Origin of the sequence: Alkalidesulfovibrio alkalitolerans DSM 16529, from assembly GCF_000422245.1 — a bacterium.
GTDB classification, from domain to species: domain Bacteria; phylum Desulfobacterota; class Desulfovibrionia; order Desulfovibrionales; family Desulfovibrionaceae; genus Alkalidesulfovibrio; species Alkalidesulfovibrio alkalitolerans.
Genome location: NZ_ATHI01000011.1, coordinates 57,447 through 115,117, shown reverse-complemented (window position 1 = coordinate 115,117; position 57,671 = coordinate 57,447). Strand labels below are relative to the sequence as shown.

Genomic DNA, 57,671 nt, shown 5'->3' with positions numbered 1-57,671 from the left:
GAGAGCGTGAACGGCCCAAGGTCGAGCGAAGCGCCGGGCGCCGCCTCGTGAAAAACAAGGGGAAAGGCGAGGCGGGGGAGAATGCCGTAGGCCATGGGCACGAGCGTCTCCACCCGTTCGCGCACGCCCGGCTGGCCGATCAGGTGCAGCGGGGCCGTGCGGCCGTCCACGTGCAGGCGCACGAGCAAGGCGGGCAGGCCGAACCAGTGGTCGCCGTGAAAATGGGAAATCCAGACCCCGATGAGCGTGTCCGCGGCCTCGGGCACGGCCGCGAACAGGGCGTGCGCGCCTGTGAAGCCGCAGTCCAAGAGCAGCCCCGGCGTCCCAGGGCCCGCGTCGCAGTAGAGGGAAGTGTTGGGCAGGCGCTCGTCCACGGCCTCGCCCACGCCGCAAAAACAGATGCGCATCGTCGTCATCCCGCAAATCGTCGATCGGCTTGGTCGTTTTCCGACCATGCGCGGCGGCGCGGCCAGGGCTTCGCCGTCGCAAGCCTATGAATCTAGCCGGGCGCGGCCCCGTTGTCCACGGCCGCCACGCCCCCGGATTCACGCGGCACGTAAAGAGAAAAGGCCCCAGGACGGGGCCTATAAAGAGAGGTAAAGGCGGGGTCTGTGTGAATGGAGGCGTATGGTCTGCCGGACCTGACCTAGGGTTTAGCAGGGAGCGTGCCAGGACTGATAGGCCGCTCAACTTTTTGAACAACATCTGCAATATCAAAATGTTAACACTTAAATTCGGGCACAAGGGACACCCAGTGCCCCACAGGGAGTGGGATTTTTTCGACAAAATCGTCGACAAAGCGCCTTCCTGTAGCAGCCACGCAACGGGTCGAGGCTGCCGATACCTTGGCGAAGCCTTGATTCTCCATGCGTCAGCACAGGCGAGAAGACATGCACAAAAATGCAAACTGGAAGGTTACGAATGACGCATTTGCCAAATCCCAGGCCCCGGCGAAGGCCTGTTCGCATGATGCCAAGCGGCTGCGAAACATTTGCCGCGCTGGCCAGGATCGGGCGGGAATGCGAAAAGCCGCGCGCCCAGACGCGAAACGTCCGTGACGCGGCGCGCAGGCACACCGCATCACGGACGTTCAGGGCCCGAAAACGGGCCGACAGCCCCTCTCCCGCCGCGCAGAAAAAGTTCACACCCTCCGTGCGCGCAGTATGCCGGAGGATTTGATCTTTTTGCGTCAGCGCGGCAGACGGCGCTTTTAGGACAGACTGCTAGTCCTGGAAAGTGGTGGAGATGATGCGAAGCGTGATGATCACGCTGGCCAGACCCAGAAGGAACCAGAAAAAGTCCATGTCCGCCTCCATGGCTTGTGCGATTCGTAACGAACGTCTTCGCCTATAGCCCGTCTCCGGACGCATGGCAAGCCGCCATGGGGTCGTTGAAAACACCGCTTTGCAGACTGTTCAAAAGGCACCAGATGCAAGGCGCACGAAAAGTTCAAGGCCGACGCGTCGTACAGCTACGCGAGGGTTTGAACTTTTCGCGGCAACGCGGCAGATGGTGTTTTTGGGGCAGTCTGCCAAGTTTCAGGGCCGTTCAAGGCGCACGTTGGCCAATGCCCAGGACTCGACCCGGCGCGCCGTGGGCTTGCCCCAGAAAACCAGCTTCAGCGTCTCGCCGGTAAAGGAATCGCTCTCCACCGCGATGCGCACCGGCACCACCCAGTAGCCCAGTTCACGTTCCGAAAGCTGCGTGCGCACGAGCCCCTTGTGGCCCACGGGCCTGCTCTCGTCGTTGTTCTCGATGGCGCAGGGGAACTCGGTCATGTGTAGAAGTATCCCGTTGTTGCCGTCGTAGAGGGTGAAGGTGTCGGCCAGCTTGTCGCCCTCGCTGTCCCAGCTTCCGATCAGGTACAGATCGAAGGAGAGCACGTAGTCCCTCTTGGGCAGGCCGCGCAGCGTAAGCTCGGCCTTGCCGGGCACGGCGGAATTTTTTTCGTTGAAAGGGCCGAGCGCGGTCAGACCGTCGATGGAAAGCGTTTGGCGCGTGGACCACTGCGCGGGAACGCCCTTGGAGAAATCGTGCTCGACCACGGCCGTGGCGTCCGCAAAGGCGGACACGGCCAGGGCGAGAAGGCACAAGGCCAGGAATAAGACGCGTGAATGCCGCATGCGACCCTCCTTGCGCAGGCCGAAGGGGTTTCGATCCATGGTGGCGCATCCTAGGAAAGGAAACAGCACGGCGTCAAGACAAAGCCTCGCAGTACAAAAGCGTGCCGCCCGCGCACCCGGACCACGCAAGGCATCTGGCGCATCGCAGCGCTTTAGGCTATGGTGCGCGCCGTGAACGCCCTGAACATCTGCCGACTGATTGGACGTGCCGTCCTCAAATATTGTCCGCTGACCCCATCCCCCATCGTCGCCGAGGATGAAATCAGGCCCCGTTTCGTGGCCACGGACGCCGCGCTGGAAAAGGCCTGCGCCCATTTCCGCCGCGCCGGGGCCATCGGCGTGGACACCGAGTTCGTGCGCGTTCGCACCTATTTCCCCATGCTCGGCCTGATCCAGGTGGCGGACAAGCGCAACACCTGGCTCATAGATCCCCTGGCCGTGAGCGACATGACGCCCTTCGCCAGGGTGCTCAGCGATCGCGCCGTGCTCAAGGTCATGCACTCGTGCTCCGAGGATCTGGAAGTGCTCTCCTACCTCACGGGCGAGCCGCTCGGACCGGTCTTCGACACCCAGATCGCGGCGGCCTTTCTCGGCTTCGGCTTCCAGGCCGGATACCAGCAGTTGTCCAAGACCCTCTTCGGCACGCAGATGTGCAAATCCGAGACGCGCTCGGACTGGCTGGCCCGGCCGCTCTCCGAGAACCAGATCCGTTACGCGGCCATGGACGTGGTCTGCCTTTTGCCCATGCACCGGGCCCTGACCCGCGAATTGCGCAAACTCGGCCGCCTGGAATGGGCCCTTGAAGAGATCGAGCGCATGAACCGCGAGGTCACCCGAGACGTGGAGCCCGAGGACTACTACCTGCGCTTCGGTGGTCTGTGGCAGTGCGACCGCCGCGAGTTGGGCGCGCTGCGCGACCTCTTCGCCTGGCGCGAGCGCCAGGCCATGCGCCGCGACCTGCCGCGCACCTTCATCATGCAGGACAAGACCCTGCGCGCAATCGCCAAAGCCATGCCCATGACCATGCGCGACATCTCCAAGATGGAGGAGGTCAAGCCGTCCTTCGCCAGACGCTACGGCCGCACCCTGACCCGCATTGTGCGCGAGATCATGAAGACGCCCGAAGAGAGCCTGCCCGTGCGCCCAGTGCGGCCGCCCAACCCGCGCAAGGTCGGCCGCCTAGTGGAAAAGCTCAGGCCCGTGGTGGCCGAGACGGCCGAGGCGCTCAAGCTCCCGCCCGAGCTTTTGGCCCGCAAGAAGTCCGTCACCGAACTGGCGGAGAACGTGATCATGAACCTGACCAACCCCCTGCCCGACGAACTGCGCGGCTGGCGCAAGGCCGTGATCGGCGACAAACTCCTGGCGGCCCTGGAAAAATAATCCGGTTTCCCGAGCCTTGCCTGCCCTCCGTTTTCGCGGACTGTAGCCGCTTTCCCCTCCCTTTGCTCCAACTCGTATCAAGGAGCGTGATACGTTTGCCCGTTTGAATCGGGACAAACGATTTGACGCATCCGCCCTTTCCCGTGGACTACTTTCGTACCTTTTCCCGGAGGAAGCATGCGTCACGGAGCACCCGCCGAAGCCGCGGCCACTGGCGGCCTGCGGCCAAATACATTCTCCCGAGGCCGGGCGGCATGATCGTCGCGGGCGTGGATGTGGGATCCACCGGGGCCAAGGCCGTGGTCCTCGACGCCGCCACGGGCGGGATTCTCGGCCTGGCCGAGGCCCCCACCGGCTTTTCCCCGCCCAAGGCGGGCGAGGAGGTGCTCGAAGCGGCGCTGGCAAAAGCCGGTTTCGCGCGCGGCGACGTGGCCTCGGTGGTAGGCACGGGCTACGGCCGCGTCAGCCTGCCCTTCGCGGCCAGGCGGGTCACGGAGATCACCTGCCATGCGCGTGGCGCGCGCCACCTGACGCCCGAGGCGCGTTGCGTGCTCGACATCGGCGGCCAGGACTCCAAGCTCATCGCCCTGCACGCCGACGGCTCGGTCAAGGATTTCGTGATGAACGACAAGTGCGCCGCGGGCACGGGCCGCTTCATCCAGAACATGGCCGCCGTGCTCGGCCTGGACCTGGACGAGTTCGGGGCGGCCGCCGCGCGCGGCCAGCCCGTGAGCCTGTCGAGCATGTGCGCGGTTTTCGCCGAGACCGAAATCATCGGCCTCACGGCCCAGGGAGCGCGCGTGGATGACCTCGCGGCGGGCATCCTGGCCTCGGTGGCCAGGCGGCTTAAGACCCTCACCGGCCGCGTGCCGCTCGTGCCCGTCCTGGTCTTCACCGGCGGCCTGGCCCGCAACCCGGACATGACCGCGCTCATCGCGCAAGGCCTGGGTGTCGAACTGCACGCGCCGCCCGAAGCCCCTTTCGCCGGAGCCCTCGGCGCGGCCCTGATCGCCGCCGAGACCGCAACCTGACCCCAAGGACACCAAAACCACCGGAGGAATCCATGGCCTTTGCATCCGTCGAGCGCCTGAAGACCGCAGCCGAGAAAAACCCGCTTGTCGTCAAGGAAGCCAAGGAGAAGGGCAAGAAGATCGTCGGACTCTACTGTCTCTACTCCCCGGCGGAGATCGCCCTGGCCGCCGGGGCCGCGCCCATGGTGCTGTGCGGCACGCGCAACGATTCCATCGCCACGGCCGAGGAGACCCTGCCCCGCAACCTCTGCCCGCTCATCAAAAGCAGCTACGGCTTCGCCGTGCAGGGCACCTGCCCCTATTTCAGCGCCTCGGACATCATCGTGGCCGACACCACCTGCGACGGCAAGAAGAAGATGTTCGAGTACATGTCCGAGATCAAGCCGCTGCACCTGCTCTATCTGCCGCACGGCCCACACCTGCCAGAGGCCCGCGTTTTCTGGGCGGCGGAGATGCGGCGGCTGGTCGAACGCCTGGAAAAGGAGTTCGGCGTCTCCATCGGCGAGGACGACCTGGCCAAGGCCATCGCCCTGGCCAACCGCGAACGCGCCGCGCTCAAGGGGCTGATGGATCTCTCACGCCAAAAGCCCGCGCCGCTGAGCGGCATGACCATGCTCGAACTGCTCTTCAAGAGCGGCTTCTTCGCGGACAAGGAAGAGATCATCGACATGCTCGAAGAGATCGTGGCCGAGGTCTCGGCCGCGCCGCAAAACGGCGCGAGCGAAGGGCCGCGCGTGCTGCTCACGGGTGTGCCCGTGGGCATGGGCTCGCACAAGGTGGTCAAGCTCATCGAGGACGCCGGGGCGCGCGTGGTGGCCTTCGAGAACTGCACCGGCTACAAGAAGACCCTGCCCGTGGCCACGGACAAGCCGCCCCTGGAGGCCCTGGCCGAGCGCTACCTGGCCACGCCCTGCTCCATCATGTCGCCCAACACGGCCCGCTTCGACCTGCTCGACGAGATGATCCGCGACTTCTCCGCCGACGCCGTGGTGGACCTGACCTGGCAGGCCTGCCACACCTACAACGTGGAGGCGGGCAAGGTGCGCCGCTTCGTGCAGGACAAGGGCCTGCCCTATCTGCAGATCGAGACCGACTACTCCGAGGCGGACACCGAGCAGCTCAAGGTGCGCATTGAGGCCTTCCTTGAAATGATGCATTAGCAGACCGCCCCAAAGGCACCGTCTGCCGCGTTACCGCGAAAGCGCCGATCCCTCGCGTATTACGAGCGCAAAGCAGAGACTTTGCGCTCCCGCGGCTTCGCCGCTCATGCCCGCCTTCGGCGGGCCGTACTTATAACCCGGAGCACGAAAATATTGCATATTTTCTGCTCCGGGTAATATGTCTTTATACGCGTCGGGCCCGGCGCTTTCTTGCGCCTTGCATCCGGCACCTTTGGAACGGCCTGCCTATCGATTTCTTGAACAGGGGCCAATGCCCCCTGGACCCCGCGATTCGCTTCGAGGCCATCGTTGGCAAAGCCCGCTTGGGTGCGGCGACGATGCGCTCCTGGCCTTGGCTTTTCCGGAACCGTCGCAGGCTGTTTCGGGAATCGCAGGGGGTCCGGGGGAGATCATCTCCCCCGGGAACGCTTCCCTCTGGGGATGCCCGTGGAGCAGGGAAGACCGGCCTGGCACAGGCCGCAGGACGAGACCTCGATGCCCAGTTGGCGGTCGCGCACGTGGGCCTGGGTCGTGCCCCGGATGTAGTCGAAGCACTTCTGCTTGTCGCGGCGGCCTTGTGCGCTGGGCCGAACCGACCCGGCCGGGCAGCGCCTGGCGCAGACGCCGCATTTGCCTGTCGCGTGGTGCAGGCACCAGTCGTAGGGGCCTTCGTAGGCGCGCGGCGTCGCCTGAAGCGAAAGTTCGGCCACCACCGAGCCCACGCGGTGCGCCTTGCCCGCGCGGGTGATGAGCCCGTCGGACAGGCCGAAGGTGCCGTGCCCGGCCGCATAGGCCGCGTGGCGCTCGGACCAGGGCGAGGCGAAGTGGTATTTTGCGGATATCGTGCGCTCGAAGCCGGGCAGAAGCGCGGGCGCGCAGGCCCGCACTCCGCGCTTGCAAAGCCAGGCCGTCACGTGGCGGCGCAGATTTTCGTTGATCGTCTCGCCGAAGTGGCGCACCCGGCTCCAGGGCAGGCTCGGAAAGCGGGTCTCGCGCGCGTGCGCGGCCAGAGTCTGGGGGGTTTGGGGCAGCACCCAGGAGATCACGCACAGATCCGGGGCGCTGGCCGGGGCGTCGGGAAAGGCGAGGGCGAAGGCCTCCTCGGGCGTCCAGACGAAATCGCCGATGTCGCGCTTGAAAAAGGCCCACAGCGGATCGTCGCCCGCGGCCACGGCCACGAGCGGTTCGCGAAAGCACGGCTCGTCGCAGTCCGGCCCCTGCCGGTTCACGGCCGGGTCCGCGACGAAGGCGCGGATCGTTTCCGCGATGGATGCAAAATCAGGCCGCATGTCCGCTCCCTGGCGCGACCGGTCTTGCGGCTGGGCGCAAATCCGGCTAGGCTCGCGCAATTGGCATCTCCCTAGCACCACGGACGGGCATGGACAAGTTCCGCATCCTCTTGCTGCATCCCGACGCACAGGTCCGCACCGAGCTGCGCCAAGCGCTCGACCGGACGGATTTCGCGCGCGTGGTGGGCGAGGCCGTGACCGCGTTCGAGGCCATGGAGTTGATCGAGGCCATCCCCTACGGCGCGATCTTCCTGGGCTTCGAGTTGCCGGGCGGGGTCTCGGGCGTGGAGTTCGCCCAGATGCTCATCAGCCGCAAGCACCGCCCGGCCCTGGTCTTCGTGGCCCAGGACGAATCCCTGGCCTACAAGGCCTTCGAACTGGAGGCCCTGGACTACCTGCGCTGGCCGGGCGAGACCTCGCGCTTCGAGAAGACCATGCAGCGGCTGCGCGCCTTCCGCTCCACCTTCAAGGAAGCGCCGATGCCCGAGCCGCGCGCCTGGGCCGCGGACGACGAGGACGACGAGGACGAGGGCGGGCTGGTCAAGGTGCCCATGGCCGAGGACGAGGAGGACCGCTTCCTCTCGGCCCTGCGCCAGGCCTGGGACTTCAAGGGCCGCTCCCCGGAGATCGAGAAGCTGCCCATCACCCTGGACGGCAAGCTCCTGCTCGTGCCCTACGACGAGATCATCTTCGTCGAGGCCTACGAGGACTACTCCTACGTCCACACCTCGCAGAACAAATTCCTGACCTCGCACCGGCTGAAGGACCTGGAGGCGCGGCTGCGCTCGCACCGCTTCTTCCGCGTGCACCGCAAATACCTCGTCAACCTGGACATGGTCACGGAGATCGCCTCGCTGCCGGGCTCCAACTTCATGCTGCGCACCACGGTCAAGGGCAAGACGCGCATCGAACTGCCCGTGAGCCGCAGGCGCATAGCCGAACTCAAACAGATATTGGGGCTGTAGCCGTGCAGACGTTCCCCATAACCCGGCCCGCCGCCGCTTGCCCGATCCTTTCGACCACCGGCCGAATCGTTCGCCCGCGCCGCCCCGGCTTCGCGTATGAGGATGCCTGGGGCTTCGCAGATCAAGGAGTCGCATCATGGATCAGCTAGGCGCCTTGGAAACGCTCCTCCAGGAGGATCGCGTCTTCCGCCCGCTCCCCGGCCTCGTCATGGAGGCCAACATCAATCCGCAGGAACTGGCCTCGGCCTACCAGCTCGCGGCCCACGATCCGCTCGCCTTCTGGGAGAACGCCGCCCTGGAGCTGCAATGGTTCCGGCGCTGGGACAAGGTGCTCGACGACTCCAAGGCCCCGTTCTACAAATGGTTCACCAACGCGCGCTGCAACATCGTGCACAACGCGCTCGACCGCCACATCAAGACCGCCAACAAGCACCGCCTGGCCCTGATCTGGGAAGGCGAGCCCGGCGACACGCGCAAGCTGACCTATTTCGAACTCTACCGGGCCGTGAACAAGATGGCCGGGGCGCTCAAGAACCTGGGCGTGGTCAAGGGCGACCGCGTGGTGCTCTACATGCCGCCGCTGCCCGAGACGATCATCGCCATGCTGGCCTGCGCCAAGATCGGCGCGGTGCACTGCATGGTCTTCGCCGGGTTCTCCGGCAAGGCGCTGAAGGACCGGCTGCGCGACGCCGGGGCCAGGTGCCTGATCACCGCCGACGGCTTCTACCGCAACGGCCGCGTGGTGCCGCTCAAGCCCGCCGTGGACGAGATCCTGGAAGAGCAGGACGCCGTGGACATCTGCGTGGTGGTGCGGCGCGCGGGCATCGAGGTGGAGATGCACCCCGCGCGCGACGTCTGGTACGAGGACATCGTGCGCCACGAGAAGCCCGAGGCCATGACCGAGGTCATGGAGAGCGACGACCCGCTGTTCCTGCTCTACACCTCGGGCACCACGGGCAGCCCGCGCGGCATCGTGCACTCCCACGGCGGCTACATGGTGGGCATCCACCACACCCTCAACTGGGTCTTCGACATCAAGCCCACGGACATCTTCTGGTGCACGGCCGATCCCGGCTGGATCACCGGCCATTCCTACGTGGTCTACGCGCCGCTGCTGGCGGGCACCACCACGCTGCTCTACGAGGGCCACCCGCTCTACCCGCAGGCCGACCGCATGTGGCACATCACGGCCAAGCACGGGGTCTCCATCCTCTACACCACGCCCACGACCATCCGCATGCTCATGCGCTACGGCAACCTGTTCCCCAGGCAGCACGACCTCACCTCGCTGCGCATGCTGGGCAGCGTGGGCGAGCCCATCAACCCCGAGGCCTGGGTGTGGTTTTACCAGACCATCGGCCGGGGCGAATGCCCGGTCATGGACACCTGGTGGCAGACCGAATCGGGCCAGATCATGATCTCGCCCATGCCCGTGGGGCTGCTCAAGCCCGGCAGCGTGAGCAAGCCGCTGCCCGGCGTCGAGGCCGACATCGTGGACCGCACGGGCGCTCCGGTGCCGCGCGACAAGGGCGGGCTTTTGGTCATCAAGAAGCCCTGGCCGGGCATGATGCAAAACGTCTGGAACGACCCGGACGCCTACCGCGCCTACTTCGAGAAGATTCCCGGCTGCTACGTGGCGGGCGACGTGGCCCGGCGCGACGAGGACGGCTATTTCTGGATGCAGGGCCGCGCGGACGAGGTCATCAACGTGGCTGGCCACAGGCTGGGCACGGCGGAGCTGGAGAGCGCGCTGGTGGCGCACCGGGCCGTGGCCGAGGCGGCGGTGATCGGCATTCCGGACAAGATCAAGGGCGAGGTGGCCAAGGCGTTCGTGACGCTGCGCGAGGGCGTGGAGGAGAGCGACGAGCTGGCCAAGGAGCTGAAGGAGCACATGAAGCGGGAGCTTGGGCCGGTGGCGGAGCTGAAGTCGGTCAAGTTCCGCAAGGACCTGCCCAAGACCAAGTCGGGCAAGATCCTGCGCCGCCTGCTCAAGGCCGAGGAACTGGGCACCGAACCCGGCGACATCTCGATGCTGGAAGAGGAGTAGGGGAGGGGAGCGAAAACCCTCTCTCCACGACTCGTCAGAAAGTCTTTCTGTTTGATCGGCTTCGGCGGCCTTCGTCGTCATAGCCTGCCGTTGACTTCCACCCCAGGTCCGATAGAAGGGCCGTGCGGTCGCCGGGTTGCGGCGGCCTCCCCGCGAAGCGGAACCCGAAGTTTTCGGGGAAGGGAGAGGGGGCGCGGGGGAGAGGGAAGGACCGCTTGCAAAAGTCCTTCCCTCTCCCCCGCTTCCTGCCTTCCTTCCCCCACTTTCACACGGAGCACCCCAATGAGCCAGGAACCGAACAAGATCATCTATTCCATGTCGCGCGTCTCCAAGTATTACGAGAAGCGCCCCATCCTGAAGGATATCTCCCTCTCCTACTTCTACGGCGCCAAGATCGGCGTGCTGGGCCTGAACGGCTCGGGCAAGAGCTCGCTCTTGCGCATCCTCGCGGGCGTGGACACCGACTTCGAGGGCCGCACCGACTGCGCGCCGGGCTACACCATCGGCTACCTCGAACAGGAGCCGCTCGCGGGCGAGACCCGCACCGTGCTCGAAGTGGTGCAGGAGGGCGCGCAGGAGACCGTCAATCTCCTCAAGGAATTCGAGGAGATCAACGCCCGCTTCGCCGAGCCCATGGACGACGACGCCATGACCAAGCTCATCGACCGCCAGGCCGCCGTGCAGGAAAAACTGGACGCCGCCAACGCCTGGGATCTGGAGTCGCGCCTGGAGCAGGCCATGGACGCGCTGCGCTGCCCGCCGCCGGACATGACCCTGGACAAGGTCTCGGGCGGCGAGCGCCGCCGCGTGGCCCTGTGCCGCCTGCTGCTCAAGCAGCCCGACATCCTGCTGCTCGACGAGCCCACCAACCACCTCGACGCCGAGACCGTGAACTGGCTCGAACACCACCTGGCCCAGTACCCCGGCACGATCATCGCCGTGACCCACGACCGCTACTTCCTGGACAACGTGGCGGGCTGGATTCTGGAGCTCGACCGCGGCCGGGGCATCCCCTGGAAGGGCAACTACTCCTCCTGGCTCGACCAGAAGCAGGAGCGGCTGAAGATCGAGGAGAAGGGCGAGGCCAAGCGCCAAAAGACCCTGGCCCGAGAACTGGAATGGGCGCGCCAGGCCCCCAAGGGCCGCCACGCCAAGAGCAAGGCCCGCCTGGCCCGCTACGAGCAGCTTCTGAACGAGGACGTGCAAACGCTCGACCGCGAGCTCGAACTCTTCATCCCGGCCGGACCAAAGCTCGGCAAGAAGGTCATCGAGGTCGAGAACCTGTGCAAGGGTTACGGCGACCGCCTGCTCTTCGAGAACCTGAGCTTCACCGTGCCGCCGGCCGCCGTGGTCGGCATCATCGGCCCCAACGGCGCGGGCAAGACCACGCTGTTCCGCATCATCATCGGCCAAGAGCAGCCCGATTGCGGCGCGGTCAGCCTGGGCGAGTCCGTGAAGCTCGGCTACGTGGACCAAAGCCGCGATTCGCTGGGCATGGACAAGACCGTCTGGGAGATCGTGAGCGACGGCCTGGACGTGATCAACCTCGGCGGCCGCGAGGTCAATTCGCGCGCCTACCTGGGCAAGTTCAACATCACCGGCTCGGACCAGCAGAAGAAGGTCGGCGTGCTCTCCGGCGGCGAACGCAACCGCGTGCATCTGGCGCGGATGCTCAAGTCCGGAGCCAACGTGCTGCTGCTCGACGAACCCACCAACGACCTGGACGTGAACACCATCCGGGCGCTGGAAGAGGCGATCCTGAATTTCGCGGGCTGCACCATGGTCATCAGCCACGACCGCTGGTTCCTGGACCGCGTCTGCACGCACATCCTGGACTTCCAGGGCGACTCCACCGTGACCTTCTTCGAAGGCAACTTCATGGAGTACGAGGAAGACAAGAAAGCCCGCCTGGGCGAGGACGCGCTCGTTCCCAAGCGCATCAAGTACCGCAAATTCTCTCGTTGACAGGCTGCATAGGCGTTTCTGGCGGGGAGGGAGGGCAGGAAACTTTTGCAAAAGTTTCCTGCCCTCCCTCCCCGCACCCCTCCCTCCCATCCTTCAAAAACTTCTGGTTCCGCTTCGCGGGGGCTTGCCGACAACGCCCGGCGTAGCGCCTCGTCTTTTGGCGGATAGCTCAAAAGCCGCGAGCACAAGGCGCTTTTGGAACGGCCTGCGAAACTGTTCTTTCGAACGCAGGCCGACCGGATTGAACCAGGAGGAGGCGCTGCCTCCTCCTGACCTCCTCCGCCAGGGAACGTAGCTCCCTGGACCCTGGATTCGCTTCGAAGCCACCGCTGGCAAAGCCGACTCGGTGCGGCGATGGTCCGCCCCAGAACCCTGCCTTCCCGAAGCCGTCGCAGACGGTTTCGGGAACCGCAGGGGGTCCGGGGGAGATCATCTCCCCCGGCGGGGTGCGGGGCAGAGCCCCGCGAATGTAAGGATTTCAGGCCGGGCCTTTGCCAGGAATCCGACGACGAACATGCTCACCAAGCCTTCGACCAGCATGAGCGGCGCGTGCGCCGCGACCACCACCCAGGCCGCCGCAAGGAATCCCTCGCCGGAGAGCGCCAGGGCCAGGGCCGCGAGCAGCGCTGTCAGGAGCACGGACAGGGAGCCGGCCGCGAAACCGGCCAGGGCCGTGGCCCGTTTGCTCCGGCCGGGCAGGCCGCGCAGGGCGAGATGGCAGAGCACGGCCGGAACCGCCACGAGCGCGGTGTTGACCCCGAGGGTAGTCAGGCCGCCGAACTGAAAGAGCACGGCTTGCAGCAAAAGGGCCGTGAGCAGGGCCGGAAAGGCCGCCCATCCGAGCACGAGCCCGGCCACGCCGTGCAGCAGGAGGTGCGCGCTGCTCGGGCCCACGGGCACATGCACGAGCGAGGCCATGAAGAAGACGGCCGCGAAGACCGCCGTGGTCATGATCCGCTCGCCATGCAGATTCCGTATGCCATGCCAGGTTCCGGCCGCGCTGATGACAAAGCCCGCGAGCAGCACCGGGACCGAGAGCACGCCTTCAGTGATGTGCATGGGCGGCCTCGCCGTCGTCGTGCGCGTGGGTCAGGCCGGGTAGCGCGGCCATGGCCGTTTCCAGATGGTCGAGCCAGCGCGCCTGGAAACAGGGGTGCTCGATGGTGCCGCTCAGCCGCGTGAGCACGGTGAGCCCTGCGCTTTGCATGCGGCTCTTCCAGGAACGCGGGCCGTCGCCGCAGATGTCCACGCGCACGTGGTGGCCGGGCACGCTCATGAAGGGCACGAGCCAGACGCGCTTCGCGCCCGTGGCGGCCAGCCGCTGCAAAATGGCGTCGCAGCCGGGCTGGCCCATGAGCGTTCCCAGGTGCAGGTTCTCGTCGCGCCGTCTGGCCACGGCCTCGAAGGCGGCATAGCGCTCGTGGCCCGCGTGGTAGGTGCCGTGCCCCACCAGGACCACGGCTTCGCTTGGCGCGCGCTCGGCCGGAATGTAGCCCGCAAGGCATTCGGCCGCGAGCGCGAGGTCGTCGTCCGAATCGAGCAGCGGCCTACCCAGGGAGACTTCGAGGAATCCCTTGCGCGGGTGGCGAAAGGCCATGGCCTGGTCGCGGGTCCAGTGGAATTCCACGCCCGGGACGGTGTGCAGCGACTGCACGGCCAGGTGCGTCACGCCCTCGTCGTGCAGGCGGCTTAAGGCCACGGCCACGGAGTCGTGCTCATAGCCGCGCGCGGCCAGTTTTCGCCGCACCTTGTTGGCGGTGTAGGCCCAGCGCACGGGCAGACCGGGAAAGCGGGCGCGCACCAGGGCCTCGAAGGCGTCGTAGCCGCCGCGCGCCTCGGCGATGGCCGCGCCGAAAGCCGCGAGCAGGATGCCCGGCCGTGCGGCCTTGGGCTGTCCACAGTGGCCGTGGCCGTGCCCATGGTCATGGTCGTGATGGTGGTCGTGATCGTGCCCATGGGCATGATCGTGGTGGTGGCCGCAGCCGCAGCCGTGATGCTCGTGGCCGTGATGATGATCGTGATGATGGCCGCACGCGTGCTCGTGGCCGCGCGGATGGTGCGATGACATGGCTTCTCCTGCCGGAACAAGGCTTGCGCGCCTGCCGGGAGGAGAAACGGAGGGCTTTGGGAGAGAGGGACGAGGAGCGCCGACCGCCTTTCCCCGTGGCGGCAAATACCCGTTGCCTGGGGTCTTCGGCTGGCAGGTCTTCTGGCTCCCCCGTTACTCGCCCCGCCTTCCCGTCCCTGTTGGACAGTGGCGCGTGGGGCGGCTTACGTCTGGCGCAAGCCGGGGTTACAGCGGCGGGTCCGCTCCGGTTTCGCACCGGATTCCCTGTTCGTCTCCACATGGAGAACCAGCCGGATCAGTCGTAATAACTACAACCGGCCTGTGCAGGTGTCAACGAAGCCCGCGCCGTGCTTTGTCCCGCGTTTCGCGATTGCGTGCGAAAAGGAAGGTGTGTTGACTTATTGTTGACATGTTCCCGCCAGGGGAGCATGTCGGGAATAACCACGGGAGGCCGCATGCCAGCCCTGATCCGCCTGCACCACGACCTGGCCGCGCTGCTCAGGCGGCCGCACGAGCACGGGAGCGTGGTCTATCCGGTCGATCGCGAGGCGTCGCTGAAGGACGCGGTTGAGGCGCTGGGCGTTCCGCACACCGAGGTGGACAAGCTGCTCGTGAACGGCCGCGAGGCGGACTTCGCGACGCGGCTGGCCGAAGGCCAGACTATCGACGTGCATCCGCCTTCCCCGCCCCTGGATCCCACGCAACCTCATCCGCTGCGGCCGCCGCTCATGCGGCTGGCCTTTCTGGCCGACGCCAACGTGGGCAAGCTGGCCTCGCTGCTCAGGCTGCTCGGGCTGAACACGGCCTACGCCGGAGAGGCGGCCGACCGCGAGGTGGCCGCCCGGGCAGCGCGCGAGGGCCGGGTGCTCCTGACCCGCGACAGGCGGCTGCTCAGGCGTTCAGCCGTGCTGCACGGCCGTCTCCTGCGCGCCAACGAGCCGCGTGCGCAGCTTGCCGAAATCCTGACGCTGTATGGCCTTTCTGGCCCCTTCAGAACCTTCAGCCGCTGCCTGCGCTGCAACGCGCCCCTGGTGCCCGTGGCCAAGGACGAGATACTACCGCGCCTTCTGCCCAAGACCAGACGCTATTTTGATACCTTCCACCGCTGCCCGTCCTGCGACAGGGTTTACTGGCCCGGTTCGCACCACGACGGTATGCTGCGTATGCTCGCGGACATGGGCTTGGGCGGGGCATGAAAAACTCGCGATGGCGGCGTTGCTTCAAGCCGGTCAAACCCTCGCGTATTCTTTGATACGCGTCGGTCTTGACCGGCTCTCGCGCCTTGCCCTCGCGGTTTTTGACGCCCCGCCCGAGAGGCAGCACCTGCAGCGAAGTAAGCGAGCAATCCTTGACGGATACCCATCATCGCCGCACCGAGTCGGCTGTGCCAACGATGGTTTCGAAGCGAATCCAGGGTCCAGGGAACTTAGTTCCCTGGCGGGGGAGGTCAGGAGGAGGCAGCGCCTCCTCCTGGCGCCACGGCAAAGGCTCAGGCGACTTGCCGCCTGCCGGGCTGTTTCACGCGATCGAGATAGGTGGCGCAGACCACGCGCAGGAGCGAGGCGAAGTTACCCACCTCGCCATGCAGGGCCGAGGCCTCGTCGTGCAGGGTTTCGAGGAATTTGGGCAGCCCGGTCCCCTCGCTTTCGGCGAGTTCCTCCAGAACGGCCCAGAAGCGGCGCTCCAGGCGGACGCTCGTGACCGCGCCGTGCAGACGCACCGAGCGCGTGATCTGTTCGTATTCGGCCGGATCGGTGGATGCATAGATGTGACACATGACATGCCTCCGTTGTGCCGACCCGGCCGCCAGCGCCGGGCGCTATCCGAGCAGGTCGGCGATCTTGCGCAGCCACTGGGGATGCGCGGGCCACGCGGGCGCGGTGACCACGTTGGCGTCGGCCAGGGCCGCGTCCATGGCCAGATCCACGTATTCGGCTCCGGCCAGACGCACCTCGGGCGCGCAGGCAGGATAGGCGGAGATGCGGCGTCCGTCCAGGCGGACAGCGGCCGCCAGCAATTGCGCGCCGTGGCAGACCGCGCCGATGACCTTCTTGGCGTCGTAGAAATGGCGGACCATGGCCAGCACCTTGTCGTTCAGGCGCAGGTATTCGGGCGCGCGGCCGCCGGGGATGATCAGCCCGGCGTAGTCCTCGGGCTTTACCTCGTCGAAGGCGGCGTTGAGGGTGAAGTTGTGGCCGGGCTTCTCCGAGTAGGTCTGATGCCCCTCGAAATCATGGATGGCCGTGGCCACTTGCTCCCCGGCCTTCTTGCCGGGGCACACGGCGTCCACGTGGTAGCCCATGGCCATCAGGGCCTGGAAGGGCACCATGATCTCGTAATCCTCCACGAAATCGCCGCATATGAGCAGAAGTTTCTTTGCCATGTCGTTCCTCCAAATGGTTTTGGGGTCTGCATACACCATAATCCCGCTTGGGGGTAATACCCCGCTACTACCAGCAGGGGGGCGGGTCGCTGAGAATCCCGCGATCACTGCGTTGCCGCAAAAGCGCCGATCCCTCGGGTGCTCCTGGATGGCGGCCGGCCGGTTTTCGTGCCGTCGCCGCCTCCCCAAAAAAAGCGGTTCTACAGTCCAGACGATAGAACAGCGGTAAAAGCGCGCCTATCGTCTTATCTATTTTAGCGTTGTTTCATGAACGCACCGGAGGATCCCGTGAGGCTTCAAAGAACCAAATGGCTATTCATCGGCGTGCAGGGCACGGTCCTGTGCATTCTGGCCACGCTCGCGGCCTATCATTTCCTTCCCTGGGCGTTTCCCTTTGCGCTCGGCGCGGCAGGCGTCCTCGCGGTCGCCTCGTGCATCGAGGCCGCCCGTTGCCGCCGGGTTTACGAGGTTATGCTCGACGCCCTTGCGCGCCGCGACTGGGAAGCGGCAAAGCGGGCCGCGCCGGAAAACGGGCCCTGGGCCGAGGAAGTGCGGAGACTCGAGGAGCAGGCCGCGCGCGAAGCGCTTTTCGGCGCCAGCTTCGCGGTGGCGGGCATCCCTTGCTGCGTGTGCGACGACAAAGGCGTGATCCTGCTGGCAAGCGAGAATTTCGCCGACTACACCGGCCACGGCAACGCTGTGGGGTCGGATTTCCGAGTTCTTCTGGGGAGCGCGCTGGCCGACGGCCTTGACGACGCGCGCTATCCCGAGGGACACGTCACGACGCTTGAGAAGGCAGACGGAACGCAGATCCGCACGCGCTGCATCGCGAGCGCGCCGTTCGAGACGCCGATGGGCCGGGTGCGCGCCGTGCAGTTCGTGCCCCTGGCGGCCAAGCGACAGGCCTTGGAGGACGCCGAGAAACAACGCCGCCTGATAGTGGACACGGCGCGCATCGCCTCGGATCTGGCCGAACGTCTGGCCCAGGCAACGGAGGACATCTCAAGCGCCTCGAAGACCATGTCGCAGGGCGCGGCGCGGCAACAACAGGAGACATCCTCGCTGGCCGTGGCCATGGACCAGATGAACGCGACGGTGCTGGAAGTGGCGGGCAACGCCACGGCCAACTCCAAGGCGGGCGAGGAGGCCCTGGCCGTGGCCATGGAGGGCAAGGCCCTGGTGGAGCGCTCCATGCGCGCCATCGACGCGGTCTCAGCCTCCACGAACGAGCTGTCACAGGAACTCCGCACGCTCATTTCGCGCTCAAAGGACATCGGTTCGATCCTGCGCGTGATCAACGACATTGCCGACCAGACCAACCTTCTGGCGCTGAACGCCGCCATCGAGGCGGCCCGCGCGGGCGATGCCGGACGCGGCTTCGCCGTGGTGGCCGACGAGGTGCGCAAGCTGGCCGAGAAGACGCTGCACGCGACCAAGGACGTGGAGAATCTGGTCAGCGGCATCCAGCAATCCGTGGGCACGGCGCAGGGTTCCATGGAAAAGACCACGCAACAGGTGGCCGAGACGACCGACCTTTCCAATCGCACGGGTGATGCGCTGGAGCGCATCCTGACAAGCGTGGGCGCGGTGGTCACGCAGACGACGCAGATCGCGACAGCCGCCGAAGAGCAGTCCTCGGCCGTGGAGGAGATTTCGCAGCGTACGCAGACCGTGGCCGAAGTGGCGGAGGAAGTGGAGGGGAGCACGCGGGTGCAGGGTGAATCCATCGCCAAACTTTCGGCCCTGGGCGAGGAATTGCGCGAGGTGGTGCGTAGCCTGCACTAGCACCCTTGGGCGAGGCGTGAAAATCTCGCGATGGTGGCGCTTTCGCCGCAACGCCGCAGACGGCGCTATTGAGGGGGCCTGCCATGGACAACCCTCCCTGGATGCCTTACAAGAACTGGCTTTTCAGGGAGTCAAAAAGCGGGTAGAGCGAGTGCGAACCGTTTGCCCACCAAAACCCGCGGCGCTATGGAAAATATTCGTAATTTCAGCATTATCGCGCACATCGACCACGGCAAGTCCACGCTCGCCGACCGCATCCTGGAGATCACCGGGCTTGTGGGCGAGCGCGACAAGCGCGAACAGTATCTGGACCGCATGGAGCTGGAGCAGGAGCGCGGCATCACCATCAAGGCCCAGACCGTGCGCATTCCGTATCGCGCCAAGAATGGCCGCGACTACATTCTGAACCTCATCGACACGCCCGGCCACGTGGATTTCTCGTACGAGGTCTCGCGCTCCCTGGCCGCCTGCGAGGGCGCGCTGCTGGTGGTGGACGCCACCCAGGGCGTGGAGGCCCAGACCCTGGCCAACGTCTATCTGGCCCTGGACCACGACCTCGAAGTCATCCCGGTCCTGAACAAGATCGACCTGCCCTCGGCCGAGGTCGAGCGGGTGCGCCAGGAGATCGAAGAGGGCATCGGCCTGGACTGCGCGGGCGCGGTCATGGTCTCGGCCAAGACCGGCCTGAACGTGGACCAGGTGCTCGAAGCCATCGTGGAGCGCCTGCCGCCGCCCAGGGGCAGCGCCGAGAAGCCGCTCAAGGCCCTCATTTTCGACTCCTGGTACGACTCGTACCAGGGCGTGGTGGTTCTGTTCCGCATCATCGACGGCTCCATCAAGCGCGGCCAGAAGATCATGATGAACTCGACCAAGGCCGAGTTCGAGGTCGGCTCGCTGGGCGTGTTCTCGCCCGACGCGCTGGCCGTGGACAAGCTCGGCCCCGGCGAGGTGGGCTTCCTCACGGCGAGCATCAAGGATCTCTCCGAGGCGCGCGTGGGCGACACCATCACCGAGCCCAAGCGGCCCACGACCGAGCCCTTCCCCGGCTTCAAGAAGATAAAGCCCATGGTCTTCTGCGGCCTGTATCCGGTCGAACCGGCCGAATACGAGCCGCTCAAGGCGGCGCTGGAGAAGCTGCAACTCAACGACGCGGCCTTCTCCTTCGAGCCCGAGACCTCGCAGGCCCTGGGCTTTGGCTTCCGCTGCGGGTTTTTGGGCCTGTTGCATATGGAGATCATCCAGGAGCGGCTGGAGCGCGAGTTCCAGGCCAAGCTCATCGCCACCGCGCCCTCGGTCATATATAAGGTCACCACGGTCAAGGGCGACGTCTTCGAGATCGACAACCCGTCGAAGATGCCCGACGTGACCAAAATCGCGGAACTGGCCGAGCCCTGGGTCAAGATGGAGATCCACGTTCCGGGCGACTACGTGGGCGCGGTGCTCAAATTGTGCGAGGAGAAGCGCGGCATCCAGAAGGACATGCGCTACCTGACCTCCACGCGCGTCATCATCACCTACGAGCTTCCCTTCGCCGAGATCGTCTTCGACTTCTTCGACAAGCTCAAATCCGTGACCCGGGGCTACGCCTCCATGGACTACGAGGTCCGCGAGTTCAGGGGCTCGGACCTGGTCAAGCTGGACATCCTGATCAACGGCACGCCCGTGGACGCCATGTCCACCATCGTGCACCGCTCCAGCGCGGAGCGCATGGGCCGAAAGCTCGCCCTGCGCCTCAAGCGCACCATCCCCCGACAACTCTTCGAGGTCGTCATCCAGGCGGCCATCGGCAACCGCATCATCGCCCGCGAACGCAACCCGCCCATGCGCAAGGACGTGACCGCCAAATGCTACGGCGGCGACATTACGCGCAAGCGCAAGCTTCTGGAAAAGCAAAAGGAAGGCAAGCGCCGCATGAAGCGCATGGGCAACGTCGAGGTGCCGCAGGAGGCCTTCCTCGCGGCGCTCAAGGCCGGCGACGACGACTGAACAAGGAACATTCATGAATCCCCGCACGCTCAAAACGATCAAGGACTACGCCGAGGCGCTGTTCATCGCCCTCTTGCTGGCGCTGTTCATCCGCACCTTCGTGGTCCAGGCCTTCAAGATACCATCGGGCTCCATGCTCCAGACGCTGCAGATCGGCGACCACCTGCTGGTCAACAAGTTCGCCTACGGCGTGCGCCTGCCCTTCGTGAACACCCAGATCATCCCCGTGGGCGAGCCTGAATTCCAGGACATCGTGGTCTTCAAGTTCCCCGGCGAGCGGGACATCTCGCCCGACATCGAATTCAGGGGCTTCGGCCGCCAGATGTCCTTCGGCGAGAGCGGCAAGGACTTCATCAAGCGCGTCATCGGACTGCCCGGCGACGTCATCGAGATCCGCGAGAAGCAGGTCTACCGCAACGGCGAGGCCCTGCAGGAGTCCTACGTGCAGCACGTGGACCCGCGCTTCGCGCCGGGCCGCGACGAGATGCCCGCCTTCACCGTGCCCGAGGACCACTACTTCGTCATGGGCGACAACCGCGACGAATCCTACGATTCGCGCTTCTGGGGGCTCGTGCCGCGCGAGTTGATCCTGGGCGAGGCCATGATCCTCTACTGGTCCTGGGGACCGCGCGGCATCACCGACGTGCGCTGGGATCGCATAGGCTCCCTCGTCCGCTAGCCGCCAACACGTTGAAATAATGGCATCCTCTGCGATGCCGCGAAAAGTTCGAGGCCGACGCGTAGTTCTCCTGCGCGTCGGCCTTGTCTCTTTTGCGCGCCATGCGCCCGGCGCTGCTTGAAGAGACGACGAAACGTCGTTCTTCAAAATCCTGCGGTTCGAGCTTGGAAAAACCCTCGCCACGCCGCCAGAAGGCAGCCTGGCCGCCATCAAAACGCAACCTTGTCCGGCCACTTTGACCAGATGCACCTGTGCACGATGATCTACGCCTGCGGCTGCCGAGTGACTGGCCGCACACCGCCTTCCGCCTGCCCGCTGCACGGCGCGCCCCTTTCGCGCGCCCTCTGCCCCCTGCCAGACGCCGAGCTATGCACCCGCTCCGAAGGTCCGTGCGCGCCCCTGCCCGTCCCGCTCCACGACGGGCTCGACCATCTGGGGCATCCGCGTCACCTTGCCGCTGGACCGGCCTCCGACCGAAGCTCCTGCTGAACGCGAGCCTCCCCCTGGCATTCCAGGCGTTTTGCGGCTAGACTCGGCCACGGCGCGCGGTCCGAAGAAACGGCCGTCGCCGCACACCAGCACCCGGAGCGACGCCGTGAAGCACACCATCTCCGCCCTGGCCTCCAACCGGCCGGGCGTCCTGGCCGACATGGCCCTCATGTTCAAGCGCCACAACCTGAACATCCGCAGCCTGGCCGCGGGCGAAACCGAGAATCCCGACATCTCGCGCATCGTCATCAGCCTCGACGGCGACAGCGAGGAGATGGAGCGCCTGACCCGCGAACTGGCGGCCATGGACGTGGTCATCCAGGTGGACGACTTGGCCCGGCGCGAGTTCGTGGACCGCGAGTTGCTGATGGTCAAGGTGCGCATGGACCGCGAATCCCTCTCCCAACTCATGCAGATATTCGAGGTCTTCCGCGCCTCGGTGGTGGGCATGGGCCAGGAGAGCATCACCGTGGAGATGGCGGGCGACCAGGAGCGCGTGGAGGGACTCATCAAGCTGCTCAAGCCCTTCGGCATCAAGAGCCTGTGCCGAAGCGGCATGATCGCGCTCAAGCGCGGGGACGACTAGACCGTGCGCATCCGCCGCCTGCGCGATCTCGTGACCGCCTGCGCGCGGCGCTCAAGCCCGCCTCGCGTGGCCGTGGTGCGCTGCGCCGAGGGCTACGTGCTCAAGGCGGCCGTGGCCGCCCACGCAAAGGGCGTGGCCGAGCCCATCCTCATCGGCGACATGGCCAAGGCCCGCGAGACGGCCGCGCGACTGGGGCTCTCCCTCGCGCGGTTTCGGGCCGTGGAGGCCAGTGACGACGACACGGCCCTGGCCGCCGCGCTCGCACTCTTCAAGGCGGGCGAGGCGCAGCTCATCATGAAGGGGCTGATCAGCACCGCGCGGCTTTTGCGTGCCGTGCTCGACAAGGAGACCGGCATCCCGGCCAGGGGCGCGCTCTCGCATGTGGCCGTGTTCGAGCGGCCAGGAACCCGCGGCGGCGGACGGCTGATGTGCCTCACCGACCCCGGCGTGAACATCAGGCCCAACTTGCAACGCAAGGCCGACATCGTGCGAAACTCCCTTTCGGTCATGCGCGCCTTGGGCGTGACGCGGCCGCGCGTGGCCATGCTCGCGGCCACGGAAAAAGTCAACTTCCCGGCCATGCCCGCCACGCTCGACGCCGACCTGATCTCCACCATGGCCAGACAGGGCGAATTCGGCGACGCGCTGGTGGCCGGGCCCATGGCCCTGGACATCGCGGTCTCGGCGCGCGCGGCCAGGGTCAAGGGCTACGAGCACCCCGTGGCGGGCCGCGCGGACATCCTCTGCGTGCCCGACATCGAGAGCGGCAACGTGCTCTACAAGTCACTGAGCACCTTCATGCAGGCCGACATGGCCGGAGTAGTCATGGGCAGCCAGGCGCCCATCGTGGTGCCCTCGCGCGGCGACTCGGACCGCACCAAGCTCTACTCCATCGCCCTTGGTGCGTATCTGGCCGGTCAGACCGAGGACGCGGCCAAGACCCAGGGCGCATAAGGGATGCCGAACATGCTGATCCTGGCGCTCAACCCCGGCTCCACCTCCACGCGCGTGGCGCTGTTCGCCTGCCGCGCCGCGGAAGAGGCCGCGCCAGGCGCGGCAGCCGCCTGCGAACCGGTGCTTTCCGAGGAAATCCAGCATCCCAAGGCCGATCTGGCGCGCTTTGCCACCATCGCGGAGCAAAAAGACTTCCGCCTCGCGGCCATCCGCGCGGCCCTGGCCGCCTGTCCGGATGCGCAGGGCGGGCTTGCCGCCGTGGTCGGCCGGGGCGGGCTCTTGCGCCCCATCCCCGGCGGCGTCTACACCATCAACCAAACCATGCTCGACGACCTTTCGGCCGAGCGCTACGGCGCGCATCCCTGCAACCTCGGAGCGCCGCTGGCCCTGGAGCTTTCGGCCGAACACGGCTGCCCGGCCTTCATCGTGGACCCGCCCGTGACCGACGAACTGGACGAGGCCGCGCGGCTGACCGGCCTGCCGGAGATTCGGCGGCGCAGCGTATTCCACGCCCTGTCGCAGCGCGGCGCGGCGCGCGCGGCCGCGCGCTCCCTGGGCCTTGGCTACGAGCGCGCCGGGTTCATTGTGGCCCACCTGGGCGGCGGCATCAGCATCGGCGCGCACCTGCGCGGCCGCGTTGTCGAGGTCTTGAACGCCCTGGACGGCGAGGGGCCGTTCAGCCCGGAGCGTTCGGGCCGTCTGCCCGTGCTGCCGGTGTTGAAGATGCTCGAATGCGGCGAGACGGACGTAGCGGCGCTCACGCGGCGCATCCTGACCCAGGGCGGGTTCTTCGCGCACCTGGGCAGCAACGACCTGCGCGAGATCGAGGCGCGCATCGACGCGGGCGAGGAGAGGGCCGCGCTGGTGTACGAGGCCTTCGTGCGCGCCGTGGCGCGCGACGTCGCCTCGCTCGCGCCCCTGTTCGCGGCCCAGATCGCGCCCCAGGCCGCACGGCCTTCCGGCGGCGAGGCGGCCCGACGCGGCCTGGACCTTAACGCCATCGTGGTCACGGGCGGCATGGCCCGAAGCGCGCGCCTCGTGGCCGACCTCTCGGCCCGGCTCGCCTTCCTGGCCCCGCTGATCCCGGTCACTGGCCTGGAGGAGATGCACGCCCTGGCCGACGGCGCGCGCCTGGCGCTGACCGGGCTAATCCCCACCCTCAATTATTAACCCAAAGCGATAGATAGATTATGCAGGAAAAGCCACCAAGTTCTCCACCAGAGTTTGATGCAGAGGATCTGCATTATTTCTTTTTTCCTTTTAAAAATTCGGCATCATATATTCAGATGATCGTTCTCGACAATTGTTTGGAGTATTTCGAAGAATATGAGAGGCTCTGTGAACGAGGAGGAAGCACACAAAATTTGGGCCGAAGACTTCTCAGAAAACTCTTCAATGCTGTTGAATCACTTAACAACATACCAGATTACATGTTATTCGACAAAAATATACCTGAACATAAAATGTGTGAAATCAAAAAGAAAATAATAAGTGAATGTCCAGAAATGAATATTATTTTTGATCTTGCGAATGCCTATAAGCACTGTGTGCGTGGAAAGAAAAAAGGTGGTCAATTAGTGATAGATAAAAACAAAAAAAGCATACGCGAAATGTTTCCAAAAAATGAATCATCAGAAGAAATTTATTCTTTTGACGCCACAGAGTATCACAATGCTCTCAAATCGTGCTGGAGTTTTTGGATAAAGAACACTCAAGATGGAAAGCATCTCCTCTTTAAAGAGGGAGAACATCCATCTTTTTAAACGTCTATTACGGAAACCAAAAGCGCACTATTGGAAAACATTTCTTCCTTTGTTTATACAGAGTGTACAGAGATAGCATTCACCTAAAACCGCTCTCTCTCGCTGCCCGTATTGCCTCGCGGTCCTGCTTCATATAGATTTCCCGGCAAGAATCGGAAACCGAAGGGCCGCGCGCGGACTCCCGGACGGACGGGCGCGCCTGGGCTCGTTCACCTTGGAGGACACGTGGCCAAGTACTACATGCCCGCACCGACGGACGGACTCGTGAAAAAGCTCTGGACCTGGGCACGCACGGGCCGCCGCTTCCGGCCGCCCTTTCCTCGCACCGTCCAGTTCCAGACGCTCTCCACCTGCAACGCGCGCTGCATCTTCTGCCCGCACGGGCAAACGCCCAAGGAAGTGCCGCACGGCCGCATGGACGACGCGCTGATCGCCAAGATCGTAGACGAATGCTCCAGACACTTCATGAGCCGCATCAGCCCCTATCTGACCAACGAGCCGCTCTTGGACGAGCGCATGCCGCGCATCCTGGCCGACATCACTAAAAGGAAGCGGCCGGGCACCAAGACCAAGATCAACTCCAACGGCAGCCTGCTGACCAAGGAAATGAGCAAGGAGATCATCGCCTCGGGCCTGAACAATCTGTGGATCAGCGTGAACGGCTATTCGCCCGAAACCTACCGGGCGAGCATGGGTCTGGACCTGAACAAGACCCTGGCCAACATCGACAACTTCCTCGACATCCGCGACCGCATGGGCAAGAAACGGCCCAAAATCGTCATCACCACGCTGCGCACCAAGCTCGTGGAGAACGAGTTGGACTACGCCCGCAAGCACTGGGAGCAGCGCGACGTGGTCTTCAAGATCCACCACATGGACAACCGCGCGGGCGAGGTCGTCGCGGACCACAGGCCGAAGGACGAGCCGCTGAAGCTCAAGCGGCACTGCGACCTGTTCCTGAAGCAGGCCTACATCGTGGAGAACGGCGACCTGATCATCTGCTGCCACGACTGGCGGCAGTCCGTGGTGGTGGGCAACATCCGGGAGAAATCCATCGCCGAGGTCTGGAACTCGAAGCATTTCGTCTCCCTCATCCACCAGTACTTCGCGGGCGACTTCAGCAACCTGGAAATCTGCCGCACCTGCCGCTGAGCCGAGGATCCATCCGCGTGAACGAGGACCAGAAGAAGGCGCTCGCCAGGTCGCTGACCGCCGGGCCCATGGAGCTTCTGCCGTTTCTTCCCTATCTGCTCCAGGATCTGTGGGAGCTTGGCAGCGAGCCCGACGACATCGTCGGGCTCGTGCGGCGGCACGTGGCCGGACCGGGGCCTCTTCGCGGGCTACATCCAAAGCCAGCTCGACGAATGCAACGACCTGGAAGAAACGATCATCGCCGTGACTTGGCTCTTGCGCACGCCTGACTGATTCCCTTTCCGCGCTCCCGCTTCCCGACCGGCCCTGGTCTTTTGCCGTAGCCTGGCCTATACCAATCGGGCGACAGGTTTTCGCTTCCCGTCCAGCCCGAACCATAAGTTTTTGGAGGAGGGGGTAGGGGCCTCAGGCTGCTGAAAAAAGCCCATCTGCTGCGTTGCCGCGAAAAGTTCAAACCCTCGCGTATTCTTTGATACGCGTCGGCCTTGAACTTTTCTTGCACCTTGCATCTGGACCTTTTTGAGCAGCCTGAAAGAAAGGGGTTGTCACCAAACTCTCCTTCTTGCCCGGCTTCCCGTCACCCTGTTCCCAAAGGAGCCGCGCCGAGAATGCTTTGCACCGTCCGCACCGCAGCCCTTCTGGGCATCGAGGCGCTCACCGTGCGCCTGGAGGTCGATCTGGCCAGGCAGGGCATGCCCGCCTTCACCCTCGTGGGGCTTCCCGACGGCGCGGTGCGCGAGGCCAAGGAGCGCGTCTTCTCGGCCCTGAAGAACTGCGGCTACCGGCTGCCGCCCGCGCGCATCACGGTGAACCTCGCGCCCGCGGACGTGCGCAAGGAGGGCAGCGGCTACGACCTGCCGTTGGCGCTCGGGCTGCTGGGCGGGGCCGAGGTCATCCCGGCCCAGGCCGTGGCCGGGTATTTCCTCGCGGGCGAATTGTCGCTCACGGGCGAGCTTCGGCCGGTGCCAGGCGTTTTGCCGCTGGCCGTGCGGGCGCGGGCCGAGGGCGCGGCCGGGCTCATCGTGCCCGCGCACAACGCGGCCGAGGCGGCCGTGGTGGATGGCCTGCCGGTCTACGGCGCGGCCACCCTGGCCGACGTGGTGCGCCACGTGACGGGCGAGCAGGCGCTTTCGCCGGTCATGGCCGACGTGGCCGGGCTGTGGGCCCGGCGCGAGACGCACGACCTGGATTTCGCCGAGGTCAAGGGCCAGGAGCACGCCAAGCGGGCCATCGAGATCGCGGCCGCGGGGAATCACAACATCCTGCTCTCAGGCCCGCCGGGCAGCGGCAAGACCATGCTCGCGGCGCGCGTGCCCACGGTGCTGCCGCCCCTGTCCTTCGACGAGGCCCTGGAGGTGACGACGATCTATTCCGTGGCGGGTATGCTCGCGCCGGAAGCGGCCTTGATCGTGACCAGGCCGTTTCGCGCGCCGCACCACACCATCTCGGACGCGGGGCTGATCGGCGGCGGGGCCTATCCCAGGCCGGGCGAGGTCTCGCTGGCGCACCGGGGCGTGCTCTTTCTGGACGAACTGCCCGAGTTCAAGAAGCCGGTGCTGGAGGTCCTGCGCCAGCCCCTGGAGCAGGGCGCGGTGACCATCTCGCGCGCGGCCGTGGCCCTGTCGTATCCGGCCGACTTCATGCTCGTGGCGGCGCAAAACCCCTGCCCCTGCGGCTACCTGACCGACGACCGCCACCCCTGCACCTGCACACCGCCCCAGGTGCAGCGCTACCGCTCGCGCCTTTCCGGGCCGCTTCTGGACCGCATCGACCTACACGTGGAGGTGCCTGCCGTGCCTTACGAGGATCTGCGCGGGCTCACGCCGGGCACGGATTCGGCCGCCATGCGCGGCCGGGTGCTGGCGGCGCGCGAAGTGCAGGCCGAGCGCTATCGGGGCACGGCCGTACGGCTGAACGCCGAGCTTTCGGGCGGGCTGTTGGAGGCGCACTGCCGCCTGGGCAGCGGTGAGCACGCCTTTCTCGAACGCGCGGTGCGCACGCTCGGGCTCTCGGCCAGGGCCTACGTGCGTATCCTGCGCCTGGCGCGCACCATCGCGGACCTCGCGGGCGAGGGGGACATCGCCGCCCGGCACCTGGCCGAGGCCATCAGCTACCGCAGCCTGGACAGGGGCGGCGGCGAGACCGCCTGAGGCATTTTCTGCCGGAAACCTTTTCCTCGCCCGCTTTTCAGGGCTTCGCGAATGTGCGACAAGCAGGATGACGCGGGGGGAAAGCTCCTGGCGGGTCCGGCTTGCCTTGGCCGGTCGCGCCGGGACTGTCGGACCAGGTGAAGATGAGCCAGGAGCGCAGTCGGCACGAGAGCGCGGCGGCGGCAATCCGCGCCTATGTGCATACCCCGCCCCCGAAACGGTTGTGGTCCGAAGTGGCCCGGCTGGCCGAGGGGTTTGCGGAGGGTCCCAAGGAAGGCGAGGACGCCAGGGAGTTCGCGCGGTCCACGACCGAGGCGGCCGTGGCGGTATTCGGACTCGGAAGCCGGGCCGACGACCCCGCCCTGATCGACATCTGCCTGCGCAGCCTGGTGCGTATGGGCGTGATGGGCCGTATTCTGGCCATCGACCTGATCGAGCAGGAAAAACTCCCCTTCGACGACGTGGCCGCCATCCTGGCGGACATGCCCGACAGTGAGCGCTGGCTGCTCTTCAACCGTATTCTTCTCTCGCCCTGGCGCACCAGCCGCGAGCTGCGCGAGTTCGCGCTCGAGTCCCTGACCTTGCTGCGCGACAGCTTGGCCGTGGACGCGGCGCGGCTGCTCAGAGCGCTCGCCACGGCCCGTCCGCGCGCAGCCTATGCCGTGCGGCGCGCTCTGCTCGACGGAACGCTCGGTCCGCAACTGACCCGCATGGCCGAGGCGGACACGGCCCCGCTCGAATTGCTCGACATGTGCCAACACCTAGCCGCGCTCTCGCACCAGGGCCTGGCCGAGAAGCTGGCCGCGCTGGCCGCGCGCACGGCCAATCCGGACCATGCGCACACGTTGCTTCGAGCCGTGGCCGACCTGGGGCCAAGGCCGAGCCTGGACATCACGCGGCCCGTGGCCCGCCTGCTCGGCCATGAGAACCGAGACCTCGCCCTCACGGCGCTCGAAACCCTTGCGCGCTGTGCCATGCCGCGCCTTGGCAAGGTCACGGCCTCGCTCTACGCGAAGCGGCCGTCCTTGAAAAAAGGGATCATCGCACGGCTGCCGCTCATGCCTGCGGCCGAGCGCCGCGCCTTCATGGACTGCGTGCCCGCCCGCGAACTGCCCGCCGTGCAGGTGCTATGCTTCCTGCTGCTGGGCGCGATCGATCCGGTAAACATGGAGCGCTGCCTGTCCATCGCGGCGCACGGCGATGCCCCGGACACGGCGGATGAGGATGGGCGAGACATGGCCGTCGGCGGCGTCCTGGACGAACTGCTCGTGCTCATCGCACGCGTGCCGCATGCCGAGCCCGCGGAGCCCCAGAACCACGCATCGCCGCCCGAGCCTGCCCATCCACGGGACGGGACCGGCAGGGGACGCAATGCCCCGACGACGACCGCGAACGGGCCGCTGCATCTGGACATGAAGGGCGAGTCGCCAAAGCGCTTCACGGCCACGGGCCGTCATCTACCTGAACCGGTCGCGAGCGCGACCACCTTCCACCTGGCCGACTTCAGCCGGGCCACGCTCGAGCGCGGCCGCTTCGAGGCCTGCGTCTTCGACTCCTGCTCCTTCGACCATGCCACGCTGAAGGATATGAGCTTCATTGACTGCAGTTTCGTGAACTGCGCGTTGCGCGACGCGGCCCTGTTCCGCTGCGACCTCACAAACTGCGTCTTCTCGCTGTGCGCGCTTACGGGCACGGCTTTTTCCGGCGGCACGATGACCGTCGTGAAGATCGAATGCGGCTCCATGACCGACGCCTTGTTCACGGGCATGACCCTTCGCACATGCAGCCTGCGCGCCCTGGACCTGAGCGGAGCGGAGATGAACCGGCTCAAAGCCCGGGGTCTGGAACTGAGCGACTGCCACGCCGAGAGCGCGCGCCTTTCGGCCCTGACGCTGCGCACTGTGGACATCACGGCCTGTACTTTCGTCGATTGCGCGGTCGATGGGCTGGACAGCGACGACCCCGTCTTCGGGGAACTCGCCGACCAGACCCTGCTTACGCGCCTTCGCCGTTCGGCGAAGGCTTTCGAGACGGGCAGGCTGCCCGCAAGCCCCGGCCGAGCGGCAATGGCCGTCGCGTTCAGGGCGGTGGACGAATGGTTCAAGATCGCCGAGCGCAAGGGGCTGTGCCGCCCCTTCTTGGCCCACAACGAACGCCGGATATCCTGGGCCAAGCAGAAGCTCGGCGCAAAGGCTTCGGAATTTTTCGACATCCTCCCCCTGCTGCTGCATTCGGAATTTTTCGACCACGCCATCGGACTTTATCCCACCTCGCCCCCGTGCCGTGTGACGGCGTACCAGCCGGGCCATTCAGCCCTGGACCTGGCGCGGCGGTACTTTCCAACGGCCGCGCTGCCCGACGACAGAACCGACGCCGTGCCCATCGAGGCCATCTACACCATCGGGAGCCTCGGCACAGTGGCCCAATCCGAGGATTCCGACATCGATTACTGGCTGTGCTGCGCCCTGGACCAACTCGCCGAGCAGGACGTGGAGGGGTTGCATCAAAAATGCGAGGCAATCCAGGACTGGGCCGCGCAGGAGTTCGGCCTGGAGGTCCACTTCTTCCTCATGGATTCCAAGAGGGTCCGGGAGAACAATTTCGGGGCCTCGGACAGCGAATCCTCAGGCACGGCGCAGGCGGCCATGCTCAAGGAGGAGTTTTACCGCACGGCCGTGCACGTGGCGGGCAAAAAACCCGTGTGGTGGCTCGCACCGCCCGGCGCGGACCAGGCGGGCTACGACGAGGCCATGCACCGCCTGGCCTCTGGAGAAGCGGGCGGACGCTTCCTCGATCTGGGCCACGTGCCGGAGATCCCGGTCGGTGAGTTCTTTGGCGCGTCCTTGTGGCAGATCGCCAAGGCCATCAAGAGCCCATTCAAGTCGATCATGAAGTTTGGCCTGCTGGAAAAGTACGTTTCCCGGCAGGGCAAGACGGAGCTTCTGCTTTGCGATCGGCTGAAGGCCAATCTGCTCGGCGGGCACGACGAACTGTGGCGCATCGACCCCTACGTGATGCTCTTCCTGGAGGTGGCTGAGTACTACGCGGATCGGGGCGAAGCCCAGACCGTGGAGCTCATCAAGATGAGTTTCCTCCTGAAATCGCACATCGCGGGCGAGGCGTTCGCGCCGACCATCCCGAGCCGGGCCGAGGAAAAGTCCATGCGCCGCTTCTTTACCCGGGGCATCGGCGCGAGGAAGCTCGCCTTCACGGATCTGGGCATCGCTAAAGACTGGTCCCTGGCGCGGATGCTGGAGGTGGGCGAGCGTGTCAACGCCTTCATCCTGAACACCTACCTGCGCGTGCGCGAGATGCAGAATAAGCAGCCCCAGAGCGCACAGGCGAACATCGACCCCCACGACCTGACCAAGCTCGGCCGCAAGATCTTCGCGGTCTTCGCGCCGCGAAAGCACAAGATAGACCGTCTGGGCTTCGTGAAGACGGATGCGGCCATGGTCGGGCTGCTCACTTTCGCCGCCGAAACGCGCCGTGGCGGGGGGCAGGCGTTCGTGGCCCAGGGCGGGCAAATGGACCCCCGCACACGGCGCGTGGAGACCGTGGAAATCAAGCGTGCCAAAGACCTGTGCTGGCTCGTGGCCTTCATCGAGGCCAACGGCCTCTTCGCTCCGGGATTGACCGTCAAAACCGATTTCACGCTCTCCCCGGTTATCGCCAGGGACGTGGAGGAACTGCTCCAGGCGCTGGCGGCGTTCTTTCCGCACGCCGAGACCTTCGAGACGAACATCGAGGAAGGGCTTTCGCCCGAACGGGTGACGCGGGCCCTGTTCGTGCTCAACCTGACCCTGCCGCGCGAAACGCCCCGCATCCGTCAGGTCTCGCTTGTCTATTCCACGAACTGGGGCGAGATGTTCTGCCAGACCGTGGACGTTTCGGACGACGCGATCATCACCGACCCGCACGCATTTTTGGCCGCGCACGTGGAACAGGACTGCGTAGAGCCGCCGCTCATGAGTTCCTTCGTGCCCGACCGCGCGGCCTGCCCGGGCATCCGCTTCGCGCGACGGCCAATCGTCCCGCCAGCCTCCGGTTCCGGCTATAGTTCCCGCAAAACGTAATCCCGCGATCCCGCGCCATGGGTCTCGGCATGGGCCAAGCCAAAACCGGCAGGCATCTTAGGATTGAGGGCCAGGAATTTGTCATCGCCAGGGGCAAGGTTTTTGGGCAGCTTGCTCGGGTAGAGCGGTACGGCCGCGTTGACCAGATCGAGGCTAGCCTGATCCACGGCCACCGGGTCCGTGGAGGCGAGCACGCCGATGTCCGGGCAGATGGGTGCGTCGGAAAAGCCCATGCAGTCGCACTCCGGAGTCACGGCGTGGATGAAGTTGACGTACATGGCCGCACGACCCCTGGCCGCGACCACGGCCGAGGCGTATTCCATCATCCGGGCGATGAAACGACCGTGCTCAAGGCTCCAGTCCACCTCCAGGGCACCTTTGGCGCAGGCGTGAAAACACGCGCCGCAGCCCACGCACCGCTCGACGTTCAAGGTGATGCGCCTGTCGGCGTCCAGGGAGAGCGCGCCCGGCGCGCAGATGGCCACGCACTGCTCGCAACCCACGCACTTCTCCGCCGCGAGCTTGGGGCCCATGACGCAATGCTGGTGCATCTTGCCGCGCCGCGTGGCGCACCCCATGGCCAGATTCTTGAGCGCGCCGCCAAACCCGGCCGCCACGTGGCCCTTGACGTGCGAGAGCACCACCATGGCGTCCGCCTCCAGGATGTCGGCGGCCAGATGAGCCTGGTCGATGTGCTCGCCCGCGAAGGGCACGGTGCGCTCGTGGGTGCTTTTCAGCCCGTCGGCCATGATCACGGGCGCGCCGAGCACGGCCGGGTCGAAACCGTGCTCTCGGGCAAGCAGGTTATGGGCCACGGCATCGCCCCGCTGGCCCACATAGAGCGTTGCCGTGTCCGTGAGGAACGGCCTGCCCCCGATTTTTCGCACGGCCTCTATCACGGGCCGCACGTGCAGCGGCTGTAAGTGGCCTGTGACGCCCGCCTCCCCGAAATGCATCTTCACAGCCGTGATGTCCCCGGGCGAGACGACCTCGGCCAGCCCGGCGCGCGAAAGCAATCTGGAAAGCCTCGTGCGCGTGGGGGATTTCAGGGTCGAACGAAGATTCCAAAACCAGACGGAAGCGGCCATGCGCTCCTCCGTGGATGCGGCCAAGAGGCCGGTTCAGGTACGCGGGGCGTCGAAATATCCGCTCACGGACTCGGTATACAGGATTCGCGGCACGACGTCGAAATGACTGCGCACGATCGACTCCATCTCGCGCTCGTGACTGCGGGCGTGAACGCGCTCGTGTGCGGCGATCTGGATCACCATCCCTTTGTCCGGATGGGCCCTGAGCCTGAAGTCACGCAGCCCCAGATCCTCCAGGGCCGCCTCGGCCTGGCCGATGCGCGACAAAAGCCGCCGGGTAGGGGTCATGCCGTAGTCGAGCCGGGTGAAGACGCAGGGGCGGCTTGGCTGCTCCGGATCGTGAAGGCACAGTTCGCGGGCGATGATTCTGAGTTCCGGCTTGGTCAGGTTGGCCAGGGCCCAGGGACTGATTACGCCCAGTTCGGACAAGGCCTTGAGTCCTGGCCGATACATGGTCAGATCCGTGGCGTGGGAGCCCTCGACCACGAGCGAAAATCCTTTTTCCCTGGCCAGGGCCTTGATGCGCCGGAACATGAGCGATTTGCAGGCGTAGCACCGGGCGCGGTCGTTGACTTTGATCTCGGGCAGCCCCAAAGGATCGACTTCCAAGATATCGAAAGGCCTGCCCTGAGCCGCAAGCCAGACAGCCGCAGCCGCGGACTCGCGCATGGGCACGTGCGGTCCGGTGATATGCACCGCCGTGAAGGGCAGATCCAGGCTCCACAAGACGTGGGCCAAAAGGCGCGAATCGAGGCCGCCGGAGACGGCCACAATCCCGCCGTAGCCCCCCTGGGAGCGGGCCAACCGCCGGACGGCCTCAAGCTTTCTGGCGACGCGACGGTCCATGCTCACACCGAGGCGATGCGCTCCTGGGGTTCGGTGAGCAGGAAGGCGCCGCTTTGGATGCGCTCCTTGAGCGCGTCCGCGATCTCCAGGGACATGACCCGGCTGGTGAGCGGCGTGGTGGCCACGGACTCGCCGTTGACCCTGATCTCGCCGGACATGAGTTCCGCGTAGCTCGGCTGGGCCAGCACCCGTTTCACGCCGTTGGGGTAATCGTGGCCGTAATCGACCACGGGCATGGTGATGTCGGCATCGCAAACACCCGTGAAGAAGGCCATGTCCTCGTCCAGGACGGGAATGGGGATACCCACCCCCACGGCCAGCGAGCTGCCGTAGCCAAGGAAGCTCACGCCGCGCAGCCAGCGCGCCTGCATCTGCTTCAGGTCGCCGCGCACCATGAGGGTCCCGGCCGGGTGCAGGGGTAGACCGCGCTCGCTGCGTTTGGGACGCGGGTTGTGCTGCGTGCCCGAGCCCAGCACGTAACCCTCGCCGCCGCCCAGGAATATCTTGGTGCCAAGCCCTATTGTGCGGAAGAAAGGATCATTGAAGAGCGGCGAGAGTTCGCCTGCTGTAGCGAAGTTGGCGTTTTTCAGGTTGGGTTTGAGCGGCCCCATGTAGGTGTAGATGGTCCGAGAGGTCATGTTCACGGCCACGTTGTAGCTCTGGTAGCAGTTGCGCGGGTTGAAAAGCTGCGCATAGGGGAGATCCGCCAGGGTTATCTCCTTCTCCAGCTTGAGCTTGGGGTAGCAGTCCGTGCCGTAGGATTCGCACCACAGCGAAACCGCGCGGCCACGCACCAGATCCTCTATGACGTGACCGCCGCCGTACTTGAAGCGGCCGGGGTGAATCTTGTTCAGAGGATCGTCCTTCCTGAGCTCGGTCACGCCCAGATAGGCGTCCACGGCGGCCAGGCCCGCGTGGCACGGCACGTTGTTCAGCCGCATCTTCTGGACCTTGATGAGAGGCGGCTCCTGTCCGATGTTGAAAAGCATGCCCGACGAGCACATGGGCGAGAACGTGCCTGTGGTCACCACATCCACTTCACGAGCGGCCTTGGCCTTACCCATGCTCTTGACCGCCTCGACCATCTCCGAGGCGTTGAGAACGACCGCCTTGCCCTTGCGGATGCGCTCGTTGATCTGAGAAATAGTCTTGGAGGCCTTTGCGGCTCCACCCATGGCTTCATCTCCCTCGAGGTCCCTAGGCTCTCGCAATGGTCCGGGACGCTTTGCATTTCGGCAATAGTGGCGCAAAGCGCGGCGCTTGGCAACTCGCCAGTGGCGCGGCGAGCGCAGGATATCCGCTCGCGGCGGCCTTTCCCGCCCCTGTTCAACAAATTACCCCAACATGGTTTTCCACTGTCTGGAACAGTGGGTGAGACAATCTTCACAAAGGGGCTTTTTTTACCCCTCAACACTTGGCTTAATCCTTGATTTACGCTATATAACGGCTTGTGTTGAGGCGGTCGCGGAGAGGTCCTGCGACCCTGTCCGGAGAACACGACACCACGGCTTTTCCCCAATGAACCACAACACACCCCTCAAGCCTTGAAAAACGCCCTCAGAGCCCATTTGGAGCGGACTTTTTCCGACCTGGAGCTCAAGCGCTGGTTCGATCCGCTTGGCCTAGATTTCGCCAAGGAGGATAAACGGCTGCTGGTGGTCTTTCCCCACGCCTTCTTCTCCACCTGGTTCGCCCAGAACATTCAGGGCCGCTTCGAGGAGCAACTCGGCGCATATCTCGGCCCCGGCTACGTCATTTCCTACGCCACGGGCAACAACAGCACCCACCAGGGCCGCGCCCTTCCTCTCCTTGATAACACATCAAAATCAATAGATTTTCCTTTCGGAAGCCAGTTCACTTTCGAATCCTTCCTGGTCAACCAGAAGAATTATTTCCCCCTGGCCTCGGCCAAGGAAGTGGCCAAACAGCAGTCGATAATCTTCAACCCCTTCATCATCTGCGGCGAGAACGGCTCAGGAAAGACCCACCTCCTACGGGGCATCGCCAACGAGATCAGCAAGAATCTCGACGCGAACCGCATCTATCTCGGGACTATAGAAGACGTGAACAACGTCTATCAGGTCCGTCACGCGGGCGATGTCTTCAAGGCCCGCGAGCACTTCACCTCCTTCGACGTGCTGTGCATCGACGACTTCCAGCAAATCCAAAAAAATCCCTCGCTGCAGCAGGAACTCGTCCTGCTCTTCAATTCCTTCTACGACAACCGCAAACAGATGGTTTTCGCCTGCTCGGACAAGCTGACGTCCTACGATTTCCTGCATCCGACGCTGAAATCCCGACTCGAATGGGGGCTCATCGTCAACCTCAAGTCGCCGGATCTCGACATCCGCGTGCAATACATCCGCAACCAATGCCGCCAGAAGAAGATCAGCTTGGACAAGGAACAGATCCTCACCCTTGGCCAAAGGTTTCACGACTTCCGCTATCTACAGGGAATCCTCCTCAAGATCTTCGCTTTCAAGGAACTGGTCAATAAGGACATCGGGCAGAAAGACTTCGAACTCATTCTCTCCCACACCGAGGACGCGCCGCGCCCGGCCCTGACCGCTGACATGGTCATCGAGACCGTGGCCGACCACTTCAACATCGACCCCAAGGAAATCAAGGGCTCCAAGCGCCACCACGAAATAGTCAGGGCGCGGCAGATGGCCATGTTCCTGTGCCGGGAGATGCTCGGCTCGTCCTTCCCGGCCCTGGGCCGCATCTTCGGCGGCAAAGACCACTCAACAGCCTTGTATGCCGTCAATAAAATCAAAAAAATGCAAAAGGTTAGCAAAGATATGAAACAACTGTTGATAACTTTGAAACAAAAGTGCCTAACCAAGGACCGGACATGACCACCTCCATGCGGGCTGTTCCTTCCGTTCCCGGCGGATTCCTTTTTCAGAATCTAACTTTTTTATTCATTTCAAACTGATGACTGAAATACGAACAACACGTCGCTGCCTACTCCAACAACAAGGAGATTTTATATGTATGTAAAAGTCTTCCGCGACGACATCATCGAAGGCCTGCAGAAGTCGTCGAACATCATTCCGGCCAAGACGGGCGCCGCCTTTTTGCGCACCATCTGGCTCAAGGCCGAGGGCGAAACCCTGTCCATCATGTCCACGGATTCGAACCTCGAATTCAGCGGTGCCTACCCCGCCCGCGTGCAGACCCAAGGACTGGTCGGCGTACAGGGTCGTTCCTTCTACGATCTTGTGCGCAAGCTGCCTCCGGGCGAGATCGCCATCAAGACGGACGAGGCGGGCACGCACCTGCTCATCGAGCAGGGCAAGCGCAAATACAAGCTGCCCACCAACGACCCGAGCTGGTTTCAGAAATTTTCCGAGTTCCCTTCCGGCGAAACAGTGGTCTGGTCGGGCGATTTCCTCTCCGAACTCATCGACAAGACCGCCTTTTGCATCTCCGACGAGGACACCATGGAGGCCATCGCCTGCCTGAACGTGGTTCCCGGCACGGACAAAGCGGGCGAGCGGATCATCCGCGCCCAGGGGTTGAACGGACACCAGTTCGCCATGCTCGGTTTCCGCAACGAGGATCTGCACGCCATGCTCCCGCACGGCGGCATTCTGATCCAGAAAAAGTATCTGCTCGAACTCAAGAAATGGCTGCCGGCGGGCGAGATCGAACTGGCCATCGGCGACAAGCGGTTGTTCTTCCGCACCGGCGACAAGGTGGAATCCTTCAGCCTGCCGCTTTCTTACTACCAATATCCGGACGTCGGCGGGTTTCTCTCCAAGATCCAGTCCGGCGGCGCGGCCACGCTCAAGGTCGATCGCCAGGAATTCATGGACGCCCTGGACCGCATCATGATTTTCAACTCCGAGAACAACCGCTGCACCAACCTCTCCTTCACCTCGGCCGAGATGGCCCTTTTCTCCCAGGGGCAGGACGTGGGCACAGCCAACGAGTCGCTGAGCGTGGAATTCACCGGAGATATCCAGAAGATCGCCTTCCCGACCAGAAACCTCATCGAGATCATGAGCCACTTCGCTTCCAAGCAGCTCGTCTACACCCTCTCCGGAACCGAAGGCCCTTGCGGCGTGACCGGCTCCGACGACCCCGACTACCTGGTCATCATCATGCCCATGAAGGTCGCCGAGGAAACCTACTACACCGAGGAAGAAGTCTAAGCGATGCTTCCCGAGAAAAACATCTCCTCCTACACGGCCGACAGCATCCAGGTGCTCGAAGGCCTGGCCGCGGTGCGCAAGCGCCCGGCCATGTACATCGGCTCCACGGACGTGCGAGGCCTGCACCATCTCGTTTACGAGGTTGTGGACAACTCCATCGACGAGGCCATGGCCGGGCACTGCGATCGCATCAAGGTCGTGTTGCACCTGGACAACTCCGTGACAGTCTCGGATAACGGACGCGGCATCCCTGTGGACATGCACCCCAAGCTCGGCCGTCCCGCAGTCGAGGTCGTCATGACCAAGCTGCACGCGGGCGGCAAGTTCGGGGACGGCGCTTACAAGGTCTCGGGCGGTCTGCACGGCGTTGGCGTGTCCTGCGTCAACGCCCTCTCCGAATACCTCGAAGTGACCATCAAGCGCGACGGCAAGCGCTATTTCCAGCGCTACGAGCGCGGCGCGCCCGTGACCGACGTGACGCCCCAGGGCGATGCCGAGGGGCACGGCACCACGGTCCGCTTTAGGCCCGACGAGGAGATTTTCGAGACCAACCAGTTCATTCACGAGACGCTGCAAAAGCGTTTCCGCGAACTGGCCTACCTGAACTCCGGCCTGACCATCGAATTCACCGACGAGCGCTCCGGCCAGAACGATTCCTTCCGCTACGACGGCGGGCTCATGGAATTCGTGAAGGACATGAACGAGGGCGAGACGGCCATCCACCACATGCTCTACGGCAAGGGCGAGCAGGACGGCGTCATCGTGGAGTTCGCGCTGCAATACAACGCGGGCTACAAGGAAAACGTCCTGACCTTCGCCAATAACATCCGCACCAAGGAAGGCGGCACCCACTTGGTGGGCTTCAAGACCGCCTTCACCAGGGCCATCAACAGCTACATCAAGACCGCGGACCTGCCCAAGAAACTCAAGGAGACCGTCACCGGCGAGGACGTGCGCGAGGGCCAGGCGGCCATCATCTCGGTCAAGCTGCCCCAGCCGCAGTTCGAAGGCCAGACCAAGACCAAGCTCGGCAACTCCGAGGTCGTGGGCATCGTTTCTTCCTTGGTCTATGAGAAGATGACCACTTTCTTCGAGGAGAATCCCGGCGACGCCAAGGCCATCGTCGAGAAGATAGTGGACGCGGCCCGGGCCCGCGAGGCCGCGCGCAAGGCGCGCGACCTGGTGCGGCGCAAGGGAGCGCTTTCGGACCACTCGTTGCCGGGCAAGCTGGCCGACTGCCAGTCCAAGAAACCCGAGGAGTCCGAGCTGTTTATCGTCGAGGGCGATTCGGCGGGCGGTTCGGCCAAGCAAGGGCGAGATCCCAAGTTCCAGGCCATCCTGCCCCTGCGCGGCAAGATATTGAACGTGGAGAAGACGCGCTTCGACAAGATGCTCGGCAACAAGGAGATCAGGGCCTTGATCACGGCCATGGGCGCGGGCATAGGCGAGGACGACCTCGACCTCGACAAGCTACGCTACCACAAAATCGTGATCATGACAGACGCCGACGTGGACGGCGCGCACATCCGTACGCTGCTCCTGACCTTCTTCTTCCGCCAGTACGAAGAGATGATCACCCGGGGCAAACTCTTCATCGCCCAGCCGCCGCTGTTCCGTGTGGCCAAGGGCAAGACCGAGCGCTACATCACGAGCGAATCGGAACTGCACGCCTACCTGCTCTCGCGCATGGCCTCGGAAATCACCGTGACCGCCCCCTCGGGCGCCACGCTCAGCGGCCGCGAACTCACGGCCTTCTTAGACAGTGTCTCCTTTCTTCGCGCCAAGACCGACGAGGCCGGCAGTTACGGCATTTCCGAGAGTCTCATGCTCGGGCTGCTCGATTTCGAGCCCAAGCTCTCGCCCGACTATTTCGAGGAAACGGTCTCGGACGAGCAGCTCGGCCCCCTCTTCGACCACATGGCCAAGCGCGGTTTCACTTGCCGCACCGAGCGCCAGGAGGACGAGATCGAGACGCGCGTCTTCGTGGTCTTCGAGGCCGCGGACGGCGGTGCGGTGCGCCTGGGCGTGGAGTTCTTCAACTCCAAGGTCTACAAACAGTCCTACGACGCCTTTGCGGAATTGAAGCGCACGGCGGGCGGATTCACCTTTCAGGTGAAAAGCGGCGAGAACGCGTCCGTCACTGTGGAAGGAGCCTTCTCGCTGTTGCGCCACGTCCTGGACGAGGGCCACAGGGGCTTCACCATCCAGCGCTACAAGGGTCTTGGCGAAATGAACCCCGAACAGCTCTGGGAAACCACCATGAACCCCGAAAAGCGCACCATGCTGCAGGTGACCATCGAGGACGCCATGGAGGCCGACGACATCTTCCAGAAGCTCATGGGCGACAAGGTGGAGCCGCGCCGCGCCTTCATCGAGCAAAACGCCCTGAGCGTCTCGGAGTTGGATATTTAGAGAGAAGAGAATATGCCTCCGGCGGCCAGGGGACCTGAGGTCCCCTGGACCCCAGGGTCCGAGTCCGCCGGAAAGGACAGTGCGCGGTCCGGGCACGAGAGCGCCAAAAAGTTTTGGAAGGAAGGTGGGGGTCCAGGGGAGGAGGGAAACCTTTTCCAAAAGGTTTCCCTCCTCCCCCGGGATCACCCGTAAGGAGCCTTGCGTGAGCCAGATAAGCATCGAACAGGAAATCAAGAAATCGTACCTGGAGTATTCGCTCTCGGTCATCGTGGGCCGTGCGATCCCGGACGTGCGTGACGGGCTGAAGCCCGTGCACCGGCGCATCCTGTACGCCATGCACGAGCTGTCCAACTCCTGGAACCGCCCCTACAAGAAGTCCGCGCGCGTGGTCGGTGACGTCATCGGTAAGTACCATCCGCACGGCGACTCGGCGGTCTACGACGCCCTGGTGCGCATGGCCCAGGACTTCTCCATGCGCGATCCGCTCGTGGACGGCCAGGGCAACTTCGGCTCCATCGACGGCGACGCCGCGGCGGCCATGCGATACACCGAGGTGCGCATGGCGCGCCTCACGGCCGAGTTTCTGGGCGACATCGACAAGGACACGGTCAACTGGCGGGCCAACTACGACAACTCGTTGCAGGAGCCCGTGGTGCTGCCCACCAAGGTGCCCAATCTCCTGCTCAACGGTTCGGCCGGCATCGCCGTGGGCATGGCCACCAACATTCCGCCCCACAACCTGGGCGAGTTGGTGGACGGAACCATCCACCTGCTGGACAATCCCGACTGCACCATCGGCGATCTGACGGCTTTCATCAAGGGGCCGGACTTTCCCACGGCCGCTTCGTTGTACGGCGGACGGGGCCTGGCCGACGCCTACGCCACGGGCCGAGGCACCATCCGCATCCGGGGCACGGCGGAGATCGAGGAGGCCAAGAACGGCCGCCAGTCCATCGTCATCACGGAGATCCCTTACGCGGTCAACAAGTCCACGCTGGTGGAGAAGATCGCGCAGCTCGTGAACGACCGCAAGATCGAGGGCGTCTCGGACCTGCGCGACGAGTCCGACCGAAAGGGCATCCGCATCGTCATCGACCTGAAGAAGGGCAGCATCGCCGAGATCATCGTCAACTCGCTCTACAAGTACACGCAGCTTGAGACGTCGTTCGGCATCAACATGATGGCCGTGGTGGACAACCGGCCGATGCTCCTGAACATCAAACAGATTCTGGAACATTTCCTGCGCCACCGGCGCGAGGTCATCCTCAGGCGCACCCGCTTCGACCTGGACAAGGCCGAGAAGCGCGCCCACATCCTGGAGGGCCTGCGCATCGCGGTGGACAACATCGACGAGGTGGTGCAGCTCATCAAGACGTCGGCCTCGCCGGTGGAGGCCAAGAGCCGCCTCATGGAGCGCTTCGAGCTTTCCGAGATTCAGTCTCAGGCCATTTTGGACATGCGGCTGCAGCGTCTGACCGGCCTTGAGCACGAAAAACTCCTGGAGGAGTACCGCGAACTCATCAAGCGCATCGAGTATCTGAACTCCATCCTCAAGTCGGACGAGGTGCTCAAGGGCGTGATCCGCGACGAACTGGCCGAGATCAGGAAGACCTTCGCCACGCCGCGCCGGACCGTGATCATCGAGCAGGATCCCGACGCCATCGACATCGAGGATTTGATCGCGGACGAGGACGTGGTCATCACCTTCACGCGGCGCGGCTACATCAAGCGTGTGCCCCTGGACAGCTACCAGCAGCAGCGCCGGGGCGGGAAGGGCATCGCGGGCACGGCCACGAGCGAGGGCGACATGCTGCACTCGCTTCTGACCACGAGCAACCACCAATCCCTGCTGCTCTTTACGAACCAGGGCCGCATGCACCAGCTCAAGGTGCACCGCGTGCCCGAGGGCAGCCGCTACGCCAAGGGCGCGCACATCGCCAACCTCATCCCCTTGGAGAAGGACGAGTACGTGGCCACGGCCTTGTCCGTGCGCGACTTCGCCGAGGACCGCTTCTTCCTCTTCGTGACCAAGCGCGGCATGGTCAAGCGCACCCTAGCCTCGCTCTACAGGAACGTGCGTTCCTCGGGCATCAAGGCGGTGTTGCTGCGCGACGACGACGAACTGATCATGGTCCGCCAGATCGACCAGACCGACGAGGTGGTGCTGTGCACCCGCGAGGGTACGGCCATCCGCTTCTCTGTGACCGAGGTGCGGCCCATGGGCCGCACGGCCAGCGGCGTGAAGGGCATCGCCCTGCGCGGCAACGACATGGTCATGGGCGCGGTGATCGTGCCGCCGCAAAAAGAGGGTGAGCCCGACGAGACCTGGGGTCACATCCTGACCGTGGCGGAGCGCGGCTACGGCAAGCGCACGGCCGTGGGACAGTACCGCCTGCAGTCGCGCGGCGGCCGGGGTGTGATCAACATGAAGCTCACCCAAAAGACCGGCAAGGTTCTGGGCGCGATCCTGGTGCAGGACGACGACCAACTGGTCATGATGACCTCGGCGAACAAGGTCATCCGCATCGGCGTGCGCGACGTGAGCGTGGTGGGCCGGGCCACCCAGGGCGTGCGGCTGGCCGCGCTGGACAACGGCGGCGTGCTGGCGGCCTTCGATCTGGTGCGAGAGGACTATCCCCTTGACGTGGTTCCCGAATAGCGGACCGACCTGGAGCGGGGCGCTGCGCGTTCTGCTCCCGGTCCTTCTCCTGACGCTGCTTACGGTCGCGTGCGGCCGTGAGCAGCGTCGGGAGGATCCCCTGGCCGACGCGGTGCGCGCCTACGACCAGGGGCTGTATCTGCAAGCCGAATCGCTCTACGAAGAATTCCTGCAAAAGAATCCCACAGATCCCAGACGCTGGCAGGCCTGGACGCGGCTCTTGGACATCGTGGGCAGCATCCGGGGCGACACGGAGAAGGCCCAGGCCATCCTCGAAGCCATGCTGCTCGAATTCGGCTCGGAACCGGAGCGGGCGCGGGCCGTGCTCATCAGGAAGGGCGATCTGCACCGTGGCGAAGGGCAGGTCAATCAGGCCGTGGAGGCCTGGCTCAAGGCCCAGCGGCTGCAGGAGCGGCAGGCAGACCCGTGCGTGCTGGCGCTCAGATTTTCAGGGGCCTACGTGAGTCTTGGATACTTCGATCTGGCCCAGGACGCCCTACGCGAGTGTCTGACAATCGCGCAGGAGCCGGGATGCCGCGCACGATGCCGCATAGAGCTGGCCCAGACCTACGCTCTTCTGGACAACTGGACGCAGGCGGCCGAACTGCTCGAAGAGGCCGTGGCCACGGACTCCCTGAATCGGGAGGACAGGAGCGTGGCCGTCTTCCTCTTGGCCGAGGCCGTGCTGCATCTGGGCCAGACCGAGCGCGCGAAAGAGCTTTTGACCTCCATCCTCGATACGCACCCCAATCCCTTGGCCGTGCAGGCCAAGCTGGACCAGATCAAGTAGCTTCCGCAGTCTTTGCGGATGCGTTGCGGACCCCCTGTGGACGAAGCCATGCGCCTCACAGACGTGAGGACACATCCATTTTCGCGTGCAATACGCCGATTATGTTCACGTATGCTTTGTCTGGCGTGACGGTGTGGAAGATCACATGACTTCCGGCCGGAATCGACCGAAAGCCCTCGCGGATTTCCGGGCGCGGCCTGCCGAGCAGCGGAGCGGCGGCGAGTTGCCGGAAAACCGCTTCGATCTCCAAAAGATAGGCGTCCGCGCGGGCCTCGCCCCAGGTCTGTTCGGTATAGGCCCATATGTCGAGCAGGTGCGTCTTGGCGGCCGGTGTGATGCGGACTTCAGCCATGGCGGATCGCCTTGGCCTCCGCAAGGATGTCCCTGACTCCGCCCGAAACGAACTGGCCGCTCTCCGCCTGGGCGGCGCCGGGGGCAAGCTCGCGGCGCAGGGCGTCGAGCTTCATCTGGTAGATCAGTTGCTCATGCGTCTCCATGAACCGAAGCGCCTCGCGGATGACCTCGCTCGCGTTGTTGTACAGGCCGCTCTCGACCTTTTGCCGCACCCTGGCCTCAAGCTCGGGCGTCAGTGAAACGTGCATATGTTCGCCTCCTTGAAAGGATCCCAGGCTGCTGAAAAAGTCTCATCTGCGGCGTTGCCGCGAAAAGCTCATTTTCATTCAATCCATTTCCAAATTATCCCCTTACCATAGATTGTCAATCTTTGTATCGACCGGCTGCGGCTCGGCCAGCTTGATGCCCTTGGAGATCGTGGAGAACCGCACGGCGAGGCGCAACGGATGCGTTGCGGCCGTTCCGTGATTGGGACGGAGCGCGTGACTTTTCTCGAGTCCGTCCTTGACAACACCCTGCCCTGTCATACATATTAGCGTCGATTTATATGTTTATGTCGGCGCCAAGGAGACCGCATGTCATCGCCAATCGAACATCCTGAGTCCCAGGAGCGGCATCTTGCGGACGTGGCCTTTCTGGCCCGGGCGCTGGCGGACGAGAACAGGCTGCGCATCCTTCTCTTCGTGCGCCACGGCAGGAAGTCCGTGAGCCAGATCGTCGAGGAGCTGGGTCTTTCGCAGCCCCTGGTCTCGCACCATCTGCGGGAGCTCAAACGTGCCCTGCTCGTGGACGTGGAGCGGCGCGGCCCGTTCGTCCTCTACGGCCTCACCCGCATCGCGGCCGTGGATGTCATCGAGGCCATGCGCGATCTGGCCGGCAAGCTCGTAGCGGAACGCACACGCTTTTGACCCTCGCAAGGAGAATTCGCATGAACGAGATCGAAGCCATCGTCGCGCGGCTGGAACCCAAGGAAGCGGCCGCGGCAGTGGCCAGGGCCGCGCGCGCCGTGTTCCCGCTCCTGGACGACGAGGCGCGCCGGGAATTCATCGAACAGATGCTCGGTGAGCCCGGCGAGGACAAGGTCGTCGGCATGGTCCATCTCTGACTGGCCGAATGCATGGACGAAGGTGTCGATCCAACCGCAATGTGCCAAAGTCTCGTGGACAAGGTCGCCCAGTCCAAACAGCTCATGGCCGTGGCGCATCCCGAAATTCTCACGCTGTTCGAGAACTGGCTCGAAGAACTCGAGGACGAGGTCATCCGCTGCGCCGCGGCGCAGGGAACGGATGTGGATGAGCTTGCCGAGGCCACGGGGCTGTCGCGCTCCGGCGCGCGGTTCCTGATATCCAAGCTCCGGCGTGAGGGAAGACTCTAGGAGGCCGACCTGTAAAAGCAAGCTTGTCGGCAGCCTCCTGGAAGCCGCAGACAAGGGAGAAGACGATGCGTACCACGAAAACAACGCTCGTGGCGGTCCTGGCCGTGTTCGTGACCGTGACCGCGCTGTGGCTGACCAACAGGGCCGTGACCCCGAAGACGGCCACCTGGGACGACGCGGTGGCCGAGGCCCGCGAGGGCGGATATCGCCTGGTCACGACCGTCGAACTTGCCGAATGGTACGCGCGGGCCGACGAGACGGGCCTTCTCCTCGTGGACACGCGCCAGGATTGGGAGTTTCACGCCGGACACATCGAGGGCGCGGTCCTCTTTCCCATGGAGCCCACGGCCTTCGCGCGCTGGCGCAAGAAGGGCGAACTGGCCGGGATGCTCGGACCCGACAAGGAACGGCCCGTCGTCTTCTACTGAGCGGGCCTGACCTGAGTCCGCAGCGACTCTGCGGCCCGTGTGGCCGTTTCCCTCGGTTACCGCAACGTCTTTCGCGATCCGTATGGATACCCCGACTGGCAGGCCGCCGGGCTGCCGGTGGCCTTCGACGCCGCACACCGTGAAGCCGCATCCGAGGACCCCACGCCCGGCCCGCTCTACGGCTGGGGGATGGTCTGGACCCTGCTCGGCATCTTCCTGGGCGGCATGGCCCTGAACCTGACCCCGTGCGTCTATCCGCTCATCCCCATCACGGTCTCTTATTTCGGCGGCCGCAGCGGCCAGGGCCGGGGCAGCCTCGTGGCGCACGGCGCGCTGTACATGCTCGGGCTCGCCCTGATGAACTCGCTCCTCGGCGTGGCCGCCGCGCTGACCGGCGGGATGATGGGCGCGCTGCTCCAGAACCCGGCCGTGCTCCTGGCCGTGGCCGGACTTCTGCTCGCGTTCGCGGCCAGCCTGTTCGGGCTGTGGGAGATCAGGCTCCCCTCGGGGCTCACTCGGGCCGCGTCCAAATCCTACACGGGCCATTTCGGCACCTTCTTCATGGGGCTGACGCTCGGCGTGGTGGCCGCGCCGTGCCTCGGGCCGTTCGTGCTCGGCCTTCTGACCTGGGTGGCGAGCCTGGGCAGCCCGTGGCTCGGTTTCCTGGTCTTCTTCACCCTGAGCCTTGGGCTCGGCCTGCCGCTCTTCGTCCTGGCGATGTTCTCGGGCAGGCTGGAGAAGCTGCCCCGGTCCGGGGAGTGGATGTTGTGGGTGCGAAAGCTCATGGGCTGGGTGCTGGTGGGCATGGCCGCGTATTTCGTGCGGCCGCTTCTCTCCGAGACGACCGGACTTCTCGCCCTGGCCGTTGTGGCGCTGGGCGCCGGGCTGCATCTGGGCTGGATCGACAGGGCCACGGCGAACTTCAGGGTCTTTGGCGCGATCAAGGCCGCAGTTGGCGTGGGCGGCGTGGTCCTGGCGATCGTCCTCGCCGGACCGTTGCTTTTCCGGGGACCGGCCGTGTTCTGGCAGACCTATTCCGACGACCTCCTGGCCCAGGCCAGGGAGCACGGCAGGCCCGTTATCATCGACTTCTCGGCCGCGTGGTGCACGCCCTGCCGGGAACTCGACGAGCGGACCTTCCGCGATCCGGCCGTGGTGCGTCTGGCCGACGAGAAGATGGTCATGATCAAGGTGGACCTGACCAGGGGCGGCGATCCGCTGCACGAGCGGCTCGTGAGCGAGTACGCGGTCAGGGGCGTGCCCACGGTGGTCTTTGTGGATCGGGACGGCCACGAGAGGCCCGAGCTTCGACTCGTGGACTATCTGCCGCCCGAGGAATTCGTGAAGCGCATGGAAAGCGTGCTCGAATGAGCCGCGAAGGAGAACGCATGCTCATGGTCAGGTTTTTTCTCAACGAGCCCAACGGCAAGCCGTGAAGGCACTTCAAGGCCATGATGCCCAGGCTGGGCACGAAATACGACGTACAGATCGAGGTGACCGCAAAGCCCATGGCGGAATACCAGAGCGACGAATATTTCGAACTGGATCTGCCTGCCGCGCCAGCGGTGATGGTCGGCGATGAGATCGTGACCGAGGGCGCGGACATTTCCGAGGACGAACTCGAAGCCTGCATCCGGCGTCACCTGGGGCTTCCCGAACTGGAAAAAAGAGGGTTGCTCGGCCGACTCTTCGGCCGCTGATGCGCCAGGGAGCGTCGGAGCGAAGTGACGATCCCATGGCCTGAAGCAGAGCGAGCGAGAAGCGGAAACAGGCTCCCCCTACTCCCCCGACACGCCATCCAACCGGTCTCAGTCGTGCTTCCGTTCGTACAGGACAAGGATTTCACCACGCACGTCCACGCGGGGCAGCCGCGCGGCCAGGGCATGCAGCGTCGAGCGCCAGCCCCCGGCCCGGGTTGCTGGCGTGCCCGCCGGTACGGACGGCCTTCGGTAGCGGCATTGGGGGCAGATCGCGTAATCGGTGAAGCCGCCGAAGACCCGCGTGCGCCATGGCGCGGCCATGGCTTTGAGCAGGTTTTCGCGACGCGGCAGCAATCGCTGCGTCAGTGGCCGGAAACCGGGCAGCAGCCGCATCAAGGCGTCGCCGTCGTAGGAGCGAAGGTGGTAGCTGGGGTTGAAGACGCAGCCGCAATCGGGGCATTCGGCCTGCAGGCGGCGTTCGCGGTAGGGGACATTGACGAGAACGAAGCGTCGTGCCACGCGGGCAAGTTCGCGGAGTCCCTGCTCGTGGATTGCGGAGGGCAGATGTTCGAGCATTTCCATGGTGACGACGCAATCCACGGCCTCGTCGGGCAAGGGAAGGCGGTTCGCGGTGCCCATGAGGATTGGGGAGGTGCACCGGGCGGCGCGGATCGCAGCGCCGGAACGTTCAAGCCCCAGGGTTCGGACGTGGGGGCGAGCGGTTTCGAAATCCGCCAGGAAGAGGCCCGGCCCGGCACCCACGTCCAGCAGGCTGTCCACCTCATGCGGGACCAAGTCCACGGCAGCAGCCCTGCGTCCGATGTCGAAGGAGTCGCCACCGACGCCCTCAATGCCGCTCGTCTCGAAGTGCTCCTCCTCGGGCGAGGATTCTCTGGCCGGGGCGGGCAGGCGAAGGCCTCCGAGCGTACCGATTTCTTCGGACCACTGACGGGCAAACGCCTCCATGGCCGGGGTGGCATGGGGCAGAAGATGCGCAACGCCACCGATAACGGGGTAGAAAAGCCCCCTGCCCCGCGCAATGAGCACCCCTGCCTCGATGCCATCGGCAGGACTCCCGGCGAACACGCGAAGTTCGAGCAGCTCGCCGCTTGCGGGACAGCGAAGGTGGCCCAGCAAGGCCTGGTCGAAGCTGTTTTTCATGGCGGTTCCCTTCATGAGACGAAGACATCCTCGCGTCAAGCGCCTTCTTCGCCAGAATGCGGATACATGCGCCGAGATCGGTCCGGCTCACCAGTCCACCGGTACCTGCACAACCTGTCCGTGTTTGTTGCGGAAGAGCAGGTGCCCGCGCTCGCGGCCGTGGAGGTAGAGATCGCGGGTGATCTGTACGTCGCGCGTGCAGTACTCGGTGATCAGGTCCAGGCGGCCTTCCTTCCACCATTGCAGTGATTGCAGACCGTCTGCGGATTTGGGCACGCCCAGCGTCTCCTCGGCCAGGTGGCCCAGGGAGAGGCGGTAGCCCAGGCGCGCCTTGACCGTATCGAGCATGTCCAGGGTGGGCAGCGCGGCGAAGTCGAAGTCGTGCGCGCCGCTGAGCACGAGGTAGTCGAAGCGCTTGATGTTGAAGCCGATCACGAGACCGAGCCCGGCCAGCCGCTCGGCCAGCTCGGGGATGCGCTCCTCGGTGTAGGCGTGAAAGGTCTGGTCGCGCGAGTCGTAGAGCACGGCCACGGCCACGCCCATGCGCGCGGCGCGGTGCCAGCCGCCCACCTCCTGGGCCGAGCGCCGCGTCTCCACGTCGAGCACGCCGTAGGCGGGCAGGGGGCGCGTGGCGGTCTCGCGGGGTTCTCGCGGTTCGCAGTTGGAGCTTGGAGGAGGCATGTTTTCCTCTGTCGGCGCAAGGGGTTGGAATGTCTCCGGGGTGGCCGTGGCCAGGGCTTCGAGCACGAAACAGGCTGCGTCCTTGGAGATGGGGCGGTTGCCCGAGCCGCACTTTGGCGAGTGCACGCACGAGGGGCAGCCAAGCTCGCAGGCGCAGTCGCGCACCGTGGTCAGCGTGGTGCGCAAAAGCTCGGCTGCCTGGGAGAAGGCCTGGCGCGTGAGGCCCACGCCGCCGGGGTGGCCGTCGTAGATGAACACGGCCGCGCGGCCCACCTGGGGATGGAAGGGCGTGGAGATGCCGCCGATGTCGTTGCGGTCGGCCATGACCAGCAGCGGCAGGATGCCGATGGCCGCGTGCTCCATGGCGTGGATGCCGCCCATGAAATGGTGGCGCGTGTCCTCCGTGGCCTGCTGCACGGCGCGCGGAATCTCGAACCACAACCCCTCGGTCTCGAAGACCAGGGGAGGCATGTCGAGCGGCACGAGGGTCAAAAGGCCGTTGTCTCCCGCGCGGCGCTTCTCGTAGCCCGTGATGCGCTCGGTGACGCGCAGCCGCCCCAGGAAGACCCGGCAGCCGAGCGCCGTGGCTTGGTCGTGGATGGCCAGTATCTCGGTGTCCTTCTCGGCCCTGGTGCGGGTGTAGTAGCCCACGCGCGCGGGCCGCGCAAAGACGCTCTTGCCGCGCAGGTCCAGCTTGGCGACGACGTAGGAGCGGCCCCGGTGTAGATAGACCGCGCCCTCGTGCGCCTCGCGCATGGCGCGGTGGGCGTCGATCTGGCCGATGACGCGGCCCTTGGCCGCGCCCTCCTCGGGGGTTGCCTGACCGTCGTCCCCGGGACCGGCCGGGCCCAGGTCGATGATCGGCATGGATGCGCCAGCGCCGCGCAGGTCCACCTCGCGGTGCGGCCGCTTGCGCTTGGAGTGCAGTTCGCGGCCGTCGGCCGAGACGAGCAGCTCGCCTGCGGCCGCCATGCGCTCGGCCTCCATGGCGATGGGCTCCTCGGCCAGGAAGGGCTCGCCGCGCGCGAGGGTCAGTTCGGCGGCCGCGCAATCCAGGTGCCGGGCCACGATCACCGGGTTGTAGGGGTTGAGGACCGCGGCCTCGGGCGGACGGGCGAAGAAGTCCTCGGGGTGGCGCATGAAGTACTGGTCCAGGTTGTCCTCGCCCGCCACCAGGACCACGGCCGAGTCCTGCTGCTTCCTGCCCACGCGGCCGCCGCGCTGCAGGGTCTGCATGACCGTGCCGGGGTAGCCCGCCAGGATGCACACGTCCAGGCCGCCGATGTCGATGCCCAGTTCCAGGGCCGAGGTGGAGATGACGGCCAAGAGCTCGCCCGAGGCCATGCGGCCCTCGATCTCGCGCCGCTCCTCGGGCAGAAAGCCCGCCCGGTAGGCGCTGATGCGGCCCTTGAACTCGCCGGATTTCTCGGCCGCCCACAGGGCGATGAGTTCGGTCATGCGCCTGGATTTGGCGTAGACGATGGTGCGCAGCCCGCGCTCCAGGCATTCCTTGAGCAGGCGGATGGCGGCCGTGGCGGGCGAGGCCTCGGGGTTGACGAAGAGCACGTGGCGGCTGCCCGTGGGCGCGCCCGAGGCCAGCACCGGCGAGACGCACAGCCCGGACAGCCCCTCGGACAGTTCCACGGGGTTGCCCACGGTGGCCGAGCAGAAGACGAAGGTGGGCGAGGAGCCGTAATAGTCGCACATGCGCCGAAGCCGCCGGAAGACCAGGGCCATGTGCGAGCCCATCACGCCCCGGTAGGTGTGGGCTTCATCCACGACCACGAAGGACAGCGAGGCCCACAGCGCGGCCCAGGTGGCGTGGTGCGGCAAAAGCGAGAGGTGCAGCATCTCCGGGTTGGTCAGGAGCACGTGGGGCGGATCCTGGCGCAGCTTGCGGCGGACGTGGTCCGGGGTGTCGCCGTCGTAGGAGGCGGCCCGCAGCCGCTCGTGGCTGGGCAGGAGCGCGGCCAGCTCGCCGAAGGTCCGAAGCTGGTCCTGGGCCAGGGCCTTGAGCGGGAAGAGGCACAGGGCGCGCGAGTCGGGCCGGGCCAGAAACTCCTCGAACATGGGCAGGGTGTAGGTCAGCGACTTGCCCGAGGCCGTGGGTGTGGCCACGACCACGTGGCGGCCCATGCGGGCCAGGTCCACGGCCTCGGCCTGGTGGCTGTAGAGGCTCGCGACCCCGCGCGCGGAGAGGAGCAGGCGCAGGGCCTGGGGCAGGGGCCGGGCGGTTTCGGCCAGACTCGGCTCGCTCGCGGGCAGCAGGCGGTGGTGGACCACGTCCGGCCCGAGCACGGGCGAGTCCATGACCGCCGCGACGAAGTCGCGCACGCCGCTCACGGCTGTGCCCTCCCGGACTTTTCGCGCATCCGCAACGAACTCCCGCAACTGGTTCGCGCACGGGCGGCCAAGGCAGCGGTGCGCGCATGGCCGGGTCCGGGGCGGGACGAGACGGGATATGCGGGAGTGGCGTTTTTCATGGGCGGGCGTGTCCGCCGCCGCGCGAACGCGGCGGGCCGTGACCGGCAAAAATTAGCATACTTCAGACGGGACGCTTTTTGAAGCTGGCGTGAAACACCCGGCTTACAGGAGTCCGGCAGACGATGAGGCCGTTGGCGAATCCCTGTCATCCACAGGAATTCGGCAGACCGTCTCAAAAGCGCCAGATGCAAGGCGCAAGGAAAATCCAGGCACGACGCGTATTAACAATACGCGAGGGACTGGATTTTTTGCGGCAACGCGGCAGATGGTGCTTTTGAGGCGGTCTGCTAATGTCCTGCGATGCCGTATTTCTTGAGCTTGTACTGGAGGTTGCTCTTGGAGAGGCCGAGCATGTCCGCGGCCTTTGTCTGCACGAATTCGGACTTCACCAGGGCGCGGCGGATCAGGGCGGCCTCGATCTTCTCCAGGGTCTGGGTCAGGTCCAGGCGCTCGGGCAGCATGTCCACGGCGCTCTTGTACTGCGCTTCCTCGTCCTTGATTTCCGGCGGCAGATCCTCCACGCCGACCACGTCCTTGTCCGCCAGGACCACGCAGCGCTCCATGACGTTTTCGAGCTGGCGCACGTTGCCCGGCCACTCGTAGGCCGTGAGGTATTCCAGGGCGTCGGGTGTGAAGCCCTTGAAATGCTTTTCGTTGTGCTTGGCGTAGGTGTCCAGGAAGTGGGCCGCGAGCAGCGGGATGTCCTCGCGCCGCTCACGCAGCGGCGGCAGCTCGATCTGGACCACGTTCAGGCGGTAGTAGAGATCCTCGCGGAACGCCCCTTCGGCCACGGCCTTTTGCAGATCCTTGTTGGTCGCGGCCACGATGCGGATGTCCACCTCGATGGGCTTTGCCCCACCCACGCGCTCGAAGGAGCGCTCCTGCAGCACGCGCAAAAGCTTCACCTGCAAGTCGTGCGAGAGCTCGCCGATCTCGTCGAGGAAGAGGGTTCCGCCGTGAGCCAGTTCGAAGCGGCCGCGCTTCTGCGCCACCGCGCCGGTGAAGGAGCCCTTCTCGTGGCCGAAGAGTTCGGATTCGAGCACGCCGGGGTTGAAGGCCATGCAGTTGATGGAGACGAAGGACTCGTCTTTGCGTGGAGAAGCGAAGTGAAGCGCCTTGGCGATGAGCTCCTTGCCCGTGCCGGATTCGCCGGTGATGAGCACCGTTGACTTGGTGGGCGCGGCCCGGTCCACCATCTCCAGAACCTTGCGGATGGCCCGGCTCTTGCCGATGATCTTGTGCAGGCCGTAGCGGTCGGCCAGGGTCTCGCGCAAGAGCCTGTTCTGGCGCGAGGTGGCCGCGAACTGCACGGCCTTGGTCACGGAGAGCAGCAACTCGTCGTTGGAGAAGGGCTTGGTGATGTAGTCGAAGGCTCCGATGCGCATGGCCTCCACCGCGGCCTCGATGCTCCCGAAGGCGGTCATGATCAGCACGGGGATGTGCGGATAGTGCTTGCGCACCCGCTCCAGCACGTCGCGGCCCGTGAGCTTGGGCATCTTCATGTCCGTGATGACCACGTCCACCTCGGACTCCTCCAGGAATTCCAGGGCGGTCTCGGGATCGTTCAGGGCGGTCACGGAGTAGCCCTTGTCCGAGAGCAGGGCGTCGAGGATGAGCAGGTAGTTCTGCTCGTCGTCGATGATCAGAATGTGCTCGGCCATCTATGCGTCCTTTCGTGCGTCCGAGGAGAAGGTGACGGTGACGCGCGCGCCGCCGTCCTCGTTGTTGGAGATGTCCAGGCTGCCGCCGTGGGCGCGGATGATGTTGTCCACGATGGTCAGCCCAAGGCCGGTGCCGTTTTGTTTCGTGGTGAAGAAGGGATCGCGGACGTGGTCCAGAGCCTCGGCCGGGAAACCCGGCCCGGTGTCCGCGACCACGAGGGTCAGGCCGTGCTCGTCCCTGGCTGCGGTCAGGCGGATGGTTCCCGGACCGTCCATGGCGTCCAGGGCGTTGGCCACTAGGTTATAAACCGCGCGGTAGAGCAGGTCCGCGTCGCCCTTCAGGGGCAGCGGCTCGGCGTAGTCGCTTTCGATGTCCACACCCTGCTCGCGGCACTTGTGCTCCATAAACACGGCCACCTGGTGCAGTACGCGGGCCATGTCCACGTCGTCCTGGCGCGGCTGCTTGGGCCTGGCGTAGTCCAGAAAATCGTTGACCGTGCGCGAGAGGCGCTTGGATTCGTCGAAGATGGCCGTGAGCAGCTTGGCGTTGGCCCCGGCGGGGTTCTCGGCCTTGGCCTTCTGGAGCAGAAGCTCCGCCGTGGAGCGGATGATGCCCAGGGGGTTTCGGATCTCGTGGGCCACGCCCGCCACCATGCGGCCCATGCTGGCCAGCTTTTCGCTCTGATGCAGTTCGCGCTCCAGCCGTTCCTTTTCGAGCGCCCTCTCCACGGCCAACCGGTCGGCCCGCCTGAGGACCATCATCACGATCATGAACAGCGCCAGGGAGGTGACCAAGGTCGAGGCCACGATAAGCCGCTCGAAGTTCACGACCTTCAGGTAGTCCTTGGTGATGTCCTGGGTGAATTCGATGGCGCCGATGATGGGGCCGCGCGGCTCGTCCGGGCTCAGGCGGCGGTCGGCGCGCAAGGCGTGGATGGTGCTCATGGTCACGTCCTCGGGCTCGAAGTCGAGCACGAAGATGGAGCCCCAGGTGCTGTGCTTGTTGAGAATCTGGAAGTGGTTCTCGCCCTCTTCCAGGGCGCGCTCCACGGCCGCGCCCGAGCGTCCGGTCTCGCCGACTTCTTCCGGGGTCATGGAATAGACCACCTTGCGTTCGAAGCCGTGAATGCGGACCTCGATGACGTGGAAACCGTGGATCGTGGTGCGCACGATCTGGTCGAGGCGTTCGTACTGGCGGGGGTCGGTCAGGTCCACGTTGCCGAAGGCCAGAATGCTCGGCAGGGTGAAGCGCTGGAATATCTGGTGGTTCAGGTTCTCGGCCAAGAGCAGGGCGTAGTCCTCCTGCTTTTCCAGGAGCGCACGGCGGGCATAGTCCGAGAGGAACACCGAGAGCACGAGGTTGCTGCCGACGATGAGTACGAAGATGGTCACGGTGATGACCTTGGCGGCCTGAAACGGGCCTGTGGGGGGCGTGGCGGACGGCACCGGCATCCTTCTTTCTCCCGACGCGCGGGGGTTTTGTGGCGGACACACGCGGCGGGCGGATCGCGAACCGCCGCGTGGCGGCACACTACACCGCCTCGCCTCGCCGCGCCACCCCCCGGGTCGACAGCCGGATCGCTCCGGGCGGGCAAGGAAAGACCTCCGCCCGGCGCGTCGTTTTACACGACGCAGGTCGGGTGGCGATTGAGGAAGGTTCATGGATGGTCAGAGTCGGCGGCGACGCATGAAGAGGCCCTCGCCCGAGGACGAGGGGATATCTCGTCTGCCGCGCAGCAGGCGGATCGCGAGCAGGGGCAGGCCCACGGCCAGGAAGGCGGCCAGCCCGGAATACAGGGCGAAGAGATGCATCACGGCGGTGGAGTTGGTCAGGCCGGCGAGGTTCGCGGACCGCTCGGCGAAGGTGCGAGCCGTATCCAGAACCATGAGCAGCACGTCGGTCACTTCATGCATGGCGCACCTCCTTCCAGGGTGCTGAAAAAACTCCATCTGCCGCGTTGCCGCGAAAGGTTCAAATCCTCGCGTATTGGTAATACGCGTCGGTCTTGAACTTTTCTTGCGCCTTGCATCTGGAGCTTTTTGAGCACCCTGGCGGTTGAAAAACTCCATCTGCGGCGTTGCCGCGAAAAGTCCAAACCCTCACGTTGGTCAAATTGCGCGTCGGGTTGGCGCTTTTCCAACGCCTTGTATCCGATGCTTTTAGAGCACCCTGGCAAACGAGTTTGTCAACACGCTCATTCTCAATGCTGTGCAGAGCACGAAACGTGCCGTGACTGATTTTTTTGACTATGTTTGTTAAGACCTTGTTTTGGCGTGATCTTTAATTGAAGAAAAGCGCCGATGCCGGGTCTTGGGGCCAGTACGCGATGCGGGGAAAATCCATGAAACAGCGAAGGCTCAGGCTGAAAATCCTGTAATTGTGGTGTGTTCAATAGGGCGGACCATGGCCGACGGGAGTTTCGAGATGGCGCAAAAGGAATCGCCCCGGGAACGGGGGGACGTTCCCGGGGCGGCAACAGGGGCGAGGGGGAGGTTTCGCCCTGGTGCGCGGGGATGGACGGGCATTGCCCGACGCAATGCCCGATCGAGCGCCCCGCGAGCGGGCCGCCCGATTCGGCATGGCTGCAAGCATCTCCCGTGCCATCGAACGTAGATCAATTATTTCGGGATGTTGCAATATCCGAAGAGGCCGAAATCCATCCACGGAACGTGGATTCTCCACGAAATGACGATATGGGTTATCCACAAAGTATCCTGCCGTCCGTTCGCTGGGGTTTTGCCGTCAGGCGAAAGCGGTCAGGAGCCGGTCGCACAGGGCGTCGATGGTCTCCTGCTCGGGCAGCCCGAGCGCCGAGGCCTAGCCGAGCTGACGCGCGCTCAGGGCCGCATGTGGAAGAGGTCGAGTTTCTCCACGAGGTCGGCCGCGATCTCCTCGGGCGTTCCCCCCGCCTGCAGCACGAATCCGGCCACGGCCATGTACAGGGGCTCGCGCTCGGCCAGGGTGCGGCCGATCTCCTCGCGCAGGGGCAGGTCCGTGAGCGCGGGCCGCTGCTCGGTTCCGGGGTCGTGCGAGAGGCGCGTGAAGAGCAGGCCGGGATCGGCCATGAGATAGTAGACCGCGCCGCTTTTCGCCATGAGTTCGCGATTGTCGGCCCGAAGCACCACGCCGCCGCCCGTGGCCACGACCTGGCCATGCGAGGCCGCGATGCGCGCCAGCGTCTCGTGCTCGCGCTCGCGAAAGGCCTCCCAGCCGTGCGCGGCCACGTAGTCCGCGATGCTCTGCCCAAGGCTTTGGACCAGCGCTTCGTCCGCGTCCACGAACCGAAGCCCCAGTCGTTCGGCGGCCAGGCGGCCCACGGTGGTCTTGCCGCTGCCGCGCGGCCCCACGAGATAGATGTTGCGGGGCGCGGCCACTGGCCCGCAGTCGCTGCGGCCGTAGGTGCGCGTCAGGTCGGCCTCGGCCACGTCGTGGCGCAGCTTGATGGCGTCTTTCGGGGTCTTGTTCATGGTCTGGTCCTTTTCACGTGCCGATGATCAGAAGGGATGGACCTCGACCCTCGCGCCCTGGCCGAGCCCTTCGCGGGTGGCCGGGATGCGCACCAGCCCCTGCGCGTCGAGCAGGGTGCGCAGGAGGCCGGATTTGCCCAGGCGCGGGTGCGCCAGGGGCAGGTCGCCCTCGCGTTCCTCCAGGGCCACGCGCAACCAGTCCTCGCGTCCGTGGCGCGAGGCCACGTTGCGCGCCAGCACGGCCGAGCGTCCGGCCGCACGGGAAAAGGCGTCGCACGCTCCGGCCAGGTGGCGCAGGAAAGGCAGCACGAAGACGTGCATCACCACCTGGGCCGAGGTCACTTGGCCTGGCAGGCCGAACATGGCGCGGCCG

General features: G+C 65.0%; 45 protein-coding genes, 1 pseudogene and 1 riboswitch (2 of these 47 cut by a window edge). Of the genes and pseudogenes, 27 read left to right on the top strand and 19 right to left on the bottom strand.

Going from position 1 to position 57,671, the window contains the following annotated elements:
• Nucleotides 1-407, bottom strand: the 5' portion of a protein-coding gene (locus DSAT_RS06405) for an MBL fold metallo-hydrolase (RefSeq protein ID WP_020885501.1). It extends 361 nt beyond the left edge of the window; only the first 407 of its 768 coding nucleotides appear in the window; the start codon lies at nt 405-407; the stop codon falls past the left edge of the window.
• A 1,131-nt stretch (nt 408-1,538) separates the two neighbouring features.
• Nucleotides 1,539-2,123 carry a hypothetical protein gene (locus tag DSAT_RS06400; RefSeq protein WP_040370912.1) on the bottom strand — a complete coding sequence of 195 codons (585 nt, stop codon included), beginning with the start codon at nt 2,121-2,123 and terminating at the stop codon, nt 1,539-1,541.
• A gap of 171 nt (nt 2,124-2,294) precedes the next feature.
• Here DSAT_RS06400 and rnd point away from each other — a divergent pair, with 171 nt between their 5' ends.
• From rnd to DSAT_RS06385, 3 genes are all read left to right on the top strand, one after another.
• Nucleotides 2,295-3,503, top strand: coding sequence for a ribonuclease D (rnd, locus tag DSAT_RS06395; RefSeq protein ID WP_235695927.1), 1,209 nt, complete (start codon nt 2,295-2,297; stop codon nt 3,501-3,503).
• A gap of 254 nt (nt 3,504-3,757) precedes the next feature.
• Nucleotides 3,758-4,534: an acyl-CoA dehydratase activase gene (locus DSAT_RS06390; RefSeq protein ID WP_020885497.1), complete on the top strand. Its 777-nt coding sequence runs from the start codon at nt 3,758-3,760 to the stop codon at nt 4,532-4,534.
• Nucleotides 4,535-4,566: 32 nt separating this feature from the next.
• A complete protein-coding gene (locus DSAT_RS06385; RefSeq protein ID WP_020885496.1) occupies nt 4,567-5,694 on the top strand; it encodes a double-cubane-cluster-containing anaerobic reductase in 1,128 nt (375 codons plus the stop codon).
• A 410-nt stretch (nt 5,695-6,104) separates the two neighbouring features.
• On the opposite strand, the gene DSAT_RS06380 is transcribed toward DSAT_RS06385, so the two are convergent.
• Nucleotides 6,105-6,983 carry a hypothetical protein gene (locus DSAT_RS06380; RefSeq protein ID WP_020885495.1) on the bottom strand — a complete coding sequence of 293 codons (879 nt, stop codon included), beginning with the start codon at nt 6,981-6,983 and terminating at the stop codon, nt 6,105-6,107.
• 89 nt (nt 6,984-7,072) lie between these two features.
• Here DSAT_RS06380 and DSAT_RS06375 point away from each other — a divergent pair, with 89 nt between their 5' ends.
• The 3 genes from DSAT_RS06375 (at nt 7,073) to ettA (ending at nt 11,960) form a co-directional block, all read left to right on the top strand.
• Complete coding sequence (locus tag DSAT_RS06375) at nt 7,073-7,948, top strand: LytR/AlgR family response regulator transcription factor (protein WP_020885494.1); 876 nt, start codon at nt 7,073-7,075, stop codon at nt 7,946-7,948.
• 136 nt (nt 7,949-8,084) lie between these two features.
• Nucleotides 8,085-9,995, top strand: a complete 1,911-nt coding sequence (acs, locus tag DSAT_RS06370; RefSeq protein ID WP_020885493.1) for an acetate--CoA ligase — start codon at nt 8,085-8,087, stop codon at nt 9,993-9,995.
• 282 nt (nt 9,996-10,277) lie between these two features.
• A complete protein-coding gene (ettA, locus tag DSAT_RS06365; protein WP_020885492.1) occupies nt 10,278-11,960 on the top strand; it encodes an energy-dependent translational throttle protein EttA in 1,683 nt (560 codons plus the stop codon).
• 429 nt (nt 11,961-12,389) lie between these two features.
• Here the strand turns inward: ettA and cbiM are convergent, their stop codons facing one another.
• Both cbiM and DSAT_RS06355 read right to left on the bottom strand, forming a co-directional pair.
• A complete protein-coding gene (cbiM, locus tag DSAT_RS06360; protein ID WP_020885491.1) occupies nt 12,390-13,019 on the bottom strand; it encodes a cobalt transporter CbiM in 630 nt (209 codons plus the stop codon).
• Nucleotides 13,006-14,028, bottom strand: a complete 1,023-nt coding sequence (locus DSAT_RS06355) for a sirohydrochlorin cobaltochelatase (protein ID WP_020885490.1) — start codon at nt 14,026-14,028, stop codon at nt 13,006-13,008. The genes cbiM and DSAT_RS06355 overlap by 14 nt, the downstream gene beginning before the upstream one ends.
• A 114-nt stretch (nt 14,029-14,142) precedes the next feature.
• A riboswitch (cobalamin riboswitch) is annotated at nt 14,143-14,334 on the bottom strand.
• Nucleotides 14,335-14,483: 149 nt separating this feature from the next.
• On the opposite strand from DSAT_RS06355, the gene DSAT_RS06350 reads away from it, so the two are divergent.
• Nucleotides 14,484-15,224: a Mut7-C RNAse domain-containing protein gene (locus DSAT_RS06350; protein ID WP_020885489.1), complete on the top strand. Its 741-nt coding sequence runs from the start codon at nt 14,484-14,486 to the stop codon at nt 15,222-15,224.
• A 293-nt stretch (nt 15,225-15,517) separates the two neighbouring features.
• Here the strand turns inward: DSAT_RS06350 and DSAT_RS06345 are convergent, their stop codons facing one another.
• Together DSAT_RS06345 and DSAT_RS06340 are read right to left on the bottom strand one after the other, a co-directional pair.
• Nucleotides 15,518-15,805, bottom strand: coding sequence for a ribbon-helix-helix domain-containing protein (locus tag DSAT_RS06345; protein WP_020885488.1), 288 nt, complete (start codon nt 15,803-15,805; stop codon nt 15,518-15,520).
• A gap of 42 nt (nt 15,806-15,847) precedes the next feature.
• Nucleotides 15,848-16,411 carry a DJ-1/PfpI family protein gene (locus DSAT_RS06340; RefSeq protein WP_020885487.1) on the bottom strand — a complete coding sequence of 188 codons (564 nt, stop codon included), beginning with the start codon at nt 16,409-16,411 and terminating at the stop codon, nt 15,848-15,850.
• A 288-nt stretch (nt 16,412-16,699) separates the two neighbouring features.
• Between DSAT_RS06340 and DSAT_RS14825 the strand changes: the two genes are divergently transcribed.
• The 11 genes from DSAT_RS14825 to DSAT_RS06290 all read left to right on the top strand — a co-directional run bounded on the left by DSAT_RS14825 (nt 16,700) and on the right by DSAT_RS06290 (nt 32,031).
• Nucleotides 16,700-18,196 (top strand): methyl-accepting chemotaxis protein, encoded by a 1,497-nt coding sequence (locus DSAT_RS14825; RefSeq protein WP_020885486.1) that lies wholly within the window; start codon nt 16,700-16,702, stop codon nt 18,194-18,196.
• A gap of 186 nt (nt 18,197-18,382) precedes the next feature.
• Entirely contained in the window at nt 18,383-20,182 is a 1,800-nt protein-coding gene (gene lepA / locus DSAT_RS06330; RefSeq protein ID WP_020885485.1) for a translation elongation factor 4, read from the top strand.
• Nucleotides 20,183-20,195: 13 nt separating this feature from the next.
• Nucleotides 20,196-20,861, top strand: coding sequence for a signal peptidase I (lepB, locus tag DSAT_RS06325; protein ID WP_020885484.1), 666 nt, complete (start codon nt 20,196-20,198; stop codon nt 20,859-20,861).
• A 595-nt stretch (nt 20,862-21,456) separates the two neighbouring features.
• Nucleotides 21,457-21,936, top strand: coding sequence for an acetolactate synthase small subunit (gene ilvN, locus DSAT_RS06320; protein WP_020885483.1), 480 nt, complete (start codon nt 21,457-21,459; stop codon nt 21,934-21,936).
• Nucleotides 21,937-21,939: 3 nt separating this feature from the next.
• Nucleotides 21,940-22,890, top strand: a complete 951-nt coding sequence (locus DSAT_RS06315; RefSeq protein WP_020885482.1) for a phosphate acyltransferase — start codon at nt 21,940-21,942, stop codon at nt 22,888-22,890.
• A gap of 12 nt (nt 22,891-22,902) precedes the next feature.
• On the top strand, nt 22,903-24,060 hold the full coding sequence (gene buk / locus DSAT_RS06310; RefSeq protein WP_020885481.1) for a butyrate kinase: 1,158 nt from the start codon (nt 22,903-22,905) through the stop codon (nt 24,058-24,060).
• Between the two features lie 20 nt (nt 24,061-24,080).
• Nucleotides 24,081-24,653: a hypothetical protein gene (locus DSAT_RS15350; RefSeq protein ID WP_161656095.1), complete on the top strand. Its 573-nt coding sequence runs from the start codon at nt 24,081-24,083 to the stop codon at nt 24,651-24,653.
• A 225-nt stretch (nt 24,654-24,878) separates the two neighbouring features.
• On the top strand, nt 24,879-25,805 hold the full coding sequence (locus DSAT_RS06305) for a radical SAM/SPASM domain-containing protein (RefSeq protein ID WP_020885480.1): 927 nt from the start codon (nt 24,879-24,881) through the stop codon (nt 25,803-25,805).
• A gap of 117 nt (nt 25,806-25,922) precedes the next feature.
• Nucleotides 25,923-26,078, top strand: a complete 156-nt coding sequence (locus DSAT_RS15495; RefSeq protein ID WP_153304087.1) for a hypothetical protein — start codon at nt 25,923-25,925, stop codon at nt 26,076-26,078.
• Nucleotides 26,079-26,413: 335 nt separating this feature from the next.
• A complete protein-coding gene (locus DSAT_RS06295; RefSeq protein ID WP_020885479.1) occupies nt 26,414-27,955 on the top strand; it encodes a YifB family Mg chelatase-like AAA ATPase in 1,542 nt (513 codons plus the stop codon).
• Nucleotides 27,956-28,098: 143 nt separating this feature from the next.
• Nucleotides 28,099-32,031, top strand: a complete 3,933-nt coding sequence (locus tag DSAT_RS06290) for a class I adenylate cyclase domain-containing protein (RefSeq protein ID WP_020885478.1) — start codon at nt 28,099-28,101, stop codon at nt 32,029-32,031.
• Here the strand turns inward: DSAT_RS06290 and DSAT_RS06285 are convergent.
• Genes DSAT_RS06285 through DSAT_RS06275 form a run of 3 tightly spaced genes read right to left on the bottom strand, consistent with a single transcriptional unit; the run spans nt 32,010 to nt 35,140 of the window.
• Complete coding sequence (locus DSAT_RS06285) at nt 32,010-33,119, bottom strand: DUF362 domain-containing protein (protein ID WP_020885477.1); 1,110 nt, start codon at nt 33,117-33,119, stop codon at nt 32,010-32,012. The two genes, DSAT_RS06290 and DSAT_RS06285, sit on opposite strands and share 22 nt — an antisense overlap.
• Before the next feature lie 33 nt (nt 33,120-33,152).
• Nucleotides 33,153-33,965 (bottom strand): ATP-dependent sacrificial sulfur transferase LarE, encoded by an 813-nt coding sequence (larE, locus tag DSAT_RS06280; protein WP_020885476.1) that lies wholly within the window; start codon nt 33,963-33,965, stop codon nt 33,153-33,155.
• Nucleotides 33,966-33,967: 2 nt separating this feature from the next.
• Nucleotides 33,968-35,140, bottom strand: a complete 1,173-nt coding sequence (locus DSAT_RS06275; protein WP_020885475.1) for a homocysteine biosynthesis protein — start codon at nt 35,138-35,140, stop codon at nt 33,968-33,970.
• A 393-nt stretch (nt 35,141-35,533) separates the two neighbouring features.
• Between DSAT_RS06275 and DSAT_RS06270 the strand changes: the two genes are divergently transcribed.
• From DSAT_RS06270 to DSAT_RS06250, 5 genes are all read left to right on the top strand, one after another.
• A complete protein-coding gene (locus DSAT_RS06270; RefSeq protein ID WP_020885474.1) occupies nt 35,534-36,823 on the top strand; it encodes a DnaA ATPase domain-containing protein in 1,290 nt (429 codons plus the stop codon).
• A 135-nt stretch (nt 36,824-36,958) separates the two neighbouring features.
• Nucleotides 36,959-38,125 carry a DNA polymerase III subunit beta gene (gene dnaN, locus DSAT_RS06265; RefSeq protein ID WP_020885473.1) on the top strand — a complete coding sequence of 389 codons (1,167 nt, stop codon included), beginning with the start codon at nt 36,959-36,961 and terminating at the stop codon, nt 38,123-38,125.
• A 3-nt stretch (nt 38,126-38,128) separates the two neighbouring features.
• Nucleotides 38,129-40,537, top strand: a complete 2,409-nt coding sequence (gene gyrB, locus DSAT_RS06260; protein ID WP_020885472.1) for a DNA topoisomerase (ATP-hydrolyzing) subunit B — start codon at nt 38,129-38,131, stop codon at nt 40,535-40,537.
• Between the two features lie 202 nt (nt 40,538-40,739).
• A complete protein-coding gene (gene gyrA, locus DSAT_RS06255; RefSeq protein WP_020885471.1) occupies nt 40,740-43,196 on the top strand; it encodes a DNA gyrase subunit A in 2,457 nt (818 codons plus the stop codon).
• Nucleotides 43,177-43,986: a tetratricopeptide repeat protein gene (locus DSAT_RS06250; RefSeq protein WP_020885470.1), complete on the top strand. Its 810-nt coding sequence runs from the start codon at nt 43,177-43,179 to the stop codon at nt 43,984-43,986. The genes gyrA and DSAT_RS06250 overlap by 20 nt, the downstream gene beginning before the upstream one ends.
• Before the next feature lie 55 nt (nt 43,987-44,041).
• Here the strand turns inward: DSAT_RS06250 and DSAT_RS06245 are convergent, their stop codons facing one another.
• Together DSAT_RS06245 and DSAT_RS06240 are read right to left on the bottom strand one after the other, a co-directional pair.
• On the bottom strand, nt 44,042-44,338 hold the full coding sequence (locus tag DSAT_RS06245; protein WP_020885469.1) for a type II toxin-antitoxin system RelE/ParE family toxin: 297 nt from the start codon (nt 44,336-44,338) through the stop codon (nt 44,042-44,044).
• Nucleotides 44,331-44,588, bottom strand: coding sequence for a type II toxin-antitoxin system ParD family antitoxin (locus DSAT_RS06240; RefSeq protein WP_020885468.1), 258 nt, complete (start codon nt 44,586-44,588; stop codon nt 44,331-44,333). Before DSAT_RS06240 ends, DSAT_RS06245 begins: the two co-directional genes overlap by 8 nt.
• A gap of 327 nt (nt 44,589-44,915) precedes the next feature.
• Between DSAT_RS06240 and tsoR the strand changes: the two genes are divergently transcribed.
• From tsoR to tsoC, 4 genes and pseudogenes are all read left to right on the top strand, one after another.
• Complete coding sequence (gene tsoR, locus DSAT_RS06235; RefSeq protein WP_020885467.1) at nt 44,916-45,248, top strand: ArsR/SmtB-type metalloregulator TsoR; 333 nt, start codon at nt 44,916-44,918, stop codon at nt 45,246-45,248.
• A 20-nt stretch (nt 45,249-45,268) separates the two neighbouring features.
• Nucleotides 45,269-45,715 carry an LULAXC motif selenoprotein TsoA gene (gene tsoA, locus DSAT_RS15895; protein WP_332113310.1) on the top strand — a complete coding sequence of 149 codons (447 nt, stop codon included), beginning with the start codon at nt 45,269-45,271 and terminating at the stop codon, nt 45,713-45,715.
• 65 nt (nt 45,716-45,780) lie between these two features.
• Nucleotides 45,781-47,514 carry a rhodanese/DsbD fusion-like selenoprotein TsoB gene (gene tsoB / locus DSAT_RS06220; RefSeq protein ID WP_332113257.1) on the top strand — a complete coding sequence of 578 codons (1,734 nt, stop codon included), beginning with the start codon at nt 45,781-45,783 and terminating at the stop codon, nt 47,512-47,514.
• Nucleotides 47,515-47,591: 77 nt separating this feature from the next.
• Nucleotides 47,592-47,843 (top strand): annotated as a pseudogene (gene tsoC / locus DSAT_RS06215) (NEPxGxxU motif selenoprotein TsoC); the annotation flags it as partial.
• A gap of 108 nt (nt 47,844-47,951) precedes the next feature.
• Here the strand turns inward: tsoC and DSAT_RS06210 are convergent.
• The 7 genes from DSAT_RS06210 to DSAT_RS06180 all read right to left on the bottom strand — a co-directional run.
• The gene (locus tag DSAT_RS06210) at nt 47,952-49,019 is read right to left on the bottom strand and encodes a class I SAM-dependent methyltransferase (protein WP_040370904.1); all 1,068 of its coding nucleotides are present in this window, start codon (nt 49,017-49,019) and stop codon (nt 47,952-47,954) included.
• A gap of 72 nt (nt 49,020-49,091) precedes the next feature.
• Nucleotides 49,092-52,028 (bottom strand): DEAD/DEAH box helicase, encoded by a 2,937-nt coding sequence (locus DSAT_RS06205; RefSeq protein WP_020885460.1) that lies wholly within the window; start codon nt 52,026-52,028, stop codon nt 49,092-49,094.
• 428 nt (nt 52,029-52,456) lie between these two features.
• Nucleotides 52,457-53,830 (bottom strand): sigma-54-dependent transcriptional regulator, encoded by a 1,374-nt coding sequence (locus DSAT_RS06200; protein ID WP_020885459.1) that lies wholly within the window; start codon nt 53,828-53,830, stop codon nt 52,457-52,459.
• The gene (locus DSAT_RS06195) at nt 53,831-55,282 is read right to left on the bottom strand and encodes a sensor histidine kinase (RefSeq protein WP_020885458.1); all 1,452 of its coding nucleotides are present in this window, start codon (nt 55,280-55,282) and stop codon (nt 53,831-53,833) included.
• Between the two features lie 216 nt (nt 55,283-55,498).
• Nucleotides 55,499-55,744 (bottom strand): hypothetical protein, encoded by a 246-nt coding sequence (locus tag DSAT_RS06190; protein WP_020885457.1) that lies wholly within the window; start codon nt 55,742-55,744, stop codon nt 55,499-55,501.
• Between the two features lie 924 nt (nt 55,745-56,668).
• On the bottom strand, nt 56,669-57,298 hold the full coding sequence (aroL, locus tag DSAT_RS06185; RefSeq protein ID WP_020885456.1) for a shikimate kinase AroL: 630 nt from the start codon (nt 57,296-57,298) through the stop codon (nt 56,669-56,671).
• Between the two features lie 27 nt (nt 57,299-57,325).
• Nucleotides 57,326-57,671: the end of a molybdopterin molybdotransferase MoeA gene (locus DSAT_RS06180; protein ID WP_152490248.1), read on the bottom strand. It continues 905 nt past the right edge of the window; 346 of the gene's 1,251 nt are visible here — the last part of the coding sequence; the start codon falls outside the window, past its right edge; the stop codon is at nt 57,326-57,328.

What these genes read in the sequence shown, in the direction of transcription:
- DSAT_RS06400 (WP_040370912.1), bottom strand. Translation starts at nt 2,123, where the DNA reads ATGCGGCATTCACGCGTCTTATTCCTGGCCTTGTGCCTTCTCGCCCTG.
- DSAT_RS06390 (WP_020885497.1), top strand. Translation starts at nt 3,758, where the DNA reads ATGATCGTCGCGGGCGTGGATGTGGGATCCACCGGGGCCAAGGCCGTG.
- DSAT_RS06385 (WP_020885496.1), top strand. Translation starts at nt 4,567, where the DNA reads ATGGCCTTTGCATCCGTCGAGCGCCTGAAGACCGCAGCCGAGAAAAAC.
- DSAT_RS06380 (WP_020885495.1), bottom strand. Translation starts at nt 6,983, where the DNA reads ATGCGGCCTGATTTTGCATCCATCGCGGAAACGATCCGCGCCTTCGTC.
- DSAT_RS06375 (WP_020885494.1), top strand. Translation starts at nt 7,073, where the DNA reads ATGGACAAGTTCCGCATCCTCTTGCTGCATCCCGACGCACAGGTCCGC.
- acs (WP_020885493.1), top strand. Translation starts at nt 8,085, where the DNA reads ATGGATCAGCTAGGCGCCTTGGAAACGCTCCTCCAGGAGGATCGCGTC.
- ettA (WP_020885492.1), top strand. Translation starts at nt 10,278, where the DNA reads ATGAGCCAGGAACCGAACAAGATCATCTATTCCATGTCGCGCGTCTCC.
- cbiM (WP_020885491.1), bottom strand. Translation starts at nt 13,019, where the DNA reads ATGCACATCACTGAAGGCGTGCTCTCGGTCCCGGTGCTGCTCGCGGGC.
- DSAT_RS06355 (WP_020885490.1), bottom strand. Translation starts at nt 14,028, where the DNA reads ATGTCATCGCACCATCCGCGCGGCCACGAGCACGCGTGCGGCCATCAT.
- DSAT_RS06350 (WP_020885489.1), top strand. Translation starts at nt 14,484, where the DNA reads ATGCCAGCCCTGATCCGCCTGCACCACGACCTGGCCGCGCTGCTCAGG.
- DSAT_RS06345 (WP_020885488.1), bottom strand. Translation starts at nt 15,805, where the DNA reads ATGTGTCACATCTATGCATCCACCGATCCGGCCGAATACGAACAGATC.
- DSAT_RS06340 (WP_020885487.1), bottom strand. Translation starts at nt 16,411, where the DNA reads ATGGCAAAGAAACTTCTGCTCATATGCGGCGATTTCGTGGAGGATTAC.
- lepA (WP_020885485.1), top strand. Translation starts at nt 18,383, where the DNA reads ATGGAAAATATTCGTAATTTCAGCATTATCGCGCACATCGACCACGGC.
- lepB (WP_020885484.1), top strand. Translation starts at nt 20,196, where the DNA reads ATGAATCCCCGCACGCTCAAAACGATCAAGGACTACGCCGAGGCGCTG.
- buk (WP_020885481.1), top strand. Translation starts at nt 22,903, where the DNA reads ATGCTGATCCTGGCGCTCAACCCCGGCTCCACCTCCACGCGCGTGGCG.
- DSAT_RS15350 (WP_161656095.1), top strand. Translation starts at nt 24,081, where the DNA reads ATGCAGGAAAAGCCACCAAGTTCTCCACCAGAGTTTGATGCAGAGGAT.
- DSAT_RS06295 (WP_020885479.1), top strand. Translation starts at nt 26,414, where the DNA reads ATGCTTTGCACCGTCCGCACCGCAGCCCTTCTGGGCATCGAGGCGCTC.
- DSAT_RS06290 (WP_020885478.1), top strand. Translation starts at nt 28,099, where the DNA reads ATGAGCCAGGAGCGCAGTCGGCACGAGAGCGCGGCGGCGGCAATCCGC.
- DSAT_RS06285 (WP_020885477.1), bottom strand. Translation starts at nt 33,119, where the DNA reads ATGGCCGCTTCCGTCTGGTTTTGGAATCTTCGTTCGACCCTGAAATCC.
- larE (WP_020885476.1), bottom strand. Translation starts at nt 33,965, where the DNA reads ATGGACCGTCGCGTCGCCAGAAAGCTTGAGGCCGTCCGGCGGTTGGCC.
- DSAT_RS06275 (WP_020885475.1), bottom strand. Translation starts at nt 35,140, where the DNA reads ATGGGTGGAGCCGCAAAGGCCTCCAAGACTATTTCTCAGATCAACGAG.
- dnaN (WP_020885473.1), top strand. Translation starts at nt 36,959, where the DNA reads ATGTATGTAAAAGTCTTCCGCGACGACATCATCGAAGGCCTGCAGAAG.
- gyrB (WP_020885472.1), top strand. Translation starts at nt 38,129, where the DNA reads ATGCTTCCCGAGAAAAACATCTCCTCCTACACGGCCGACAGCATCCAG.
- DSAT_RS06245 (WP_020885469.1), bottom strand. Translation starts at nt 44,338, where the DNA reads ATGGCTGAAGTCCGCATCACACCGGCCGCCAAGACGCACCTGCTCGAC.
- DSAT_RS06240 (WP_020885468.1), bottom strand. Translation starts at nt 44,588, where the DNA reads ATGCACGTTTCACTGACGCCCGAGCTTGAGGCCAGGGTGCGGCAAAAG.
- tsoR (WP_020885467.1), top strand. Translation starts at nt 44,916, where the DNA reads ATGTCATCGCCAATCGAACATCCTGAGTCCCAGGAGCGGCATCTTGCG.
- DSAT_RS06210 (WP_040370904.1), bottom strand. Translation starts at nt 49,019, where the DNA reads ATGAAGGGAACCGCCATGAAAAACAGCTTCGACCAGGCCTTGCTGGGC.
- DSAT_RS06200 (WP_020885459.1), bottom strand. Translation starts at nt 53,830, where the DNA reads ATGGCCGAGCACATTCTGATCATCGACGACGAGCAGAACTACCTGCTC.
- DSAT_RS06195 (WP_020885458.1), bottom strand. Translation starts at nt 55,282, where the DNA reads ATGCCGGTGCCGTCCGCCACGCCCCCCACAGGCCCGTTTCAGGCCGCC.
- DSAT_RS06190 (WP_020885457.1), bottom strand. Translation starts at nt 55,744, where the DNA reads ATGCATGAAGTGACCGACGTGCTGCTCATGGTTCTGGATACGGCTCGC.
- aroL (WP_020885456.1), bottom strand. Translation starts at nt 57,298, where the DNA reads ATGAACAAGACCCCGAAAGACGCCATCAAGCTGCGCCACGACGTGGCC.